Annotated in this window: 53 protein-coding genes (1 of these 53 running past the window's edge); 27 read left to right on the top strand and 26 right to left on the bottom strand. The window is 49.5% G+C overall.

Features of this window, described 5'->3' with window-relative positions; genetic code table 11:
* Positions 1-1,941 carry the 3' portion of an alpha-xylosidase gene (gene yicI, locus HEN21_RS11135; protein ID WP_176252182.1) on the top strand. Its footprint begins 378 nt before the window's first position, so the window shows 1,941 of its 2,319 coding nt (coding positions 379-2,319); the start codon falls outside the window, past its left edge; its stop codon occupies positions 1,939-1,941.
* A gap of 52 nt (positions 1,942-1,993) precedes the next feature.
* On the opposite strand, the gene HEN21_RS11130 is transcribed toward yicI, so the two are convergent.
* Both HEN21_RS11130 and xanP read right to left on the bottom strand, forming a co-directional pair.
* Positions 1,994-3,703, bottom strand: a complete 1,710-nt coding sequence (locus HEN21_RS11130; RefSeq protein WP_176252181.1) for an AsmA family protein — start codon at positions 3,701-3,703, stop codon at positions 1,994-1,996.
* A 120-nt stretch (positions 3,704-3,823) separates the two neighbouring features.
* The gene (xanP, locus tag HEN21_RS11125) at positions 3,824-5,215 is read right to left on the bottom strand and encodes a xanthine/proton symporter XanP (RefSeq protein WP_010352595.1); all 1,392 of its coding nucleotides are present in this window, start codon (positions 5,213-5,215) and stop codon (positions 3,824-3,826) included.
* A 279-nt stretch (positions 5,216-5,494) separates the two neighbouring features.
* On the opposite strand from xanP, the gene gltS reads away from it, so the two are divergent.
* Positions 5,495-6,700: a sodium/glutamate symporter gene (gene gltS, locus HEN21_RS11120; protein ID WP_000468835.1), complete on the top strand. Its 1,206-nt coding sequence runs from the start codon at positions 5,495-5,497 to the stop codon at positions 6,698-6,700.
* Between the two features lie 189 nt (positions 6,701-6,889).
* Here gltS and recG read toward each other — a convergent pair whose 3' ends face one another.
* Genes recG through gmk form a run of 5 tightly spaced genes read right to left on the bottom strand, consistent with a single transcriptional unit; the run spans position 6,890 to position 12,753 of the window.
* On the bottom strand, positions 6,890-8,971 hold the full coding sequence (gene recG, locus HEN21_RS11115; protein WP_000678473.1) for an ATP-dependent DNA helicase RecG: 2,082 nt from the start codon (positions 8,969-8,971) through the stop codon (positions 6,890-6,892).
* Between the two features lie 5 nt (positions 8,972-8,976).
* The gene (gene trmH, locus HEN21_RS11110; protein ID WP_001070180.1) at positions 8,977-9,666 is read right to left on the bottom strand and encodes a tRNA (guanosine(18)-2'-O)-methyltransferase TrmH; all 690 of its coding nucleotides are present in this window, start codon (positions 9,664-9,666) and stop codon (positions 8,977-8,979) included.
* 6 nt (positions 9,667-9,672) lie between these two features.
* On the bottom strand, positions 9,673-11,781 hold the full coding sequence (gene spoT / locus HEN21_RS11105) for a bifunctional GTP diphosphokinase/guanosine-3',5'-bis pyrophosphate 3'-pyrophosphohydrolase (RefSeq protein ID WP_000280472.1): 2,109 nt from the start codon (positions 11,779-11,781) through the stop codon (positions 9,673-9,675).
* A gap of 18 nt (positions 11,782-11,799) precedes the next feature.
* On the bottom strand, positions 11,800-12,075 hold the full coding sequence (rpoZ, locus tag HEN21_RS11100) for a DNA-directed RNA polymerase subunit omega (protein WP_000135057.1): 276 nt from the start codon (positions 12,073-12,075) through the stop codon (positions 11,800-11,802).
* Between the two features lie 54 nt (positions 12,076-12,129).
* A complete protein-coding gene (gene gmk / locus HEN21_RS11095) occupies positions 12,130-12,753 on the bottom strand; it encodes a guanylate kinase (protein ID WP_010344504.1) in 624 nt (207 codons plus the stop codon).
* A gap of 257 nt (positions 12,754-13,010) precedes the next feature.
* On the opposite strand from gmk, the gene ligB reads away from it, so the two are divergent.
* On the top strand, positions 13,011-14,696 hold the full coding sequence (ligB, locus tag HEN21_RS11090; protein WP_176252196.1) for an NAD-dependent DNA ligase LigB: 1,686 nt from the start codon (positions 13,011-13,013) through the stop codon (positions 14,694-14,696).
* Here the strand turns inward: ligB and HEN21_RS11085 are convergent.
* Together HEN21_RS11085 and HEN21_RS11080 are read right to left on the bottom strand one after the other, a co-directional pair.
* On the bottom strand, positions 14,693-15,310 hold the full coding sequence (locus tag HEN21_RS11085; RefSeq protein WP_000924289.1) for a trimeric intracellular cation channel family protein: 618 nt from the start codon (positions 15,308-15,310) through the stop codon (positions 14,693-14,695). The two genes, ligB and HEN21_RS11085, sit on opposite strands and share 4 nt — an antisense overlap.
* A 249-nt stretch (positions 15,311-15,559) precedes the next feature.
* Positions 15,560-16,423 carry a YicC/YloC family endoribonuclease gene (locus HEN21_RS11080; protein WP_000621334.1) on the bottom strand — a complete coding sequence of 288 codons (864 nt, stop codon included), beginning with the start codon at positions 16,421-16,423 and terminating at the stop codon, positions 15,560-15,562.
* Between the two features lie 126 nt (positions 16,424-16,549).
* Here HEN21_RS11080 and rph point away from each other — a divergent pair, with 126 nt between their 5' ends.
* Both rph and pyrE read left to right on the top strand, forming a co-directional pair.
* Positions 16,550-17,266, top strand: coding sequence for a ribonuclease PH (gene rph / locus HEN21_RS11075; protein WP_001247086.1), 717 nt, complete (start codon positions 16,550-16,552; stop codon positions 17,264-17,266).
* 65 nt (positions 17,267-17,331) lie between these two features.
* Positions 17,332-17,973 (top strand): orotate phosphoribosyltransferase, encoded by a 642-nt coding sequence (gene pyrE, locus HEN21_RS11070; RefSeq protein ID WP_000806178.1) that lies wholly within the window; start codon positions 17,332-17,334, stop codon positions 17,971-17,973.
* Between the two features lie 36 nt (positions 17,974-18,009).
* On the opposite strand, the gene slmA is transcribed toward pyrE, so the two are convergent.
* From slmA to coaBC, 3 genes are all read right to left on the bottom strand, one after another.
* On the bottom strand, positions 18,010-18,606 hold the full coding sequence (gene slmA / locus HEN21_RS11065; protein ID WP_000818603.1) for a nucleoid occlusion factor SlmA: 597 nt from the start codon (positions 18,604-18,606) through the stop codon (positions 18,010-18,012).
* A gap of 106 nt (positions 18,607-18,712) precedes the next feature.
* A complete protein-coding gene (dut, locus tag HEN21_RS11060) occupies positions 18,713-19,171 on the bottom strand; it encodes a dUTP diphosphatase (protein ID WP_000976068.1) in 459 nt (152 codons plus the stop codon).
* Positions 19,149-20,369 carry a bifunctional phosphopantothenoylcysteine decarboxylase/phosphopantothenate--cysteine ligase CoaBC gene (coaBC, locus tag HEN21_RS11055; protein ID WP_000050165.1) on the bottom strand — a complete coding sequence of 407 codons (1,221 nt, stop codon included), beginning with the start codon at positions 20,367-20,369 and terminating at the stop codon, positions 19,149-19,151. The genes dut and coaBC overlap by 23 nt, the downstream gene beginning before the upstream one ends.
* Before the next feature lie 171 nt (positions 20,370-20,540).
* Between coaBC and radC the strand changes: the two genes are divergently transcribed.
* The 4 genes from radC (at position 20,541) to mutM (ending at position 22,757) form a co-directional block, all read left to right on the top strand.
* A complete protein-coding gene (gene radC, locus HEN21_RS11050) occupies positions 20,541-21,209 on the top strand; it encodes a RadC family protein (RefSeq protein WP_010356042.1) in 669 nt (222 codons plus the stop codon).
* A 216-nt stretch (positions 21,210-21,425) separates the two neighbouring features.
* Positions 21,426-21,662, top strand: a complete 237-nt coding sequence (gene rpmB, locus HEN21_RS11045; protein ID WP_000091955.1) for a 50S ribosomal protein L28 — start codon at positions 21,426-21,428, stop codon at positions 21,660-21,662.
* Between the two features lie 20 nt (positions 21,663-21,682).
* Positions 21,683-21,850, top strand: coding sequence for a 50S ribosomal protein L33 (gene rpmG / locus HEN21_RS11040; protein WP_001051798.1), 168 nt, complete (start codon positions 21,683-21,685; stop codon positions 21,848-21,850).
* A 97-nt stretch (positions 21,851-21,947) separates the two neighbouring features.
* Complete coding sequence (gene mutM, locus HEN21_RS11035) at positions 21,948-22,757, top strand: bifunctional DNA-formamidopyrimidine glycosylase/DNA-(apurinic or apyrimidinic site) lyase (RefSeq protein ID WP_016159945.1); 810 nt, start codon at positions 21,948-21,950, stop codon at positions 22,755-22,757.
* Between the two features lie 38 nt (positions 22,758-22,795).
* On the opposite strand, the gene coaD is transcribed toward mutM, so the two are convergent.
* Positions 22,796-23,275 (bottom strand): pantetheine-phosphate adenylyltransferase, encoded by a 480-nt coding sequence (gene coaD, locus HEN21_RS11030; protein ID WP_001171866.1) that lies wholly within the window; start codon positions 23,273-23,275, stop codon positions 22,796-22,798.
* Between the two features lie 7 nt (positions 23,276-23,282).
* Positions 23,283-24,560, bottom strand: coding sequence for a lipid IV(A) 3-deoxy-D-manno-octulosonic acid transferase (waaA, locus tag HEN21_RS11025; RefSeq protein ID WP_000891556.1), 1,278 nt, complete (start codon positions 24,558-24,560; stop codon positions 23,283-23,285).
* 412 nt (positions 24,561-24,972) lie between these two features.
* Between waaA and rfaQ the strand changes: the two genes are divergently transcribed.
* The 10 genes from rfaQ to HEN21_RS10975 all read left to right on the top strand — a co-directional run bounded on the left by rfaQ (position 24,973) and on the right by HEN21_RS10975 (position 34,932).
* Positions 24,973-26,037 (top strand): lipopolysaccharide core heptosyltransferase RfaQ, encoded by a 1,065-nt coding sequence (rfaQ, locus tag HEN21_RS11020; RefSeq protein ID WP_010351059.1) that lies wholly within the window; start codon positions 24,973-24,975, stop codon positions 26,035-26,037.
* A gap of 2 nt (positions 26,038-26,039) precedes the next feature.
* The gene (gene rfaG, locus HEN21_RS11015) at positions 26,040-27,164 is read left to right on the top strand and encodes a lipopolysaccharide glucosyltransferase I (RefSeq protein WP_105287088.1); all 1,125 of its coding nucleotides are present in this window, start codon (positions 26,040-26,042) and stop codon (positions 27,162-27,164) included.
* Positions 27,157-27,954 carry a lipopolysaccharide core heptose(I) kinase RfaP gene (gene rfaP / locus HEN21_RS11010; protein ID WP_105287087.1) on the top strand — a complete coding sequence of 266 codons (798 nt, stop codon included), beginning with the start codon at positions 27,157-27,159 and terminating at the stop codon, positions 27,952-27,954. Before rfaG ends, rfaP begins: the two co-directional genes overlap by 8 nt.
* Positions 27,955-27,985: 31 nt before the next feature.
* Positions 27,986-28,966 carry a glycosyltransferase family 8 protein gene (locus HEN21_RS11005; RefSeq protein WP_021551653.1) on the top strand — a complete coding sequence of 327 codons (981 nt, stop codon included), beginning with the start codon at positions 27,986-27,988 and terminating at the stop codon, positions 28,964-28,966.
* A 19-nt stretch (positions 28,967-28,985) separates the two neighbouring features.
* Positions 28,986-30,065 (top strand): lipopolysaccharide 1,6-galactosyltransferase, encoded by a 1,080-nt coding sequence (gene waaB / locus HEN21_RS11000; RefSeq protein ID WP_105287086.1) that lies wholly within the window; start codon positions 28,986-28,988, stop codon positions 30,063-30,065.
* Positions 30,065-31,084, top strand: a complete 1,020-nt coding sequence (gene waaO / locus HEN21_RS10995) for a lipopolysaccharide 3-alpha-galactosyltransferase (RefSeq protein WP_105287085.1) — start codon at positions 30,065-30,067, stop codon at positions 31,082-31,084. Before waaB ends, waaO begins: the two co-directional genes overlap by 1 nt.
* A 38-nt stretch (positions 31,085-31,122) precedes the next feature.
* On the top strand, positions 31,123-32,139 hold the full coding sequence (gene rfaJ / locus HEN21_RS10990) for a lipopolysaccharide 1,2-glucosyltransferase RfaJ (RefSeq protein ID WP_016159952.1): 1,017 nt from the start codon (positions 31,123-31,125) through the stop codon (positions 32,137-32,139).
* A gap of 17 nt (positions 32,140-32,156) precedes the next feature.
* Positions 32,157-32,855 (top strand): lipopolysaccharide core heptose(II) kinase RfaY, encoded by a 699-nt coding sequence (gene rfaY, locus HEN21_RS10985; protein ID WP_000615157.1) that lies wholly within the window; start codon positions 32,157-32,159, stop codon positions 32,853-32,855.
* Between the two features lie 74 nt (positions 32,856-32,929).
* Positions 32,930-33,733: a 3-deoxy-D-manno-oct-2-ulosonate III transferase WaaZ gene (gene waaZ, locus HEN21_RS10980; RefSeq protein ID WP_176252180.1), complete on the top strand. Its 804-nt coding sequence runs from the start codon at positions 32,930-32,932 to the stop codon at positions 33,731-33,733.
* A 56-nt stretch (positions 33,734-33,789) separates the two neighbouring features.
* The gene (locus HEN21_RS10975; protein ID WP_176252179.1) at positions 33,790-34,932 is read left to right on the top strand and encodes a lipopolysaccharide N-acetylglucosaminyltransferase; all 1,143 of its coding nucleotides are present in this window, start codon (positions 33,790-33,792) and stop codon (positions 34,930-34,932) included.
* 56 nt (positions 34,933-34,988) lie between these two features.
* Here HEN21_RS10975 and rfaL read toward each other — a convergent pair whose 3' ends face one another.
* From rfaL to rfaD, 4 genes are read right to left on the bottom strand one after another with little or no spacing between them, the layout of a single operon-like run.
* A complete protein-coding gene (gene rfaL, locus HEN21_RS10970; RefSeq protein ID WP_176252178.1) occupies positions 34,989-36,206 on the bottom strand; it encodes an O-antigen ligase RfaL in 1,218 nt (405 codons plus the stop codon).
* 38 nt (positions 36,207-36,244) lie between these two features.
* A complete protein-coding gene (rfaC, locus tag HEN21_RS10965) occupies positions 36,245-37,201 on the bottom strand; it encodes a lipopolysaccharide heptosyltransferase RfaC (protein ID WP_176252177.1) in 957 nt (318 codons plus the stop codon).
* Positions 37,202-37,204: 3 nt separating this feature from the next.
* Positions 37,205-38,251, bottom strand: a complete 1,047-nt coding sequence (gene rfaF, locus HEN21_RS10960) for an ADP-heptose--LPS heptosyltransferase RfaF (protein ID WP_000699257.1) — start codon at positions 38,249-38,251, stop codon at positions 37,205-37,207.
* A 2-nt stretch (positions 38,252-38,253) separates the two neighbouring features.
* On the bottom strand, positions 38,254-39,186 hold the full coding sequence (rfaD, locus tag HEN21_RS10955) for an ADP-glyceromanno-heptose 6-epimerase (RefSeq protein ID WP_000587764.1): 933 nt from the start codon (positions 39,184-39,186) through the stop codon (positions 38,254-38,256).
* Positions 39,187-39,399: 213 nt separating this feature from the next.
* Here rfaD and kbl point away from each other — a divergent pair, with 213 nt between their 5' ends.
* The 3 genes from kbl (at position 39,400) to waaH (ending at position 42,908) form a co-directional block, all read left to right on the top strand.
* Positions 39,400-40,596, top strand: coding sequence for a glycine C-acetyltransferase (kbl, locus tag HEN21_RS10950; protein ID WP_001213853.1), 1,197 nt, complete (start codon positions 39,400-39,402; stop codon positions 40,594-40,596).
* 13 nt (positions 40,597-40,609) lie between these two features.
* Entirely contained in the window at positions 40,610-41,635 is a 1,026-nt protein-coding gene (tdh, locus tag HEN21_RS10945) for an L-threonine 3-dehydrogenase (protein ID WP_176252176.1), read from the top strand.
* Between the two features lie 238 nt (positions 41,636-41,873).
* Entirely contained in the window at positions 41,874-42,908 is a 1,035-nt protein-coding gene (waaH, locus tag HEN21_RS10940; RefSeq protein WP_176252175.1) for a UDP-glucuronate:LPS(HepIII) glycosyltransferase, read from the top strand.
* On the opposite strand, the gene HEN21_RS10935 is transcribed toward waaH, so the two are convergent.
* Genes HEN21_RS10935 through gpmM form a run of 3 tightly spaced genes read right to left on the bottom strand, consistent with a single transcriptional unit; the run spans position 42,895 to position 46,695 of the window.
* Positions 42,895-43,854 (bottom strand): divergent polysaccharide deacetylase family protein, encoded by a 960-nt coding sequence (locus HEN21_RS10935; protein ID WP_176252174.1) that lies wholly within the window; start codon positions 43,852-43,854, stop codon positions 42,895-42,897. The two genes, waaH and HEN21_RS10935, sit on opposite strands and share 14 nt — an antisense overlap.
* Before the next feature lie 3 nt (positions 43,855-43,857).
* Positions 43,858-45,117: a murein hydrolase activator EnvC gene (gene envC / locus HEN21_RS10930; RefSeq protein WP_016159958.1), complete on the bottom strand. Its 1,260-nt coding sequence runs from the start codon at positions 45,115-45,117 to the stop codon at positions 43,858-43,860.
* 33 nt (positions 45,118-45,150) lie between these two features.
* Complete coding sequence (gene gpmM / locus HEN21_RS10925) at positions 45,151-46,695, bottom strand: 2,3-bisphosphoglycerate-independent phosphoglycerate mutase (RefSeq protein WP_010349900.1); 1,545 nt, start codon at positions 46,693-46,695, stop codon at positions 45,151-45,153.
* A gap of 242 nt (positions 46,696-46,937) precedes the next feature.
* Here gpmM and HEN21_RS10920 point away from each other — a divergent pair, with 242 nt between their 5' ends.
* The 5 genes from HEN21_RS10920 to cysE all read left to right on the top strand — a co-directional run bounded on the left by HEN21_RS10920 (position 46,938) and on the right by cysE (position 50,211).
* Positions 46,938-47,369, top strand: coding sequence for a rhodanese-like domain-containing protein (locus HEN21_RS10920; RefSeq protein WP_001156181.1), 432 nt, complete (start codon positions 46,938-46,940; stop codon positions 47,367-47,369).
* Positions 47,370-47,509: 140 nt separating this feature from the next.
* Positions 47,510-47,761 carry a glutaredoxin 3 gene (gene grxC, locus HEN21_RS10915; protein WP_000024392.1) on the top strand — a complete coding sequence of 84 codons (252 nt, stop codon included), beginning with the start codon at positions 47,510-47,512 and terminating at the stop codon, positions 47,759-47,761.
* 62 nt (positions 47,762-47,823) lie between these two features.
* Positions 47,824-48,291 carry a protein-export chaperone SecB gene (secB, locus tag HEN21_RS10910; RefSeq protein ID WP_000003377.1) on the top strand — a complete coding sequence of 156 codons (468 nt, stop codon included), beginning with the start codon at positions 47,824-47,826 and terminating at the stop codon, positions 48,289-48,291.
* A complete protein-coding gene (gpsA, locus tag HEN21_RS10905; RefSeq protein ID WP_001076199.1) occupies positions 48,291-49,310 on the top strand; it encodes an NAD(P)H-dependent glycerol-3-phosphate dehydrogenase in 1,020 nt (339 codons plus the stop codon). Before secB ends, gpsA begins: the two co-directional genes overlap by 1 nt.
* Positions 49,311-49,389: 79 nt before the next feature.
* A complete protein-coding gene (gene cysE / locus HEN21_RS10900; RefSeq protein WP_001277564.1) occupies positions 49,390-50,211 on the top strand; it encodes a serine O-acetyltransferase in 822 nt (273 codons plus the stop codon).
* Between the two features lie 55 nt (positions 50,212-50,266).
* On the opposite strand, the gene trmL is transcribed toward cysE, so the two are convergent.
* From trmL to HEN21_RS10875, 5 genes are all read right to left on the bottom strand, one after another.
* The gene (gene trmL, locus HEN21_RS10895; RefSeq protein ID WP_000932359.1) at positions 50,267-50,740 is read right to left on the bottom strand and encodes a tRNA (uridine(34)/cytosine(34)/5-carboxymethylaminomethyluridine(34)-2'-O)-methyltransferase TrmL; all 474 of its coding nucleotides are present in this window, start codon (positions 50,738-50,740) and stop codon (positions 50,267-50,269) included.
* Between the two features lie 47 nt (positions 50,741-50,787).
* A complete protein-coding gene (lldD, locus tag HEN21_RS10890; protein WP_000586962.1) occupies positions 50,788-51,978 on the bottom strand; it encodes a quinone-dependent L-lactate dehydrogenase in 1,191 nt (396 codons plus the stop codon).
* Positions 51,975-52,751 carry a transcriptional regulator LldR gene (gene lldR / locus HEN21_RS10885; protein ID WP_010349909.1) on the bottom strand — a complete coding sequence of 259 codons (777 nt, stop codon included), beginning with the start codon at positions 52,749-52,751 and terminating at the stop codon, positions 51,975-51,977. The genes lldD and lldR overlap by 4 nt, the downstream gene beginning before the upstream one ends.
* The gene (gene lldP / locus HEN21_RS10880; RefSeq protein ID WP_001055314.1) at positions 52,751-54,406 is read right to left on the bottom strand and encodes an L-lactate permease; all 1,656 of its coding nucleotides are present in this window, start codon (positions 54,404-54,406) and stop codon (positions 52,751-52,753) included. Before lldP ends, lldR begins: the two co-directional genes overlap by 1 nt.
* Before the next feature lie 428 nt (positions 54,407-54,834).
* Positions 54,835-57,671 (bottom strand): YadA family autotransporter adhesin (locus HEN21_RS10875; RefSeq protein ID WP_183082913.1); only part of this gene is annotated, 2,837 nt, incomplete at its 5' end.

Raw genomic sequence — 57,671 nt, 5'->3', positions numbered from 1 at the left:
GTGCGTATTACCGGTAGCCAGTTGAAAAATAACGGCTATATACAGGACACCAACACCAACCGTAGCTACATGTTTGAGCGCCTGGATCTCGGTGTCGGTGAAACAGTATACGGTCTGGGGGAACGCTTCACCGCGCTGGTGCGTAACGGTCAGACGGTGGAAACCTGGAACCGTGACGGCGGAACCAGCACCGAACAGGCGTACAAAAACATCCCGTTCTATATCACCAACCGTGGCTACGGCGTGCTGGTTAATCATCCGCAGTGCGTCTCGTTTGAAGTGGGATCGGAGAAAGTCTCCAAAGTGCAGTTCAGCGTCGAGGGTGAATATCTCGAATACTTTGTTATCGATGGCCCGACGCCGAAAGCGGTGCTCGATCGTTATACCCGTTTTACCGGGCGTCCGGCACTGCCGCCAGCATGGTCCTTTGGTTTGTGGTTAACGACTTCATTTACCACTAATTATGACGAAGCTACGGTAAACAGCTTTATCGACTGCATGGCGGAACGTAATCTGCCGCTACATGTTTTCCACTTCGACTGTTTCTGGATGAAAGCCTTCCAGTGGTGCGATTTTGAGTGGGATCCGGTCACTTTCCCTGACCCGGAAGGGATGATTCGCCGCTTGAAAGCGAAAGGGCTGAAAATCTGCGTCTGGATTAACCCTTATATAGGGCAAAAATCGCCGGTATTTAAAGAGTTGCAAGAGAAAGGATATTTACTCAAACGCCCGGACGGCTCGTTATGGCAATGGGATAAATGGCAGCCAGGCCTGGCGATTTATGATTTTACCAACCCAGATGCCTGCAAATGGTACGCCGATAAACTGAAAGGCCTGGTAGCGATGGGCGTCGATTGCTTTAAGACCGACTTTGGCGAACGTATTCCAACAGACGTTCAGTGGTTTGACGGTTCCGATCCGCAGAAAATGCATAATCATTATGCGTACATCTACAACGAACTGGTATGGAACGTCCTGAAAGACACTGTCGGTGAGGAAGAGGCTGTCCTGTTTGCCCGTTCCGCTTCCGTGGGCGCACAGCAATTTCCCGTGCACTGGGGCGGAGACTGCTACGCCAATTACGAATCGATGGCGGAAAGCCTGCGCGGCGGGTTATCTATTGGCCTTTCCGGTTTTGGTTTCTGGAGCCACGATATCGGTGGCTTTGAGAATACCGCTCCGGCACACGTTTACAAACGCTGGTGCGCATTTGGTTTGCTCTCCAGCCATAGCCGTTTGCATGGCAGCAAATCTTATCGTGTGCCGTGGGCCTATGATGATGAATCCTGCGATGTCGTGCGCCATTTCACACAGCTTAAATGCCGCATGATGCCGTATCTGTACCGCGAAGCCGCTCGTGCTAACGCGCTGGGTACGCCGATGATGCGCGCAATGGTGATGGAGTTCCCGGACGATCCAGCCTGTGATTATCTTGACCGTCAATACATGTTGGGCGACAGCGTGATGGTTGCGCCAGTGTTCTCTGAAGCGGGCGATGTACAGTTTTACCTGCCAGAAGGTCGCTGGACGCATCTGTGGCGTAACGATGAAACAGAAGGCAGCCGTTGGCATAAACAGCAGCATGATTTTCTTAGTTTGCCGGTTTACGTGCGTGACAACACCTTACTGGCGCTGGGGAACAATGATCAACGCCCCGACTACGCGTGGCATGAAGGCACGGCTTTCCAGCTTTTTAATCTGCAAGACGGGCGTGAAGCTGTCTGTGAAGTGCCCGCCGCCGACGGTTCGGTGATCTTCACCCTGAAAGCGGCGCGTACTGAAAATACGATTATCGTGACAGGCGCGGGCGAGGCGAAGAACTGGACACTGTGCTTGCGTAATATTGCGAAAGTAAATGGTTTGCAAGGCGGTTCGCAGACCGAAACTGAGTTGGGTGTGGTGGTGTCGCCAGTGGGTAACTCACTGACAATTATGCTGTAATTTGTTGAAAAAATGCCGGGTACGGCTATGTCGTACCCAGCGAGATTGATTTTTACTGCACTGGCTCCGTTGACGTGACTTCGCCACTGGAAACTACGCCAGCATTCATGGTTTGGGTTACCTGCTGCTTTTCTGCGTTCACAGCATGGAGTTGTCCGTTAACCGTGGGTTTTAGCGGTACATCGGTCTGAATATCGCCGCTGGCGGTGAGCTGAATATTGCCATCGCCCGTAATCGGTAACTCTGGCCATCCCCACTGTTGCAAAATGTTCATCGGCACACCGCGTCCGTTCAGGCTGATATGGGTCTGGCGCTGCGGCGTTTGTGAGACGCTGGCAGTAGCTTCAAGAATGCCTTTCTCGGTAAACGCGCTAAGTTCGCTGATATTCACCGTGCTGCTATTGGCGGTTAGCGCCAGCGACGGGCGACGAACGTCGACACGATTGAACGTTGCGGCGGCGGCATTCAGGTTCGCCGTGCCACTCCAGACGCCCCACTTATGATCGGCAACCAGCGTCAGATTCGCGCCATAACCATCCAGCGCAGTGAGCTGCCACGGGAAGTTCGGATCGATATCAATGAGCAGGTTACGGCTGGCGCTAAATCTCTTCAGTTGCAGGCGGTTTAACCAGCTTGGGGCCGCTTCCATCCACAACTGTTGCCAGTTTTTCGGCAAGGTATATTCCAGCCCGACGATTGCTGCATCGTCGAGGATCAGCGTTTTCCCGTCGCGTTGCCAGTTCCCTGACGTTCGGACCATTCCGCCTTCCCAGCGGCTGGTGAACTGGCGAAGCGCCACGCCCTGTGGGGAAAACTCCGCGTTCATAATCGGGTCAAATAAATGCAGCGAACCATAAATAAACTCGCTGGCGTTCATTGACAGCTTGCCTTCCTGCGTCTGCCAGTCATCTTTAATGAAGGTCATGTTGCGCAAGCTGAGATCGAGGTCGGTCACCGCCCAGTCCGGACCTTGCAGGCGAGCGTCGATCACTTCAAGGCGACCAATCTGCAACGACGGGACAGAGCGCAAAGGTGCAAAGAAATCGGTCAGAGATTTTTCGCTTTGCAGACGGATATCAGCCAGGCGCAGATTTTCCACCTGCCAGCTACCATCGGCATTACGCTGCGCATTACCGGTTAATGAACCACGGGCGATATCGGCGCCCAGATTCGTAAGCGTGACGCGATCGTTATCAATAGTGCCTTCAATCAGTACATTGGTAGCAGCAACATCGTTGAGCGACAGAGAGCCGGCACTGAACTGAATTTGAGCCTTCGTGCCCAGAACTTTACCGGCTTCCGGCGACCACGGAACGACGCCGCCATTTACTCGCTGTGCGCTGAGATTCCACTCACTATTGGGGCTGTTAAACGCCATATCACGCAGTTGCAGACGATCCGCTTTGAACGGTAGCGGCGCGGTCTGGTCGGTGAGATTTAGCGTCCCGTTTTCCAGCAGGATAGTATCAACATGGCGTGGTTCGCTCAGTTGCCGACTACTTAGCGCAATATCGACACTTTTCGCCACCAGAGTGGCAGGTTGACCATCGCGACCGAATGTGACGTTCTCCAGCACGATATGAGATGGCGCGGAAAAGCGGTGATCCATCGCCCCGAAGGTCAAATGATAGTCGCTATTTCTGGAGATCCATGCGCTGATATGCTCTGCTCCCCAGCGGGTTTGCAGCAGGAAATAGAGGCCAGCGATCGCCACGAATAGCGCGATGAAAATGTAGAGAAGCAGCTTCCCAATAAATTTCATGGTCTTCCATCCCGTGAAATGCACATAAGGGAGTTATGCACGATTTACGCGCATTCCTCAAGGCGGGAATGGAGAAAGCGAGTGGCTACGGCGGTAAAGAATTTTACCGCCGCGAGTGGATTACTGTTTTTCTGGCGGGAAAATCAGATTCAGCACAATGGCAGTGATACCGCCAGCGGCGATCCCGGAGGAGAGCAGGTTTTTCAGCCAGTCAGGGGCAAACTGCAAAATCAGTGGTTGCTGAGACACGCCCAGACCGACCGCCAGTGACAGAGCAATAATCAGAATGGCTCGACGGTTCAGCGGCTCTCGAGAAACGATACGCACACCGGATGCGGCGATAGTACCAAACATCACCAGCGTAGCGCCGCCAAGTACCGGCTCAGGAATATGCTGCACAAAACCGCTCACAGCCGGGAACAGACCGAGCACAATCAGCATCAGCGCAACGACAAAACCGACATACCGGCTGGCAACACCGGTCAACTGGATCACCCCGTTGTTCTGCCCGAAGCAGGAGTTCGGGAAGGTGTTAAACACCGCCGACACAAACGAGTTCAGGCCATTCGCCAGCACGCCGCCTTTCAGACGTTTCATGTACAGCGGACCAGAAACCGGTTGTTCGGAAACGTCGGAGGTGGCGGTGATATCGCCAATAGTTTCCAGCGAGGTGATCATAAAGACCAGCATCAGCGGCAACAGCAGACTCCATTCAATACCAAGCCCGTAATAGAGCGGTGTTGGCACCATAATCAGTTCTTGCGTCATCGGCTCGTTGCTTTCTGGCAACATGCCCATAAACCACGCCAGCGCATATCCGGCTGCCATCGCAATCACCAGCGAGGCCACGCGTAAGTAAGGGTTACGTTGACGGTTAAGCAGAATGATTAAAGCTAAGACCACACCCGCCAGCAGCAGATTTTTCGGTGCGCCAAAGGTGTTATCGTTCATGGCCGCATAACCGCCGCCAATGGACGTTAACCCAACCTGTATTAGCGACAGGCCGATAATCATCACCACTACGCCAGAAACCAGCGGCGTAATAATGCGGCGCGCCAGGTGCAAAACGCGGGAGATTACCATTTCGGTGCAGCTTGCCAGCATCAGTGTGCCGAAGAGCGCCGCCATCATGGTTGGAACATCGGCGCCACCGGTCTTCAGTGCCGTTCCACCCATAATCAGCGGGGCAACGAAGTTAAAGCTGGTGCCCTGAATAGACAACAACCCGGAACCAACCGGCCCCCAGGCTTTAATCTGAATAATCGACGCCACACCGGAGGCAAACAGCGACATACTAATAATGTGTTGCGTGTCCTGTGCTGGTAAACCCAGCGCCTGGCAAATTAACAGTGCTGGCGTGATTACCGCGACAAACATCGCCAGCAGATGCTGACAGGCGGCAAACAGAGTTTGAGCAAGCGGCGGACGATCTTCAAGACGATAAATCAGTTCGCTGTTTTGAGTCTGCGCAACCGGTTGCGCATTTTCTGACTCTAGGGTGGAAACAGACATCGAAAACAATCCCGTGGTGGCAAAGCGGGCATTTTAGCTGACCGAAAGGTAAAAGCAAACGTTTGCCATGCATTCTTCTAAATATTTAAATGCGATAAATGCACTTTTTTATATAACTTTTGGTTGTTTTCTGCTTAAAATCCATGCCATTTTTTTATTTTCAGCTGAGAATTCGAACCGGGATAGCATGACTCGATACTCGTCATATTTCGCCCTAATGCACATGCGCGATGAAGTATGACGAGTGTGAAAGAGTGGTGCGGACACAAAGGAGTAACTATGTTTCATCTCGATACTTTAGCAACGCTTGTTGCTGCAACGCTGACGTTGCTGCTCGGGCGCAAGTTGGTCCATTCCGTCTCCTTTCTGAAGAAATACACCATACCTGAACCAGTTGCCGGAGGGTTGCTGGTGGCACTGGCGCTGCTGGTGCTGAAAAAAAGTATGGGCTGGGAAGTCAATTTTGATATGTCCCTGCGCGATCCGTTGATGCTGGCATTCTTCGCAACCATTGGTCTGAATGCCAATATTGCCAGCCTGCGTGCCGGTGGGCGTGTGGTGGGGATTTTCCTCATCGTGGTTGTTGGCCTGTTGGTGATGCAAAATGCTATCGGCATTGGGATGGCAAGCCTGTTAGGGCTTGATCCGCTGATGGGGCTGCTGGCCGGTTCTATTACGCTTTCTGGCGGACACGGTACGGGAGCTGCGTGGAGTAAATTGTTCATTGAACGTTATGGCTTCACCAACGCGACGGAAGTGGCGATGGCCTGTGCAACTTTTGGTCTGGTGCTGGGCGGCTTGATTGGGGGGCCGGTGGCGCGGTATCTGGTGAAGCACTCCACCACGCCGAACGGTATTCCGGATGACCAGGAAGTCCCCACCGCATTTGAAAAGCCGGACGTGGGGCGCATGATCACTTCGCTGGTACTAATTGAAACCATCGCGCTGATTGCTATCTGTCTGACGGTGGGGAAAATTGTTGCGCAACTTTTGGCTGGCACCGCTTTTGAATTGCCAACCTTCGTTTGCGTGCTTTTTGTGGGCGTGATTCTGAGCAACGGTTTGTCCATGATGGGCTTTTACCGTGTCTTTGAGCGTGCGGTATCGGTTCTGGGTAACGTAAGCCTGTCGTTGTTCCTGGCGATGGCGTTGATGGGGCTGAAGCTGTGGGAGCTGGCTTCGCTGGCGCTGCCGATGCTGGCGATTCTGGTCGCACAGACTATCTTCATGGCGTTGTACGCTATCTTCGTCACCTGGCGCATGATGGGCAAAAACTACGATGCGGCGGTGCTGGCTGCGGGTCACTGTGGTTTTGGCCTTGGTGCAACGCCAACGGCAATCGCCAACATGCAGGCGATTACCGAACGCTTTGGCCCGTCGCACATGGCCTTCCTGGTGGTGCCGATGGTCGGTGCGTTCTTTATCGATATCGTTAACGCCCTGGTGATTAAGCTGTATTTGATGTTGCCGATTTTTGCGGGGTAACCGATGAAGCGGCGGTATGTGTGCCGCCGCAACAAAGACAAATGCCAGATACGCTTCGCTTATCTGGCCTGCGTAATGATTATCAATTTATTGATTTTTTTTGGTTTTTTGTAGGTCGGATAAGGCGTTCACGCCGCATTCGGCAGGAAGGTAAATCAACCTGAAACGGCGGTCTTCTCTCCGCCGTCTTTATGCATTTGAGTAGCGTTCCGTCTCCGGCATCCAGCGTTCTATCAGGGCTTTTGCCTGTTGTGGGTAACGTTCGTGAATATGCCGTGCCAGGCGCTGAACTTCTGGGATCATGGCCTGATCGCGCAATAAATCTGCCACTTTAAATTCGGCATTACCCGTCTGACGCGTACCTAACAATTCACCAGGGCCGCGAATCTCCAAATCTTTTTGTGCAATCACAAACCCGTCGCTGCTGTCACGCAGCACTTGCAGGCGAATTTGCGCCGTTTTGGAGAGCGGCGTTTTGTAGAGCAGCACGCAGTGAGAAGCCACCGCGCCACGCCCCACGCGCCCGCGAAGCTGGTGTAACTGCGCCAGACCCAGGCGCTCCGGGTTTTCGATAATCATCAGGCTGGCGTTAGGCACATCAACGCCGACTTCAATGACGGTAGTGGCAACCAACAGGTGTAACTCGCCTTGTTTAAACGACGCCATCACCGCCTGTTTCTCGGCAGGTTTCATACGCCCATGTACCAGGCCAACGTTCAGTTCCGGCAACGCCAATTTCAACTCTTCCCAGGTAGCTTCCGCTGCCTGCGCTTCCAGTAACTCTGACTCTTCAATCAACGTACAAACCCAGTAAGCCTGACGTCCTTCAGTCATGCAGGCGTGACGCACGCGGTCAATGATGTCGTTACGACGCGTATCCGGGATTGCCACTGTCGTCACTGGTGTACGCCCTGGCGGCAGTTCATCAATGACCGAGGTATCGAGATCGGCATAGGCGGTCATTGCCAGCGTGCGGGGGATCGGCGTGGCGGTCATGATCAACTGATGAGGATGGAAGCCTTGCTGCTGGCCTTTTTCCCACAATGCCAGACGCTGATGCACACCGAAACGATGCTGTTCGTCGATGATCACCAGCGCCAGACCGTTAAACTGTACCTGTTCCTGGAAGATGGCGTGAGTGCCGACAATCATCTGCACCTGACCGTTGGCGATGGCTTCCTGCTGCGCCAGTCGCGCTTTACCTTTCTGCTTACCAGCCAGCCAACCCACTTCAATACCCAGCGGCTCAAACCAGTTGCGAAAGTTATTGGCGTGCTGTTCGGCGAGCAACTCGGTTGGTGCCATCAGCGCCACCTGTTTACCGTGAGCAATTGCACGCAGCGCGGCGAGGGCAGCAACCAGCGTTTTACCGGAACCTACATCGCCTTGTACCAGACGCATCATGGGAACATCCAGCGCCATATCGCGCTCGATCTCCGCCACCACACGTGCCTGAGCGCCCGTTGGTTTGAACGGTAAGGCGGCAAGGAGTTTATTTTTCAGCGCGTCATTGGCGCTAAGCGGTTGGGCATGAAAACGTTGTGCTCCAGCGCGTAACGCCAGCATACTGAGGTTGTGCGCCAGTAGTTCTTCCAGAATCAGACGACGTTGTGCCGGATGCTGCCCGCTTTCCAGATCGCTAAGTTGCAGCGTCGGCGGCGGGCGATGCAGCGTTCTCAAGGCTTCCGGCAGCGTCATCATCCCTTGTGACAGTTCCGGCGGCAACAGTTCTTCAATAGCGCAGGTGTCGAGCAGATCCAGCGCCTGGTCGGTTAATTTACGCAGCGTTGCCTGTTTAACGCCTTCAGTCGTTGGGTAAACCGGCGTAAGCGTTTCCTGTAGCTCCGGGGTACTGAGATCACCCTGTACGCGATATTCCGGATGGATCATCTCCGCGCCATATTTGCCGCGCTTTGCTTCGCCGTAGGCCAGCACGCGGCGGCCCGTCGCCAGGCTATTTTTCATCGCCGCGCTGAAATTGAAAAAGCGCATGGTGAGAATGCCGGAACCGTCGCTAATCTGGCAGGTCATCATCCGCCGACCGCCGAAGGAGATATTACAGTTCAGCACTTCGCCTTCCACCGTGGCATAAACGCCCGGCAGTAGCTCACCGATGGGGTAGAGATGGGTGCGATCTTCGTAGCGCAGAGGAAGGTGTAACAGTAAGTCCTGCACGGTATGCAGGTTGATTTTCGCCAGCTTGTTACTTTGCGCCGCGCCAACGCCCGTTAGGGAACTGAGCGGGACAGCATCTAACAGGCGACCTTTCATGGCGCTTACCCTGCAGCCTGCATGGTGGCCCACCAGTTAGCATCGGCTTCAATTTCACCTTGCTGATTGACGTGGGGATAGGGCAGACCTTTGCGTTTTGCGACTTTCGCCAGTACCGGATAGCCGCCTTCAAACAGCAGGCGTTGTTGTTCTGCTTCCGGTAACATGCTGTTTTCACGCAGATACATGCCAGCGTTTTGCCGCTGACGCTGGGCTTCGTAAAGAATGAGTGCTGATGCGACGGAGACGTTCAGCGACTGCACCATGCCGATCATCGGAATGATGATGTCCTGATCCGCCAGTGCTAACGCTTCCTGCGTGATGCCCGTTTTCTCCTGACCCATCAAAATACAGGTCGGGCGGGTGTAATCAATTTCGCGGAAATCGACGGCGTTATCAGAAAGATGTGTAGCCAGAATCTGCATTCCCTGGCCTTTCAGATGGGCGACAGCATCGCCAATGGTGCGGTGCGTTTTCACCTGTACCCAACTGTTGCTGCCAGCCGCAGCCGAGGCCATAGTGCGCATCCGGCTGCCAGGCCAGACGGCATGAACTTCATGTACGCCAACGGCATCTGCGGTACGAATGATCGCAGAAACGTTATGGGGTTTGTGAACCTGTTCCATGCAGACGGTCAGATCAGGCTGCCGCCTGGCGAGCATTTCACAGATGCGTGCATAACGTGTTGGGTTCATAAAACATTAATTTCTGTTTCGGGTGACTTTAATCACGTCTGGCATCACACGGATTTTGCGCATGATATTTGCCAGATGTACGCGATCCCGGGCGGTCAGGCGAATAAAGGCACTGTAGACGCGACCATCTTTCTCTTCCGTATTCAAACTTTGAATATTGGAATTGGTGGTGTTGATCGCCGCTGTCAGGTTTGCCAGCGCACCCTGATGGTTGAACATTTCTACCTTGATTTCAGTAATGAACTCCTGCGCCGTCTCTTTATCCCATTCCACAGCCATAAACTTCTCTGGCTCTTTCTGGTAGCCACGGATGTTACGGCAGGACTCATGGTGGATCACCAGACCTTTACCGGGGCTAACATGGGCGATGATCGGGTCGCCGGGAATAGGGCGGCAGCATTTAGCAAAAGTGATTAACACGCCATCAGCGCCTTTAATCGGCAGATGCCCGTGGCTTTGGGTTGCTGGTGGAATGGAACCGTCTCCCTGCTGGAGATTCTTCGCTACCACTACGCTCATTGCATTGCCAAGACCGATTTCTGCCAGCAAATCGTCAAGCGTCGCCAGTTTCATGCGATCCAGTTCGCGCTGAATATTTTCCTGCGGGATTTCATTCAGCTTACGGCTGCCACCCAACGCGTGGTTGAGCAGGCGACGACCCAGGCTGACGGAATCATCACGCTTGAGGTTTTTCAGCAACTGGCGAATTTTGGCGCGTGCTTTCGAGCTGACGACAAAGTTCAGCCAGGCGGCATTCGGGCGAGCGCCCGGTGCGGTAATGATTTCAACGGTTTGTCCGCTGGAGAGTGGCTGCGACAGCGGGTAAGGCTGACGATCAACTCGCGCACCCACGCAGGCATGACCGATATCGGTATGCACCGCGTACGCGAAGTCAACAGGCGTGGCACCGGCAGGCAGTTCGACAATGCGTCCTTCCGGTGTGAAAACGTAAATCTCATCCGGGAAGAGATCGGATTTAACGCTCTCGATAAATTCAAATGAGCTACCGGCGCTCTGCTGAAGCTCCAGCAGGCTCTGCATCCAACGCTGGGCGCGGATTTGCGCAGTGGTGCTGGTCTCGCCGTGCTCTTTATAAGCCCAGTGTGCGGCAACACCCATCTCCGCCATCTGATCCATATCTTCGGTACGGATCTGGACTTCAACCGGAACGCCGTGGGGGCCAATCATTGAGGTGTGCAAAGACTGATAACCGTTCGCTTTTGGAATGGCGATGTAGTCTTTCACGCGACCTGGACGCGGCTTATACAGGCTGTGCATCTGACCGAGCACGCGATAACAGGTGTCGGAATCATTGACGATCACGCGGAAGGCGTAGATATCCATGATTGAGTGAAAACGCTGCTCTTTGAGCACCATTTTGCAGTAAATCGAATAAAGATGTTTCTCGCGACCACTGACGCGGCACGGTATTCCCGCTTCCTGCAAACGTCCTTCGATTTCAGAGAGGATTTTTTGGATCATCTCTTTACGGTTGCCGCGCGCGGCTTTCACCACTTCTTTAATTACGCGGTAACGGTTGGGATACAGCGCCTCAAAACCCAACTCTTCGAGTTCGGTTTTAATATGGTGGATACCTAAACGGTGTGCCAGCGGGCTGTAGATTTCGAGAGTTTCGCGGGCGATGCGGCGACGTTTGTCTGGGCGAAGTGAGCCCAGCGTGCGCATGTTGTGGGTACGGTCTGCGAGTTTGATGAGGATGACGCGGATATCCTGCACCATCGCCATAATCATCTTGCGAAAGTTTTCGGCCTGCGCCTCTTTCTTATCGCGAAACTTGAGTTTATCAAGTTTCGACACCCCCTCTACCAGCTCGGCGACGCTTTTGCCAAAAAGCTGTTCCATGTCCTGGTAGGTGGCGGGAGTATCTTCAATCACGTCATGCAGCAGGGCAGCCATCAGCGTTTCATAGTCGAGTTTCATCTCGGCCAGAATGCAGGCAACCGCTACCGGGTGCGTGATATAGGGTTCACCGCTTGAACGTGTTTGCCCCTCGTGAGCATCACGTGCAACGAGATACGCCTGCCGCAGACGCTTAATTTGGTCTTCTGGCAGGTAGTTTTGAATCAGTTGATTCAGGCTTTCAAACAGATACAAGGGCGACCCGCTTTGTGATTAACGACGACCTTCAGCAATAGCGGTAACGGCTTGAATTTCAGCGGCTTCCTGCTCTTGCTGTTCCTGGCGTTCGCGAACATCAAGGATCTGGTTGTTGATCAGACCTTCTTCGATTTCGCGCAGCGCGATTACTGTGGTTTTATCGTTTTCTTCCGGTACTAGCGGATCCTTTCCGCCTACCTGCATCTGACGAGCGCGACGCGCGGCGACCAGTACCAGGTCAAAACGGTTACCAATTTTCTCTACAGCGTCCTGAACAGTTACGCGTGCCATACTTAAAAAGCTCCACAGGTGAAGAAATGACTGGGCATGATACTGAAAGAAGGTTCAGTCTGCCAACAATTTGCTGATTAAAGCGTCATGACGTTGCTTTTGGCGACTCATGCGCAAGCGTTCGGCGCGAATAATGGTCTTCAGATCACCCAGTGCGGTGTCAAAATCATCATTCACAATCAAATAATCATATTCGGCGTAATGGCTCATTTCTGCAACTGCTTGCGCCATACGCTTTGCAATGACCTCTTCGCTGTCCTGACCGCGACCGCGTAGACGGCGATCCAGCTCGATTTTGGACGGCGGTAAAATAAAGATACTACGCGCATGTGGCATCTTCTGGCGAATTTGTTGCGCACCCTGCCAGTCGATATCCAGAAAAACATCTACGCCACTTGCCAGTACTTGCTCAATGGCTTCGCGCGAAGTGCCATAGTAATTACCGAACACTTCCGCGTGCTCAAGGAATGCATCTCTGCTAATCATCTCTTTAAATTCATCATGATTAACAAAGAAGTAATGTTCACCGTGTACTTCACCTGGACGCGGTGCACGCGTGGTGTGTGAAACAGAAACCTGGGTGTCATACAACGGTTGGGTTTTTAATAAAGCCTGAATCAGGCTGGATTTACCCGCGCCACTGGGGGCAGAAACAATATAAAGCGTGCCTTGAGCCATGAGTATCTTTCGTATGTGATTAGCGAAATAAAGCCTACATACGAGCTTATTATACACGGCGCGGTCACGTGACGTAGCCCTTGCTCATACTTTTTGCGCAAAGTTGTTGCGTTTTGCGTAGCTGTTTCCGCAATTCCCTGTCATTTGCTGCAATCAGAACGATTCTCTGGAAGCGTCCTCGCACACTTCGTTTTTGCCACTCGGATTTACATTCACCACGTTGTATACCTGCCCGCCTGACTACAGCGGAGGTGATGATGAAAGTATGGATAGCGGTGTTAATGGGGATTTTGTGCTGGCAATCATCGGCGCAGGCCGTCTGCCCAGCCTGGTCGCCCGCCAGAGCGCATGAAGAAATTTCCCGCCTGCAACAACAAATAAAACAGTGGGACGATGATTACTGGAAATTAGGGAAAAGTGACGTGGAAGACAGTGTTTACGATCAGATAAGTGCCCGTCTTACGCAGTGGCAACGTTGTTTTGGTGAAGAGACGCATCGTGACGCCATGATGCCGCTTTTAAACGGCACGGTTATCCATCCGGTTGCACATACGGGCGTACGCAAAATGGCGGATAAAAATGCGTTAAGCCTGTGGATGCGTGAACGCAGCGATCTTTGGGTGCAACCAAAAGTTGATGGTGTTGCGGTAACTCTGGTCTACCGTGAGGGAAAACTGATTAAAGCGATCAGTCGTGGTAATGGTCTGAAAGGCGAAGACTGGACGCAGAAAGTACGTTCGATTCCTTCTGTACCACAATCCGTCAGCGGACCTTTAGCCAACAGTACGCTGCAGGGCGAAATATTTCTCCAGCGTGAGGGGCATATCCAACAACAAATGGGGGGAATGAATGCGCGCTCGAAAGTCGCGGGCATGATGATGCGGCAGAACAATACTGACGCGCTAAATTCACTTGGCGTGTTTATCTGGGCGTGGCCGGATGGACCGCAGTTAATGACCGAGCGATTGCAACAGCTTGCAACCGCAGGGTTTAGTCTGACGCAGATGTACACTCGCGCAGTCAAAAATGCTGATGAGGTTGAGCGGATACGTAATGAGTGGTGGAAAACAGCGTTACCCTTTGTTACCGATGGTGTCGTTGTGCGAGCGGCGAAAGAACCCGAATCCATCCATTGGCTACCGGGTCAGGCGAACTGGTTGGTGGCGTGGAAATATCAACCCGTGGCACAGGTTGCCGAAGTGAATGCGATTCAGTTTGCGGTGGGTAAGAGCGGCAAAATATCGGTGGTGGCGTCACTCGCGCCTGTCATGCTGGATGATAAAAAAGTTCAGCGGGTGAATATTGGTTCCGTCAGGCGCTGGCAGGAATGGGATATTGCGCCTGGCGATCAAATTCTCGTCAGTCTCGCCGGTCAGGGTATTCCACGCATTGATGATGTGGTCTGGCGCGGAACGGAACGTACTAAACCAATGCCGCCAGAAAACCGCTTTAATTCGTTGACCTGCTACTTTGCTTCTGATGTTTGTCAGGAGCAATTCGTTTCACGGCTAGTCTGGCTGGGGTCAAAACAGGTTTTGGGTCTGGACGGCATTGGTGAAGCTGGCTGGCGTGCGCTGCATCAGACTCATCGTTTTGAGCATATCTTTTCATGGCTTCAGTTAACGCCAGAGCAATTACAGAACACGCCGGGGATAGCGAAAAGCAAAAGCGAGCAGTTATGGCATCAGTTTAATCTGGCACGTAAGCAGCCTTTTACCCGTTGGGTGATGGCAATGGGAATACCCTTAACCCAGGCGGCGCTTAACGCCAGCGATTCCAGCACCTGGGAGCAAGTTTTGCAGAGAAGCGAACAGCATTGGCGGCAACTGCCAGAGACAGGCCCCCGTCGTGCCAGCCAACTTATTGAATGGAAAGATAATGGGCAAATCAAGATGCTGGGCAACTGGCTGGCTGCCCAGCAGATCACAGGTTTTGCACCTTAGTGACCTTCGTGGCTGTAGTAAAAGACGGGTAAACCCAGCTTAAGACGCAGCGCCAGCAAGCGAGCGAAAAAGCCAAACACCAGAGTGGAAATAATCACCACATCATGGTTAGAGACGTAGTGTTGCAACGCGATATAGAGTACGGCGGAGGCAAATGAAACCCCAGCATACAGCTCTTTCTGAAAGACCAGCGGGATGCGTTTACAGAACATATCGCGCAAAACGCCGCCAAACACACCGGTCGTCACCGCCGCGACAACGGCAATGATCGGACCGTGCCCCATATCCAGCGCGACTTGTGCACCAATAATAGAAAAAACTACCAGCCCGAGCGCATCAAGCACCAGAAAGACTTTGCGCAGATAAGGCATCACCGGGGCAACAATAGTGGTCAGTACGGCGGCTGTGGCGACAATAATCACATATTCCGGATGCTTGACCCAACCGAGCGGATAGTGGCCCAAAAGAATATCCCGCACTGAGCCACCACCGATTGCGGTGGCGGTCGCAATGATAATTACGCCAAATGTATCCATTCGGCGTCGCCCAGCCGCCAGCGCCCCCGTCATGGCTTCGGCGGTAATACCAACCAAATACAAAATGTGTAAAAGCATGGTTCTCTCCCTAAAAATCTGTCTGGCAGGGTAGCGATTTGTGCACATTGTCACGATTGAGATTTTTTAAGGTGAGTTTGGATTGATAATTTATAGTTATGTGAAATTTGTACTTTCTGCAAAGCTAATGCATTTTTCTGATGTTGTGTTAAGAAAAATGCATTAGAAAAAGTATGGGGTTTTTGACGTTTTTTGGGTAGATGTACGTAGAGCCGCTGAAATTAACAATGGCCTACAATGCGATGCCGCTTACTCGATATTCTGAATCTGTTCGCGCATCTGCTCAATCAACACTTTCAACTCAATCGCGGAGTTCGTCACTTCGGCATTGATAGACTTCGAAGCAAGAGTGTTCGATTCTCGGTTGAACTCTTGCATCATAAAGTCCAGACGACGACCAACGGCTTCTTTTTTCTTGAGAATGTTGTAGGTCTCTTTGACATGCGCTTCGAGGCGATCCAGCTCTTCAGCAACATCAATTCGTTGCGCCAGCAGCACCAGCTCTTGCTCCAGACGATTGTTCTCCAGCTGAACCTGAGCATCTTCCAGCTTCGCGACCAGACGTTCACGCTGCCATTGCAGGATTTCCGGCATATGGGCGCGCACTTTAGCCACTTCGGCGGTGACGCCTTCCAGACGCTGCTCGATCAACGCTTTCAGCGCCTGACCTTCGGTTTCGCGCGCGACGATAAAGTCGTCCAGCGTACCATCAAGAGCAGCAAGAATTTCAGCGGCAATAGCGTCGAGATCCTGTTCCTGGGCTGCCATTACGCCCGGCCAGCGCAGGATATCAACGGGGTTGATTTCCCCTTCGTCGCTCTGCATCTTTACCCAATTCGCAGCAGTTACCAGCTGTTTAGCCAGTTTTTCGTTGAGGATCAGCTCACCTTGCGCGCTGACATCTGGCTCATAGCGCAGGGTACATTCCACTTTACCGCGCGTCAGGCGAGAACGAATACGCTCGCGAACGACAGGTTCCAGGCTACGGAACTGCTCCGGCAGACGAAAGTAAGTTTCCAGATAACGCTGGTTTACCGAGCGCATTTCCCAGGTTGCGCTCCCCCATTCACCCTTGATTTCACGCCGGGCGTAGGCGGTCATGCTGCGGATCATAGACGTTCCTGTTTATAAAAGGAGAGGTGGAAGGATTATAGCCATCGATGCCTTGTCAGGATAGGAATAACCGCCGGAAGTCCGTATAATGCGCAGCCACATTTGTTTCAAGCCGGAGATTTCAATATGCGTCCAGCAGGCCGTAGCAATAATCAGGTGCGTCCCGTTACCCTGACTCGTAACTATACAAAACATGCAGAAGGCTCGGTGCTGGTCGAATTTGGCGATACCAAAGTGTTGTGTACCGCCTCTATTGAAGAAGGTGTGCCGCGCTTCCTGAAAGGACAGGGGCAAGGTTGGATCACCGCAGAATACGGTATGCTGCCGCGCTCTACCCACACTCGTAACGCCCGTGAAGCGGCGAAAGGTAAGCAGGGCGGACGCACGATGGAAATCCAGCGTCTGATTGCCCGTGCATTGCGTGCGGCGGTTGATTTGAAAGCGTTGGGTGAGTTCACCATTACGCTGGATTGCGACGTACTTCAGGCCGATGGCGGCACGCGCACTGCTTCAATCACTGGTGCCTGCGTGGCGCTGGCAGATGCACTGAATAAGCTGGTTGAGAATGGCAAACTGAAAACCAACCCGATGAAAGGCATGGTGGCAGCGGTTTCGGTGGGTATCGTTAACGGCGAAGCGATTTGCGATCTGGAATACGTCGAAGACTCTGCCGCAGAAACGGATATGAACGTGGTGATGACCGAAGATGGGCGCATCATTGAAGTTCAGGGAACGGCGGAAGGCGAGCCGTTCACTCACGAAGAACTCCTCACCTTGTTGGCGCTGGCCCGAGGGGGAATCGAATCCATTGTAGCGACGCAGAAGGCGGCGCTGGCAAACTGATTTTTAAGGCGACTGATGAGTCGCCTTTTTTTTGTCTGTAGAAAAGTAAGATGAGGAGCGAAGGCATGAAACCATATCAGCGCCAGTTTATTGAATTTGCGCTTAGCAAGCAGGTATTAAAGTTTGGCGAGTTTACGCTGAAATCCGGGCGCAAAAGCCCCTATTTCTTCAACGCCGGGCTGTTTAATACCGGGCGCGACCTGGCACTGTTAGGCCGTTTTTACGCTGAAGCGTTGGTGGATTCTGGCATTGAGTTTGATCTGCTGTTTGGCCCTGCTTACAAAGGGATTCCGATTGCCACCACTACCGCTGTGGCGCTGGCGGAGCATCATGACCTTGACCTGCCATACTGCTTTAACCGCAAAGAAGCAAAAGACCACGGCGAGGGCGGCAATCTGGTCGGTAGCGCGTTACAAGGACGCGTAATGCTGGTAGATGATGTGATCACCGCCGGGACGGCGATTCGTGAGTCGATGGAAATTATTCAGGCCAATGGCGCGACGCTTGCTGGCGTGTTGATTTCACTCGATCGTCAGGAACGTGGTCGCGGTGAGATTTCCGCGATTCAGGAAGTTGAGCGTGATTACAACTGCAAAGTGATTTCTATCATCACTCTGAAAGATCTTATTGCTTACCTCGAAGAGAAGCCGGAAATGGCGGAACATCTGGCGGCGGTTAAGGCTTATCGCGAAGAGTACGGGGTTTGATAAGAAACGCCGGATGGTAAGTCATCCGGCGTCATATTACTGCAACTGCGCGGCAATCAGCGGCCAGCGGGCGTCAAAGTCATCCGTCGGGCGGTATTTAAACTCGCTGCGGACAAAACGAGACAGCATACCTTCGCAGAACGCCAGAAGTTGGCTTGCCAGCAACGTTTCATCGGTGGTGTAACCTTCACCCTCACGCATTCTCTTTTCACGCAATACCTGACGCAGCTGTGCTTCAATACGCTCGAACAGTTGGTTGATGCGTCCTTGCAGACGATCCTGTTCGAACATTAGCGCATGACCAGTGAGGATGCGGGTCAGGCCTGGATTACGTTCGCCGAAACCGAGAAGCAGCAACACAATCAGGCGCAGGCGCGCGGTAGTGTCCTTTTCATCTTTGAGAATCAGGTTAATACGAGTAATCAGGCTATCTTCGATAAACTCAATCAGGCTATCGAACATGCGGGTTTTACTGGGGAAGTGGCGATACAGAGCCGCTTCGGAAACGCCGACAGAGGCGGCCAGTTTCGCCGTCGTGATACGCTGGCTTCCATCGCTGGATTCTAACATCAACGCCAGAGACTGAAGTATTTCTTCGCGACGGTTCCTTTTCGCAGTTTGTTTTTCTGCCATGTTACAAAATACCCCTGAAAATAAGCACTTGCCAGGCGGCACCCACGCTATGACCGCAAACGAAATGTTTGCGGCGATGTTATGACGTTATTTGGATGCGTATGCGTTACTGACGACCAGAGTGACCAAAACCGCCTTCACCCCGGTCGGTGGCGTCAAAATCTTCCACCAGATTAAAATCGGCCTGTACCACCGGAACAAAAATCATCTGCGCGATACGTTCGCCAGGTTGAATGGTGAAACTGTCCTGACCACGGTTCCACACGGAGATCATCAGCTGACCCTGATAGTCGGAATCGATCAATCCCACCAGGTTACCGAGCACGATACCGTGCTTATGGCCCAGCCCGGAGCGCGGCAGCATCATCGCCGCCAGTGAAGGGTCGGCAATATGAATCGCCAGTCCGGTCGGCACTAGTGTAGTGTCGCCCGGTGCCAGTTCTACGGCGTCGTCGAGACAGGCGCGCAGGTCAAGTCCGGCTGAACCAGAAGTGGCATAAGTCGGGAGTGGAAATTCCTTCCCAACGCGCGGGTCCAGAATCTTAACGTCGATTTTCTTCATCATAACGGGTCACAATCTCGTCGAGTAATAATTGGCCAAGGAGCTCTTTTCGCTCAAGCGGTAAGATTTTATCGCCATCCTGCCAGAAAAGGTGTAATGCGTTTTTGTCGCTATTAAATCCCTGATTTTTTCTGGAAACATCGTTAGCGCAGATCAGATCAAGGTTTTTGCGGATACGTTTTTGCCGGGCGTATTCTTCCACATTATTTGTTTCGGCGGCAAATCCAACAACATAAGGCCTATGGTCTTTTAATGCGGCAACACCGGCGACAATATCGGGGTTTTTAACCATTTTTATTGTTAATTCATCACCCGGCGTAGCCTGCTTTTTGATTTTTTCGCTGGCAACGGTGGCTGCGCGGTAATCCGCGACGGCAGCACAACCGATAAATATATTTTGCTGTTGCACGGATGCCTTTACTGCGGCTTCCATCTCCAGTGCGGTTACCACATCAACACGTTTAACAAACGGTGGAGTCGGTAGCGAAACTGGGCCAGAAATCAGCGTGACGTTTGCTCCACGACGTGCAGCGGCTGCGGCAATGGCGAACCCCATCTTGCCGGAGCTGTGATTGGAGATGTAACGCACCGGATCGAGTGGTTCACGCGTCGGGCCTGCGGTAATCATAATGTTCAGATGTTTCAGGTCGTTGACGGGCGAAAAATGGGCGACCGCCATATCAACAATGGTTAACGGATCGAGCATTCGCCCTGGGCCGACATCACCACAGGCCTGGCTGCCGCTATCTGGCCCCCAGATCAGCAAACCGCGCGAGGCAAGCACCTCTAAATTATGCTGGGTGGCAGCAGCACGATACATCTGCTGGTTCATCGCTGGCAGCACGGCAACAGGTGCAGGAGTCGCAAGGCAAATCGTCGATACCAAATCATTCGCCATACCGGCAGCAACACGGGCAATCAAATCTGCCGTGGCAGGGGCGAGAATCACTAAATCAGCCCATTTCCCCAACTCAATGTGGCCCATTGCCGCTTCGGCTGCCGGATCCAACAGACTGTCGGAAACGGGATACCCAGAAACCGCCTGCAAACTAAGTGGAGTGATAAAGGCTTTTGCCGCTTCGGTCATTACCACACGGACGTCGGCCCCGCGATCGCGCAAACGACGCACCAGTTCAGGGGTTTTATAGGCAGCAATACCGCCGCTGACGCCGAGAACGATTTTTTTACCGGCCAGACTCATGATGATTTTTCCTGTTGGGTGACACCAGAAGTTGGCGATTTTATCACAATACTTTTGTTGTCGTGCTTTCACCTGAGAATCACTTTGCGAGGCGCTTTCCAGTACTGAAAACTGACCGTCGATTTAATCGGTCGACCATGACAGGATGCGCTCTCCACAAAGGAGGTGAAGGTGAAAAGCAATGCAGAATTGTTGATGCCACGCGAAAAAATGCTGAAGTTGGGCATTAGCTCGTTAACGGATGTTGAACTGCTGGCGCTATTTCTGCGTACAGGAACGCGCGGTAAAGATGTGTTAACCCTGGCGAAAGAGATGCTGGAGAATTTCGGTTCTCTTTACGGATTGTTATCCTCCGAATACGAACAATTTAGTGGCGTTCATGGAATTGGTGTGGCGAAATTCGCCCAGTTAAAGGGAATTGCCGAACTGGCGCGACGTTACTACAACGTGAGGATGCGCGAAGAAAGCCCGTTACTCAGCCCAGAGATGACGAGGGAATTTTTACAAAGCCAGCTTACGGGCGAGGAGCGTGAGATCTTTATGGTGATCTTTCTCGACTCACAACACAGGGTACTTACCCACAGCAGATTGTTCTCCGGCACACTAAACCATGTAGAAGTCCATCCGCGTGAGATTGTTCGCGAAGCGATAAAAATAAACGCGTCGGCACTGATCCTTGCCCATAATCACCCTTCGGGTTGTGCTGAACCCAGTAAAGCGGATAAACTCATCACCGAACGGATAATAAAAAGTTGTCAGTTCATGGAATTACGCGTGCTCGACCATATCGTGATTGGGCGTGGAGAATATGTTTCTTTTGCCGAACGCGGCTGGATTTAACCCGCTATGCGCGATCCTTCGGGATCTTTGTCTGTTCGGGACTTGAGCACATCGCCGAGTCAGCGTATACTACGCCACCTTTGAGAATCTCGGGTTTGGCATTTGGGCCTGGCAATCGAGAGTTCACATAGAACTGCGATGACCGGGCTGTAAAGCCTGACGAGGCGCCAATACCCCATACGAAGCTCGAGCTAATTTGATTTTTGGAGAATAGACATGTCCCGAGTCTGCCAAGTTACTGGCAAGCGTCCGGTGACCGGTAACAACCGTTCCCACGCACTGAACGCGACTAAACGCCGTTTCCTGCCGAACCTGCACTCTCACCGTTTCTGGGTTGAGAGCGAAAAGCGTTTTGTCACCCTGCGCGTATCTGCTAAAGGTATGCGTGTAATCGATAAAAAAGGCATCGATACAGTTCTGGCTGAACTGCGTGCCCGTGGCGAAAAGTACTAAGTACTTAGAGGAAATAAATCATGGCTAAAGGTATTCGTGAGAAAATCAAGCTGGTTTCTTCTGCTGGTACTGGTCACTTCTATACCACTACGAAGAACAAACGTACTAAGCCGGAAAAACTGGAACTGAAGAAATTCGATCCAGTTGTTCGCCAGCACGTGATCTACAAAGAAGCGAAAATTAAATAATTCTCGCTTTAATGTAACGAAAAACCTCGCTCCGGCGGGGTTTTTTGTTATCTGTTTGCCCCCATATTGACTGCATCTGTTCATTCCCGGAGATGCTATGCCTGAATTACCAGAAGTTGAAACCAGCCGTCGCGGAATAGAACCGCATCTCGTTGGTGCGACTATTCTTCATGCGGTGGTGCGCAACGGACGCTTGCGCTGGCCGGTTTCGGAAGAAATCTACCGTTTAAGCGACCAACCAGTGCTTAGCGTGCAGCGCCGGGCTAAATATCTGCTGCTGGAGCTGCCAGAGGGCTGGATTATCATTCATCTGGGTATGTCTGGCAGCCTGCGTATCCTTCCAGAAGAACTTCCCCCTGAAAAGCATGACCATGTTGATTTGGTGATGAGCAACGGCAAAGTGCTGCGCTATACCGATCCGCGCCGCTTTGGTGCCTGGCTGTGGACCAAAGAGCTGGAGGGGCACAATGTGCTGGCTCATCTTGGGCCTGAGCCGCTTAGCGACGATTTCAACGGTGAGTACCTGCATCAGAAGTGCGCGAAGAAAAAAACGGCGATTAAGCCCTGGCTGATGGATAACAAGCTGGTGGTGGGCGTGGGGAATATCTATGCCAGCGAATCACTGTTTGCGGCGGGGATCCATCCGGATCGGTTGGCGTCATCACTGTCGTTGGCGGAGTGCGAATTGTTAGCTCGGGTGATTAAAGCGGTGTTGCTGCGTTCGATTGAGCAGGGCGGTACAACTCTGAAAGATTTTCTACAAAGTGACGGTAAACCGGGTTATTTCGCTCAGGAATTGCAGGTTTACGGGCGTAAAGGCGAGGCGTGTCGGGTGTGTGGTACGCCGATTGTGGCGACTAAACATGCGCAGCGGGCGACGTTTTATTGCCGGCAGTGCCAGAAGTAATTCATGCGAGCCGGATGGTATACCATCCGGCATAAAAGTTACGCTAATTTTGCCATCAATGCCTGATGGACATTTTCCGGCAGGAAATGGGTGACATCGCCCTGATGGCGCGCCACCTCTTTAACCAGCGATGAAGAGATAAACGACCACTCTTTTGAAGGCATCAAAAAGACACTTTCTAGTTCTGGCATTAAGTGGCGATTCATATGCGCCAGCTGCATTTCATATTCAAAATCTGCAACTGCGCGCAGGCCACGAATTAGCACCGTAGCGTGTTGATTACGCGCGAAGTTGGCCATCAAATCACTAAACCCGACCACTTCAACGTTTCCCAAATGCGCGGTTGCCTGCTGTGCCAGCGCCACGCGCTCTTCCAGGGTAAACATCGGTTTTTTACTGGGGCTGGCGGCAATCGCCAGAATAACGTGATCGAACATCTGCGTGGCGCGCGTCACGATATCGATATGACCATTAGTAATGGGATCGAAAGTACCCGGATAAATCGCCCGTTTTTGCATAACAACCTCAATGCGTTTTCGGTGGCAGGTAAGGTTCCAGCAGTTGAAGCAGACGCTGCAGCGCGCCCTGGTTTTGATACAGCACTTCAACGGCATGACGGCCATAAAAACTACGGTAATCGGCGTCGGTGAGTAAAGAGGAAATCTCTTTTGCAAGCGTAGCGGCATCAGTGACGGTAATCAGCCCGCTTGCCTGCTCCAGCCGTGCGCAAATGTCTTTAAAGTTAAAGGTATGCGGCCCCATCAGTACCGGAATGGCGTGTGCAGCGGCTTCCAGCGGATTATGCCCACCGCGTTCGACCAATGAACCGCCAACAAAAGCGAGATCGGCAATGCCATACAGCAACATCAACTCGCCCATCGTATCGCCAACTACCACTTGTGTACTGGCGGAAGGGATTTCTCCGGAAGAGCGTGTGATATAGCTTAGTCCAGCCTGGCGGACCAGGTTAATCGCATCCGGGAAGCGTTCCGGATGGCGTGGAACAAGAATGAGCAATAAATTCGGGAACTGCTTTAACAGCGCCTGATGCGCGGCAATCACCACGCTCTCTTCACCATCATGAGTACTGGTGGCAATCCATACCGGGCGATGCGGTGCCCACTGGCGGCGCAGCGTTACTGCTTTAGCAGCCAGTTGTGGCGTTACAGAGATATCGAATTTCAGGCTACCGGTAACGGTAACCTGATTGTTTTTTGCGCCCAGCGCCACAAAACGCGCGCCATCTTCTTCATTTTGGGCGGCAATCAGCGTAATACGACGCAGTAAGCGACGAACGAATTTGCCCAGTTTTGCATAACCTGCCGCAGAGCGAGCAGAAAGTCGCGCGTTGGCGATAACCAGCGGAATTTTACGTTTATGTAGCGCCGCAATCAGGTTAGGCCATAGCTCGGTTTCCATAATCAACACCAGTTTAGGGTCGACTTTATTAAGGAAACGGTTAAGCGCATCGGGCAGATCGTAAGGCAGATAAACGTGCTGAACATCTTTCCCAAACGCCGATTGTACGCGCTCCGAACCGGTTGGCGTCATGGTCGTAACAGTAATCGGCAAATCAGGGTAGCGATGACGCAGCGCGCGCACCAACGGGATCGCCGCCAGGGTTTCACCGACGGAGACGGAGTGCAGCATAATGCCGCCTGGTTTCAGCGGATGGCGGTAAAAACCGTAACGTTCACCCCAGCGTTTTCGATAGGCCGGAGCCTTACGTCCGCGCACCCAGAGCCGTATCCAGATCAACGGCTGAATAAGGTAGAGAAGGGCGGTGTAAAGCAATTCGAGCATAATAAATAGCTGACTTATGGATGTGCTGGGGATTCTATGTATTTAGCTGGGGCTTTACCATTACTTTTCCCGTTTTTGACTTAAATAGCTTCTGTTTGGTCTGATCTGCCGCGACATCTTCAGTTTTTTTGTATTTTTATGCGATTCATTGAAACTCAACCCAATTTGCAACTCTATATAGGCATCGTTCGTACCAGAATTATCTGTATATTCTTTTTTATCTGTATGATTTTTATGATTAAAAACTATTTTGTGTATAAAAAACATTCGGGTCGGATTGCTGCGAAAGAAATGATACACTAGCACGCCAAAGTAAGTGCGTTATCAGTATTCAGGTAGCTGTTGAGCCTGGGGCGGTAGCGTGCTTTTTTTCTGCTTAACTTAACCAGACAATCATACAAAAGAGTCGCTAGTGGAAAAGCCATTTCGAAATATCCTGGTCATAAAGATGCGATATCACGGAGATATGTTATTAACTACTCCTGTAATCAGTACACTCAAGCAGAATTATCCCGCTGCAAAAATCGATATGCTGCTTTACCAGGATACAATTCCGATTTTATCTGAAAACCCAGAAATTAATGCACTCTACGGTATAAGCAATAAAGGTGCGGGAACATTCGATAAAATTAAAAATGTGCTTTCGTTGATAAAAACTCTGCGTGCGAATAATTATGACCTGGTCATTAATCTTACGGATCAATGGATGGTAGCACTGCTGGTACGTTGTTTACCTGCACGTATGAAAATATCGCAACTTTATGGTCATCGGCAGCATAGTATTTGGAAAAAAAGCTTTACACACTTAGCGCCAATACACGGTACACATATTGTTGAGCGTAATTTATCGGTCCTTGAGCCATTAGGTATTACCGATTTCTACACCGACACAACAATGAGTTACGCCGAGGATTGCTGGAAGAAAATGCGGCAGGAATTAGATGCTCTGGGCGTGAAAGATCATTATGTCGTCATCCAACCGACAGCTCGTCAGATATTTAAGTGCTGGGATAACGATAAGTTTTCTATGGTTATCGATGCTTTGCAACGGCGCGGTTATCAGGTTGTGCTGACCTGTGGGCCTTCGGCAGATGATCTCGCCTGTGTAGATGAAATAGCGCAAGGCTGCCAAACAAAACCTATCACTGGCCTTGCAGGTAAAACACGGTTTCCTGAACTGGGTGCGTTAATTGATCATGCCGTACTCTTTATTGGTGTGGATTCTGCGCCAGGGCATATTGCGGCGGCGGTGAAGACGCCAGTTATTAGCCTATTTGGGGCCACTGATCATGTATTCTGGCGTCCATGGACCGATAATATTATTCAGTTCTGGGCGGGTAATTATCAACAAATGCCTACCCGGCACGAACTTGACCGCAACAAAAAATATCTTTCTGTTATTCCAGCGGAAGATGTCATTGCCGCTACGGAAAAGCTGTTGCCAGAAGATGCTCCTTCAGCTAACAGGAATGCATAATTATGATCGTGGCGTTTTGTTTATATAAATATTTTCCATTTGGTGGTCTACAGCGGGACTTTATGCGTATTGCGTCAACAGTTGCCGCACGGGGCCACCATGTTCGTGTATATACACAGTCGTGGGAAGGCGATTGTCCGGAATCATTTGAGCTTATTCGCGTACCGGTTAAATCCCATACTAACCATGGACGTAATGCAGAATATTATGCCTGGGTTCAAAACCATCTGAAGGTACATCCTGCTGATCGTGTCGTTGGGTTTAATAAGATGCCTGGGCTGGATGTCTATTTTGCCGCCGATGTCTGTTATGCCGAGAAAGTGGCGCAAGAAAAGGGATTTTTCTATCGTTTAACATCACGCTATCGCCATTATGCTGCATTTGAGCGAGCGACTTTCGAACATGGTAAATCGACGAAACTCATGATGCTGACCGATAAGCAAATCGCCGATTTCCAGAAGCATTACCAGACTGAACCAGAACGTTTTCAAATTCTTCCCCCCGGCATCTATCCGGACAGGAAATACAGCGAGCAAATCCCAAACAGTCGTGAAATATATCGTCAGAAAAATGGCATAACCGAACAACAAAATTTATTGCTACAGGTTGGGTCAGATTTCGGTCGTAAAGGTGTGGATCGCTCAATTAAGGCTTTGGCATCGTTACCGGAATCATTACGCCACAATACGCTTTTGTTTGTCGTTGGTCAGGATAAACCACGCAAATTTGAAGTGCTGGCAGAAAAACTTGGGGTACGTAGCAACGTGCATTTCTTTTCCGGGAGGAATGACGTGTCTGAATTAATGGCTGCGGCAGATCTCTTACTGCATCCCGCTTACCAGGAAGCTGCAGGTATTGTTCTCCTTGAGGCGATTACCGCTGGATTACCTGTTTTGACCACCGCAGTATGTGGATACGCGCATTATATTGCAGATGCTAATTGTGGAGCAGTTATCGCGGAACCATTCCGTCAGGAAGAATTAAATGCGATCTTACGCAAAGCGTTAACACAGCATTCGTTACGAATGGCCTGGGCGGAGAATGCTCGCCATTATGCCGATACTCAGGATTTGTACAGCCTGCCAGAGAAAGCCGCAGATATCATTACAGGTGGTTTAGATGGTTGAATTAAAAGAGCCGCTTGCCACACTTTGGCGTGGTAAAGATGCTTTTACAGAAGTTAAAAAACTGAATGGCGAAGTCTTTCGCGAACTCGAGACACGTCGAACATTACGTTTTGAACTGGCTGGGAAAAGCTATTTCCTTAAATGGCACAAAGGTACGACCTTAAAAGAAATTATAAAAAACCTGCTCTCATTGCGTATGCCAGTTTTAGGCGCAGACAGAGAGTGGCACGCTATTCATCGACTGCATGATGTCGGTGTTGATACGATGCACGGCATAGGGTTTGGTGAAAAAGGGTTAAATCCATTAACCCGCACATCATTTATTATTACCGAAGATCTCACTCCTACGATTAGCCTTGAAGATTATTGTGCAGATTGGGCAATTAATCCTCCTGATATACGTGTTAAGCGTATGCTGATTACACGAGTGGCAACCATGGTGCGTAAAATGCACGCAGCAGGAATAAATCACCGTGATTGTTATATCTGCCACTTTTTGCTTCATTTACCGTTCACTGGCCGGGAAGATGAATTAAAAATTTCGGTAATAGACCTGCATCGTGCGCAGATACGGGAAAAAGTACCACGTCGTTGGCGGGATAAAGATTTGATTGGTCTATATTTTTCATCGATGAATATTGGCCTGACGCAAAGAGATATATGGCGATTTATGAAGGTTTATTTTGGGATGCCTTTACGCGAAGTTTTATTACAGGAAGTTAACTTGATTAAAAAAGCAGAAGTTAAGGCGCAAAAAATAAAAGAAAGAACATTAAGGAAAAAGCTTTAAATATTCATTGCTTATAATAAGGGTTTAAAAATTGTTAAATCTTAGAAGCTTCGTTGCTAAGAAACAAGATTTATTTCGACACGAAATATCGAATGTTAAACATTTGCATATCGCATTATGCTTTGACCGTGGTTTCATAATGCCGGCGGGCGTTGCATTATATTCAATTATTTCAAATAATAGTAATATTAATCTGCATTTTCACCTTCTTGTTTCAGGAATAAGCGAAAGCGAATGCTCAATATTTTTAGAGCTAGAGGGACCAAATACGGCAATATCAATATATCATGTGACAGATAAATTTGACATTAATCCGGACACTCTGGTTCTGGGAATTCCTTTATCAACATGTTTGCGTTTTTTAATTCCAGAAGTTGTCGATGATAAAATAACAAATATACTTTATCTTGATTGTGATATTATATGTAATGGTTCTTTATATGAACTCGTTGATTACGATTTAAAAGATTATATAGCATGTGTCATCTCTGACTCACCAGATATGCAAGATCGTGTGAAAAAATTAGACTATGGTATTGATTTTATAAATTATTTTAATGCTGGAGTTATGCTTATTAATATCAGCGCGTGGAAAAAAGAAAATATAACACAAAAGGCGCTGGAGATGATCAACAATGGGAAGGTATATAGGTACGCAGACCAGGATGTGTTAAATATTTTGCTCAATGGACGCTTATATTACATCGATAAAAAATATAATAATAAAACAACATTATCAGTAATATGTGATCAAGAACAAAAAAACTTATCCAACACAATCATAATGCATTATGTCACTCAAAATAAACCATGGTATAAAATATTTAGAGCCAAAAACTTTGAACATTATTTTTATAATTCACCGTGGAAATATCATAAAAGGATGTTAGCACCATCATCAAGTGATATTAGGTTAAAAGCTAAAGTATATTGGGCCGAAGGGAAATATAGCAAAGCCATTTCTTACTATTACCATTATCTTCGCGCTAAATTATTCGGTGTGAAAATTTAGATGGAAAATTAATATAATTATGAAAATAGCGTTTATCGGCGAAGCTGTTTCAGGATTTGGTGGTATGGAAACAGTCATTCGAGATGTTATTACCACCTTCAGACAACAAAATATCCAAAGTGAAATGTTTTTCTTTTGCCGTAACGACAAAATGGATAAGGGATGGCTGGAAGGTATTAAGTACTCGTGTTCATTTTCCAACATTCGCTTAGGTTTTTTACGTCGGGCGAAGCATATTCATGCTTTAAGCAAATGGCTTCAGGATTATCAGCCAGATGTTGTTATTTGTATTGATGTGATCTCATGTTTGTATGCGGCAAAAGCGCGTAAAAAATCTGGAGTTGATGTACCTGTATTTTCATGGCCGCATTTTTCTTTAGATCATAAAAAACATGCTGAATATATCACCTGTGCCGACTATCATTTAGCAATCAGCTCCGGTATTAAACAACAAATGATTAACCGGGGTGTACCAGAATCGACGATAAACGTTATTTTTAACCCTGTCGAAGCGAAAGATTCCGTCATTCCCGCACCCGAGGAAGGTGAAACGGCAACCTTCATTTATGTCGGGCGCATGAAATTCGAAGGTCAAAAGCGCGTAAAAGATCTGCTTGATGGCTTATCACAAGTGCAAGGTGACTGGAAACTTCATGTATTGGGAGATGGTTCCGATTTCGAAAAATGCCAAGCTTATGGTAGAGAGTTAAATATTGATGATCGAATTGTCTGGTATGGTTGGCAACAACATCCCTGGGAATTAGTTCAGCAAGATATTAAAAAAGTGAGTGCGTTATTACTCACGTCATCTTTTGAAGGTTTCCCTATGACTCTACTTGAAGCCTTATCGTGGGGGATTCCTTGTATCAGTGCAGATTGTATCTCCGGGCCTGCTGACATCATCCAGCCTGATGTTAATGGTCATTTATATCAACCGGGTGATATGACCGGTTTTGTCGCTCTTCTCAATAAATACGTAGCCGGTGAAATTCACATCGAACATGAAAAAATTCCGGCATCGATTGATAAGTTTTACCAGCAGAAATATTACGACAGATTACAAAACATAATTATTTCTGTTATTTCCCGGAGGGAATGATGCAGCAGGTTTTTTTCCAGGAGACTGAGTTTCTCAATTCAGTTATTGATTACAATTATAAAGTGGAAACAGAAAATCTTTGTCTGGATATTGCTTATGGAACTGACAAAAATTTTCTTTTTGGTTGCGGAATTTCGATTGCTTCAATATTAAAATATAATGAAGGAAATCGCTTATGTTTCCATATTTTCACTGATTATTTTTGTGAAGATGAACAGAAATATTTTGATGCTCTGGCTCAGCAATATAAAACCAGGATTAAGGTATATTTAATTAATGGCGATCGGCTCCGTTCATTGCCAAGTACCAAGAACTGGACTCATGCAATTTATTTTCGTTTTGTTATTGCAGATTACTTTATCAATAAAACACCTAAAGTTCTATATCTGGATGCAGATATCATTTGTCAGGGAACTATAGAACCACTTATTAATTTCACGTTTCCTGATCATACAGTCGCAATGGTTGTTACCGAAGGACAAAATGACTGGTGGGAAAAACGTGCACACTCGTTAGGTGTTGTGGGGATTGCTAAAGGTTATTTTAACTCCGGTTTTTTATTGATCAATACTAACCAATGGGCAGTTGAGCAGGTTTCTGCACGAGCCATTACAATGTTAAATGATCCGGAAATAGTAAAAAAAATAACACATCCTGATCAGGATGTATTAAATATGCTACTGGCAAATAAACTTATTTTTGCTGATATAAAATACAATACCCAGTTTAGTTTAAATTATCAGCTCAAAGAAAGTTTTAAAAATCCAGTAACCAGCGATACTATTTTTATCCATTATATTGGTCCGACCAAGCCCTGGCATGATTGGGCCTGGGATTATCCTGTATCACAAGCCTTTATGGAGGCAAAAAATGCTTCGCCATGGAAGAATACGGCGTTGCTGAAACCAAACAATAGCAATCAATTAAGGTATAGCGCAAAACATATGCTGAAAAAGCATAGATATCTAAAAGGATTTAGCAATTATCTTTTGTATTTTATTAAAAAGATAAAGCATTAAACTGGGAATCTATAAAGTAATGATATAAGGGTAGCCTTGTGGACTCATTTCCTGCCATAGAGATAGATAAAGTTAAAGCCTGGGATTTTAGGCTAACTAATAAAAATACTTCTGAATGTTTAAATGTTGCCTATGGTGTCGATGCTAATTATCTTGATGGTGTAGGTGTTTCTATCACATCAATTGTCCTAAATAATCGACATATTAATCTTGATTTTTATATTATTGCTGATGTTTATAATGATGATTTTTTTCAAAAGGTCGAAAAACTTGCAAGGCAGTACCAATTAAGAATCACGCTTTATAGAATTAATACTGATAAGCTTCAGTGCTTGCCTTGTACACAGGTCTGGTCAAGAGCAATGTACTTTCGTTTGTTTGCGTTTCAATTATTGGGCCTGACGCTTGATCGTTTACTTTATCTTGATGCGGATGTTGTTTGTAAGGGTGATATTAGCCAACTACTGCATCTGGATTTAAACGGAGCGGTGGCTGCTGTTGTTAAAGATGTTGAGCCAATGCAGGAAAAAGCGGTATCCAGGTTGTCTGATCCTGAACTACGGGGACACTACTTTAATTCAGGAGTAGTTTATTTAGACTTAAAGAAATGGGCTAATGCAAAACTAACAGAGAAAGCATTATCTATTCTTATGAGTAAAGATAATGTTTATAAATATCCTGATCAAGATGTTATGAATGTTTTATTGAAAGGGATGACAATATTTTTGCCTCGTGAATTCAATACTATTTATACCATTAAAAGCGAATTAAAAGATAAAACACATCAAAACTATAAAAAGTTGATTACAGAAAACACGCTTCTCATCCATTATACAGGAGCAACTAAACCGTGGCATAAATGGGCAATTTATCCATCGGTAAAATATTTTAAAATAGCGTTAGATAATTCGCCATGGAAAAATGATTCTCCCAGAGATGCAAAATCAGTTATCGAATTTAAGAAAAGATATAAGCATTTGTTAGTCCAGCATCATTACGTAACCGGTGTTATAGCAGGGGTCCGTTATCTTTACCGAAAATATTACAGTAAATAACCTTTAATTGGCTTATCATGATTCAGAAAAATAAGATTAAAGATTTTGTTGTTTTTACTGATGACAACAATTCAAAGTACCTCAATGTATTAAATGACTTTTTATCTTATAATATTAAGATCATCAAAGTGTTTCGTTCTATTGATGATACAAAAGTCATGCTTATTGACACCGATTACGGTAAGTTGGTGCTTAAGGTATTTTCTCCAAAAATTAAACGCAACGAGCGGTTTTTTAAATCTCTATTAAAAGGTGATTATTACGAACGCCTTTTTGAACAAACCCAAAAAGTGCGAAATGAAGGTTTACATACTCTCAACGATTTTTATTTATTAGCAGAGAGAAAAACCTTACGATTTGTCCATACATATATCATGCTTATCGAGTATATTGATGGCATAGAGTTGTGTGATATGCCCGATATTGATGATGTGCTAAAAAATAAAATTCAGCAATCAATTAATGCCTTGCATCAACATGGCATGGTTTCTGGTGATCCTCATCGTGGTAATTTCATTATAAAAAATGGTGAAGTTCGAATTATTGATCTCTCCGGGAAACGTGCTTCAGCGCAGCGGAAAGCGAAAGACCGTCTTGATTTAGAGCGTCATTACGGTATTAAAAATGAGATTAAGGATCTTGGTTATTATCTTTTAGTTTATCGTAAAAAAATGCGCAATATTATGCGGCGTTTGAAAGGAAAACCAGCACGCTAAAAGCAGAAATATCCCACAATTACGCGTCTTCGCTAGGCATTTTTATACGGAGTTATTTATTTCACAGGTTTATCATGAAGAATATTCGATACATTGACAAAACGGATGTTGAAAACCTGATTGAAAATAAAACATCTGATGATGTTATTATTTTTCTATCTGGTCCCACATCGCAAAAGACGCCTTTGTCGATATTACGGGCAAAGGATATTATTGCTGTCAATGGTTCTGCGCAATATCTGTTAAGTCATAATATTGTTCCCTTTATTTATGTACTTACAGATGTTCGTTTTTTACATCAGCGTCGTGATGATTTTTATAATTTTAGCCAGAGAAGTCGTTATACCATCGTAAACGTTGACGTTTATGAACACGCCTCCGAAGAAGATAAACTTTATATCCTCCAGAATTGTCTCGTACTACGGTCATTTTACCGTAGAGAAAAAGGTGGATTTATAAAGAAGATTAAATTCAACATATTAAGTCAGATTCATAAAGAGCTGCTGATCTCTGTACCGTTATCTAAAAAAGGCCGGCTGGTCGGATTTTGCAAGGACATTAGTCTTGGTTATTGCTCATGCCATACTATTGCTTTTGCTGCAATCCAAATCGCATATTCACTGAAGTATGCGCGGGTCATTTGTTCCGGCCTGGATTTAACGGGTAGTTGTTCGCGTTTCTATGACGAAGATAAGAATCCTATGCCTTCGGAGTTGAGTAGAGATTTATTCAAAATCTTACCGTTTTTCCGCTTTATGCGTGACAATGTAGAAGATATTAACATTTATAATTTGTCTGATGATACAGCGATTCAATATGATATTATTCCATTTATGAAAGCGTCAGAAATTGAAGAGTCTTGTAGTTTGATAAAATAAGCTAATATCTTTTTTTCGTTTACGTTATTTTATAAAAATATTGGGGTTATTTAATAATGATTAAAAAAATAATATTTACCGTCACGCCAATATTTTCTATACCGCCAAAAGGAGCAGCAGCGGTAGAAACGTGGATTTATCAGGTAGCAAAAAGGCTTTCGATTCCAGCAACTATCGCCTGTATTCGAAATGATGGTTACCCGACCTATACAAAAGTAAATGATAATTGTGATATTCATTACATTAGTTTTAGTCGAGTCTATAAACGACTTTTTCAAAAGTGGACTCGACTTGATCCTGTGCCGTATTCTCAGCGTATTTTAAATACTCAACCTAAAAATGCTGATCTGAAAGAATCTGTTATTGTTATTCACAATAGCATGAAGCTGTATAAACAGATTCGTGACAGAAGTCCTCAAGCGCAGCTAGTTATGCATCTTCATAATGCTTTCGAGCCTGGTCAGTTAGACAAAAATGCAAAGATAATTGTTCCTAGCCAGTTTCTGTTCGATTTTTATTCGGAAAAAATGCCTGATGCAACTATTGCTATTGTGCCTAATGGTTTTTGTTCTGAATCGTATAGACAAAATAATACTGAACATTTGAGGCAGAAGCTGAACATTGATGCGAATGATACTGTGCTATTATTTGCAGGAAGGATATCGCCAGATAAAGGTTGCCTGATGCTTATGGAGGCTTTTAATCAGCTGAATAAGACACAAGATAACCTCAAACTGGTGATCGTCGGTGATCCTTTTGCCAGTAAAAAAGGTGAAAAAGCTGAATATCAGAAAAAAGTTCTGGATGCAGCGAAAGCTATTGGTGCGCAATGCATTATGGCGGGTGGACAGTCACCAGAGCAGATGCATAATTATTACCGTTTAGCTGATTTAGTTATTGTGCCTTCTCAGGTAGAAGAGGCTTTTTGTATGGTAGCTGTTGAAGCGATGGCGGCAGGTAAACCTGTACTTGCCAGTCAAAAAGGTGGAATCAGTGAGTTTGTTCTGGAAGGAATTACAGGCTATCACCTTGCAGAGCCTATGACATCTGAAAGTATTTTCGCGGATATTAAGCGAGTTTTAGCTGATGCTAACAGAGAGCAACTTGCTGAAAATGCCCGGAATTTTGTTTTCTCAAAATATAGCTGGGAACATGTAACTCAGTGCTTTGAAGCACAAATGCAAGACTGGTTTGGTTAAACAATTATTTGATTTTAAGAGCCTGCCTGAACTTAATGTCAGGCAGGCTTTTTTTTTTATTTATTCCGCATTGCTAACAGTAAACCAACAATTAAGCCAATTGGTTTAAGATCAACTTCCTCGAAGTTGCCTCGAATAATATAAAAACCTACAAGAGTTAAAAATAGTAGTAATTGACCATTATAAGGAGTGACCACAACTTTTTTAAAGGTTGCATTAGCTGTTTCTTTAATAATAGAGCCATACAGATAAAGCAAAGCGAGTAGTCCAGCTAAACCTGCTGCAAACCAAATTGATAAAACAACGTTGTGTGGTCCAATGGATTGCCTGAACGTCCATGACGGAAAATCTACGACACGCTGATTATATATTGCATGGTAAATATCATCGCCGTAGCCATATCCCTTAAGCGGATTTTCCATAATTAATGTCCACGCCGTACCCTGTGTACCATTGGTATAGCGATAAGAACTGTCAGTCTGTTGAAGTTTATAAATAAGTCTATCTTTATCAGCATCATCAGCTTTATAAACAAATACACACGCCGCTGCAACAGAAATGACGATGGATGTCATCATCAGTAATTTCCACTGGCGATTTAAGATTAACCATAGCAGGGTAACAATGAATACAGCCAGCCACGCACCACGGGAGAGCGTTCCTAAAAGCAGAAATAAGAAGACTGCACTAAAAATTATAAAACCTATTTTATAAGATGTTTTCTTGATAAACCAAAGGTTTAATAATGCAGGAAACAAAAATACCATTGAGTCGGAAATACTACGGTGCTCATAGGTCGTAAATGGCATTATCCCTTTATTATAATCTTGAATATAGAGAATAATTTCAACAAGGCAGCGCAACCCAAGTCCGGTAACTAATGAGTATAGTACAATTTTACCAATGCTTTCATTATCTTCATCTTTTAATAATGCGGGTATAAGTAAACTATATGCCAAAAATCCTTTAAGTACCGTGTTACTGAATTCTTTAAAACTTATTTTCAGGTCAGGTGATATGAATGTGGCATATAAAAGAATGAGCGACAGTGCTATGACACTATAAAAAAGATTATTTTTATAGAGTGCTTTAAATGTTCCTGGAGCACGAGAAACTTGATAGATTACCGTGATGATCATTAATACTGATATAATATGCTTATAACGGGTAATGCCATCAAGGAAAAAGGTTGCAATAAAGAGGAATACCAACGCTTTATTCCAGTATGGTTTCCAGTTCTCTTTATTACGCAGCGCCAGCGAGGCTGTTAACATTGCTTATCCACCATCTTAAATAATATATAATGTGTTAATCAGGACTTGGTTTTTTTTAATACTGTTTCTGCAGTCAGATGAGCGAGATCTTTATCCGGCGCCCTACAAACCACCTGATTCTTTCCATATCCGCCAATTAATCCCGGATCGGTCGGTCCATATACAGTAATATTGGGTTTATCCAGAGCCGCAGTTAAATGGCTTAATCCCGTATCCACCGAGACCACGAATTTCGCCCCGGCCAGCACGCTGGCAACACCTTCCAGACTCATCTTCGGCAATACGTCGACATAATCAAATCCTTCTGCCAGCCTTTTCGCCCGCGCTTCTTCATGTGGCGCGCCCCAGGGAAGTTTAATGCGAATCCCTGAACCTGCCAGTAAACCAATTAATTCTCGCCAGTGTTCTTCCGGCCAGTGTTTATCATCACGGGTCGTCGCATGAAGAAATACGGCATATTCGCCAGCATCCGTCGGCAGGTTAGCCAGGAAATGCTGCGCAATGGCATAGTCGCCCTGAGTCTGTGGTTTGCTGTAACCCAGGCTTTTGGCGAACAGCTCACGGGTGCGCTCTACGGCGTGCTGCTGTTTTGCAATATGATGCTTGCGATTGTAAAACAGGCTTGCCAGTGGTTCGCGAGCGGTTTGCCAGTCCATTCCATGCTTAATGCCATGCGCCAGACGTGTCACCAGCGCGGCACTTTTTACCAGCCCTTGCGCATCAATAATCGCGTCATAGTTTTCTGCCTGTAGCGTTTCACGAAACGCTTTCCGCTCCGCTTTAATAGGGGCGGAAAACCACGCTTTACGCCAGCGACGTATCGCTACCGGAATAACCCGTTCAACGGCGGCGTGCCAGGAAGGGATCTGTGCAAAGCCTTCTTCCACCACCCAATCAAACTTTATTCCAGGGATTGCCTGCTGTGCATCGGTTAGCGCGGGCAGCGTATGGAGGACATCGCCCATCGACGATGTTTTGACGATAAGAACCCGCATCCGTCAGGCTTCCTCTTGTAACAACAGTGCGTTGAGTTCTTCCAGCACGCGCTGTGGCGTAATGTCGATCAGACTCTGGTGATACCCTTCTGCGGCATCGCCTTTACGCACTTTGTGGTAGCCAGTAATCAGACGAATTACTCGCGCTTTATGAGAAAGCGGCGGCGTAAAGTCCGGGCTGCTTGGCCCATACAGTGCGACCAGCGGACGATTCAGTGCTGCTGCGACGTGCATCAGGCCGGAATCGTTGGTGACAATGGCTTTACAGGCCGCAATCAGAATAACGGCTTGATCAAGCTGTGTTTCTCCCGCCAGATTACGACACCATGCCTGCTGCTCGGTATTCAGTGCAGCGAGTATCTCATTGCCCGCCTCATGATCTTTCGCCGAACCAAACAGAACCACCTGATAACCTTCATCAATTAGCTGTTTTGCCAGTTCTGCGTAATGGTAGTGCGGCCAGCGTTTTGCCGGGCCAAACTCCGCGCCCGGGCAAAAGCCAATCATCGGACGTTCTGATGAGAGGGAAAATTGGTTACAGGTATACGATTTTTCACCTTCGCTCACCTGCAATTGCGGCCATAACAACGGTTTTGGTAGATCTTGTGCGGTACGCATTACGCCTTTGTCATAGGCCAGCGCGACATAGCGTTCCACCATTAGCGGCCAGTCTTCTTTATCAAGCACGCGCACGTCGTTGAGTAAACCGTAGCGCATTTCACCGCGCCAGCCGGTGCGATGTGGAATCCCTGCGAAGAAAGGCACTAATGCGGATTTAAAGGAGTTGGGTAAAACGTAGGCGCGGTCGTAACGTTTTTCGCGCAGGCTATGTCCCAGCTTACGGCGTTCGCTGATCTCCAGCGCCCCGTGACCGAGGGGCATAGGGATAGCTTCGTTAACTTCCGGCATCCGCGACAATAACGGACGGCACCACGCCGGTGCCATCACGTCGATTATTGCCTGGGGATAGCGCGCCTGGAGCGTGCGATAGAGACTTTGCGACATCATCATGTCGCCAACCCAAGACGGGCCTATCACCAAAATCTTCATAGTTACGCGTCGCGATTCAGCCAGGCCATATATTCCGTTACACCTTCAGCAACGGTTTTGAACGGTTTGTCGTAACCCGCCGCGCGCAGATTAGTCAGATCCGCCTGAGTAAACGCCTGATAGCGGCCTTTCAGTTTATCCGGGAACGGAATGTATTCGATCTGACCTTTCTTGTGATAAGCAAGCGTAGCATCTGCTACGGCCTGGAAGGATTCTGCACGACCAGTACCGAGGTTGAAGATGCCGGAAACGCCATTTTCCAGGAACCACAGATTCACATCTGCCACGTCGCCCACGTAGACGAAGTCGCGTTTAAAGTTCTCGCTACCTTCGAACAGTTTCGGTGATTCACCGTTGTTAAGCTGGGTGTTGAGATGGAAAGCGACGCTCGCCATGCTGCCTTTATGACCTTCACGCGGCCCATAAACGTTGAAATAACGGAAGCCAACAATCTGCGAGTTCGCTTCTGGCAGAATTTGACGAACATATTCATCAAACAGGAATTTTGAGTAACCGTAGACGTTCAGTGGTTTTTCGTATTCGCGGGATTCAATAAAGTCGGAGGTGCGTCCGCCATAGGTTGCTGCGGAAGATGCATACAGGAACGGAATTTCGCGCTCCAGACAGTAGTGCAGCAGCTCTTTGGAGTATTGATAGTTGTTATCCATCATATACTTGCCATCCCACTCGGTGGTGGATGAGCACGCGCCTTCGTGGAAAATCGCTTCGACATCGCCGAACTCTTCGCCAGCCATAATCTGGATCAGGAAGTCTTCCTTATCCATATAGTCCGCGATATTCAGATCCACCAGGTTCACAAACTTGGTGCCGTCTTTCAGGTTGTCCACCACCAGAATATCGGTGATGCCTTTATCATTCAGGGCCTTAACGATGTTGCTGCCGATAAAGCCCGCGCCGCCGGTAACGATGATCATAACTGTAACCTTCGAATTATGGAGTCAGAGACAATCTCAGACACGAATACTTCTATCATATCACTACACGACGTTGGCTTCAGCCATTCGCCGAAAGTGAGAGTGATGGGCGTTATTTATTCTAAATTTTACAGAAGTGTTAACGCGTCATCTCGTCGCGACCTATAAGTTTGGGTAATATGTGCTGGAATTTGCCCTGTCTGGAGAATCGCAATGCGTGGAGAATTTTATCAGCAGTTAACCAACGACCTGGAAACCGCACGGGCGGAAGGGTTGTTTAAAGAAGAGCGCATTATCACGTCTGCGCAGCAAGCAGACATCACTGTGGCTGATGGAAGCCACGTCATCAACTTTTGTGCCAATAACTATCTTGGGTTGGCGAACCACCCAGAGCTGATTGCGGCGGCAAAAGCGGGAATGGATTCTCATGGTTTCGGCATGGCTTCAGTACGTTTTATCTGCGGCACTCAGGATAGCCATAAAGAGCTTGAGCAGAAACTGGCGGCATTCCTGGGTATGGAAGATGCGATTCTCTACTCTTCCTGTTTTGATGCCAACGGCGGCCTGTTTGAAACGCTGCTGGGCGCGGAAGACGCCATTATCTCCGACGCACTGAACCACGCGTCTATTATTGATGGTGTGCGTCTGTGCAAAGCCAAACGTTATCGCTATGCCAACAACAATATGCAGGAGCTGGAAGCGCGTTTAAAAGAAGCGCGTGAAGCCGGGGCGCGTCATGTGCTGATCGCCACCGACGGCGTGTTCTCGATGGACGGCGTGATTGCCAACCTGAAAGGCGTTTGCGATTTGGCAGATATTTACGATGCGCTGGTGATGGTGGATGACTCCCACGCGGTTGGTTTTGTCGGTGAAAACGGTCGTGGTTCCCATGAATACTGCGATGTGATGGGTCGTGTCGATATTATCACCGGCACGCTGGGTAAAGCCTTAGGTGGTGCTTCCGGCGGTTACACTGCGGCGCGCAAAGAAGTGGTTGAGTGGCTGCGCCAGCGTTCTCGTCCGTACCTGTTCTCCAACTCACTGGCACCAGCCATTGTCGCCGCTTCCATTAAAGTGCTGGAGATGGTCGAAGCGGGCAGCGAACTGCGTGACCGCCTGTGGGCTAACGCGCGTCAGTTCCGTGAGCAAATGTCGGCGGCGGGCTTTACCCTGGCGGGAGCCGATCACGCCATTATTCCGGTCATGCTTGGCGATGCGGTAGTGGCGCAAAAATTTGCCCGCGAGCTGCAAAAAGAGGGCATTTACGTCACCGGTTTCTTCTATCCGGTCGTACCGAAAGGTCAGGCGCGTATTCGAACCCAGATGTCTGCGGCGCATACCCCTGAGCAAATTACGCGTGCGGTAGAAGCGTTCACGCGTATTGGTAAACAACTGGGCGTAATCGCCTGAGTGAGGATGTGAGATGAAAGCGTTATCCAAACTGAAAGCGGAAGAGGGCATCTGGATGACCGACGTTCCTGAACCGGAACTCGGGCATAACGATCTGCTGATTAAAATCCGTAAAACAGCCATCTGCGGGACTGACGTTCACATCTATAACTGGGATGAGTGGTCGCAAAAAACCATCCCGGTGCCGATGGTCGTAGGCCATGAATATGTCGGTGAAGTGGTAGGTATTGGTCAGGAAGTGAAAGGCTTCCAGATTGGCGATCGCGTGTCTGGCGAAGGTCATATCACTTGTGGTCACTGTCGAAACTGCCGTGGCGGTCGTACCCATCTGTGCCGCAACACGATCGGAGTCGGCGTTAACCGTCCGGGCTGCTTCGCCGAATATCTGGTGATTCCGGCGTTTAACGCCTTCAAAATCCCCGACAATATCTCCGACGACTTAGCCGCAATTTTCGATCCATTCGGAAATGCTGTACACACGGCACTGTCGTTTGATTTAGTGGGCGAAGATGTTCTGGTTTCTGGTGCAGGCCCGATTGGTATTATGGCGGCGGCGGTGGCGAAACATGTTGGCGCGCGTAATGTGGTTATCACCGACGTTAATGAATATCGCCTCGAACTGGCGCGCAAAATGGGTATCACGCGCGCGGTTAACGTCGCGAAAGAAAATCTCAATGACGTGATGGCGGAGCTAGGCATGACCGAAGGCTTTGATGTCGGTCTGGAAATGTCCGGTGCGCCGCCAGCGTTTCGTACCATGCTCGACACCATGAACCACGGTGGCCGTATTGCGATGCTGGGTATTCCACCTTCTGACATGTCGATAGACTGGACAAAAGTGATCTTTAAAGGCTTGTTCATTAAAGGCATTTACGGTCGTGAGATGTTCGAAACCTGGTACAAGATGGCGGCGCTGATTCAGTCTGGCCTCGATCTCTCGCCGATCATTACCCATCGTTTCTCTATCGATGATTTCCAGAAGGGCTTTGACGCCATGCGTTCGGGCCAGTCCGGGAAAGTTATTCTGAGCTGGGATTAACACGAACAAGGGCTGGTATTCCAGCCCTTTTCCCTGAGGATAATCTGTTAAATATGTAAAATCCTGTCAGTGTAATAAAGATATCGTAATTGCGCTGTTATCTTATATTGCTGCTCTCATCAACTCTCTAGCCTGAAATGACTCTCTCACCTGTAAAAATAATATCTCACAGGCTTAATAGTTTCTTAATACAAAGCCTGTAAAACGTCAGGATAACTTCAGAGGTCGTCGGTAATTTATGATGAACAGCACCAATAAACTTAGTGTTATTATTCCGTTATATAATGCGGGCGGTGATTTCCGCACTTGTATGGAATCTTTAATCGCGCAAACCTGGACTGCTCTGGAAATCATTATTATTAACGATGGTTCAACGGATAATTCTGTTGAAATAGCAAAGTATTACGCAGAAAACTATCCGCACGTTCGTTTGTTGCATCAGGCGAATGCTGGCGCATCGGTGGCGCGTAATCGCGGGATCGAGGCAGCGACGGGCAAATATGTTGCTTTTGTCGATGCTGATGATGAAGTCTATCCCACCATGTACGAAACGCTGATGACAATGGCGTTAGAGGACGATCTCGATGTGGCGCAGTGCAATGCTGACTGGTGTTTTCGTGAAACGGGAGAAACCTGGCAATCTATCCCCATCGATCGCCTTCGCTCAACCGGCGTATTAACCGGCCCGGACTGGCTGCGGATGGGACTTTCTTCTCGCCGCTGGACTCACGTTGTCTGGATGGGTATTTATCGCCGCGACGTCATTGTAAAAAATAACATTAAATTTATTGTTGGATTACATCATCAGGATATTGTATGGACAACAGAATTTATGTTTAACGCGCTGCGTGTGCGATATACCGAACAATCGTTATATAAATATTATCTGCATAATACGTCAGTGAGTCGGTTGAATCGACAAGGGAATAAAAATCTTAATTATCAACGGCACTATATTAAAATTACCCGCCTGCTGGAGAAATTAAATAGAAATTATGCCGACAGAATTACGATTTATCCGGAATTTCATCAACAAATAACTTACGAAGCATTACGCGTTTGCCATGCGGTGCGCAAAGAACCGGATATTATTACCCGCCAGCGGATGATTGCCGAGATATTTACTTCCGGCATGTATAAGCGTCTGATTACTAATGTCCGCAGCGTAAAGGTGGGTTATCAGGCATTACTGTGGTCTTTCCGTTTATGGCAATGGCGCGACAAAACACGGTCGCACCATCGCATTACGCGCAGCGCCTTTAATTTACGCTAGCGTTAAACTTCGCCGCTTCGGGCTGTTTGCCCCAGCCCTGCCACTGATGCTGGAAGTAAACGATCAGCGTGCTCTGGCTGATGCTTTCGCTTAATACTTCAAAGAAGCGATTAGCATAAACCGGTTCCAGCGGTTTCTTCGGTTTGCACAGCTTCACTCCACGGAACGGATTACGCGGTGCGTCGGGCACAGTGTTCTTCGGCGGTGTAGAAGTATCGACCTGCGGTTCATTCAGCAAGCTGCTGGCTTTCACCAGCGTAATGTCTGGCGGCAGGTTATAAACCATCTGTTGCAATACGCGAACTGTTGAAGGGTGAGGATGACCAATGGCGATGGTTGAACCGTTGCGACGCGCCAGGTCAATTGCGCGATTGAACTGCATACGGATGTCCGCTTCGTTCTGGGAATCATCGAGAAACACTTTCCGTTTGATGACTTTTACGCCAGTACCTTGTGCGGCGCGCATCGCCTGGGTATTACCGATAGTCACACTGTCGAGGAAGTAAAGATTGTAACGCTCCAGCGCCTGCATCACTTTCTGCATACCAAAAAGGTTAGAGGTCATCTTGCTGCCCATGTGGTTGTTGATCCCCACGGCATAGGGCACGTTATTGACCGCGCTGCGAATAATGCGCTCAATCTCGTCGCTGCTCATCTCCGGGCGCAGCGTATTTTTCTCCAGCGGCTGCTTACTCAGCGGTGCCATCGGTAGATGAATCAATACTTCGTGACCGCTGTTATGCGCTTTAGTCGCCATCTCTCTGGCGTGTGGCGAGTCGGGTAACACGGCGACAGAGATAGCAGAGGGCATCGCCAGCACCTGGTTTTCGTTGTGCGGGCGATAACCAAAATCATCAATGACGATGGCAAGTTTGCCAGCAAATACAGGGGAGGAGAGAGCCAACAGAGCGGCAAATGCAAGAACGTTACGACGAAATGGAAACAAAACTTATCTTCCCAACCACGGCTGTGGATTGACCGCCTGACCCTGGCGGCGAATTTCGAAATAGAGTGAAGGCCGACCCTGACCGCCACTGCTGCCCACCAGTGCAATTGGCTGACCCGCGCGAACCTGCGAACCAACGCTCACCAGTGCGCTCTGATTATAGCCATAAAGGCTCATATCGCCTTTACCGTGCTCAACTACCACCACCAGGCCGTAGCCTTGCAGCCAGTCAGCCAGAATCACCCGACCGTCGGCAATCGCTTTAACTTCAGTACCTTCAGAGGCACCAATCACCATCCCTTTCCAGCGCAGCTCACCCTGTAGCTGTTCGCCATAGCGGTGCAGCGTCGGCCCGCGAACAGGCCAGAATGCCTGACCACGCGGCGCACCCAGACCACCGGTTCGGGACATCAGTGATTTTTCGCTTTCAGTCGGTTTGTAGGTGGTGCCTTTGCGCGTCGCTTCTTTTTGCCTGTCGCGAACAGCCTGAGCCTCACGCGCTTCTCGTTCAGCACGCGCTTTCGCTGCCGCTTCTGCACGAGCAATGCTATTGCGCAGACGAGATTCGTTGGCGCGCAGTTCACTTAGCTGCTGCTGACCTTGTTGAATGGAAGACTCCAGCCCTGCCAGCGTCTTCTTACGCTCGTTCAGCGCCTGGGTCAGCTTCGCCTGCTGAGCGCGTTGTTCGTATAACAGCGTTTGTTGCTCGCTCTGTTTCTCTTCCAGCTCGGCGCGCTGCATGGCGACTTCTGCGCGTGTTTGCTTCAGTTCGGCGATGGTTTCTTGTCGCGCCTGGTTGAGATAGCCGAAATAAGCCTGTAAACGCTGACCGCGCTGGCTTTCTTCACCGCTGAGAATGAGCTGTATACCCGTATGCTCACCCTGGCGAAATGCGGCGTCCAGTTGCGCAGCGAGACTGCGTTCCTGAGCCGCTTTTTGCTGTTCCAGTTTGGCAATCGAGGCGTTCATCTCATCAATCTGTTTATTCAGTTGATTGAGCGTATTTTGCGTTTCGCGCAGCTTACGAGTGGCTTCGGAGATCGCCTCTTCCTGCTTTTTCAATTGTGCCAGCAGGCTTGAGCGTTGTTGCTGTTGTTGGCGTACCGCACGCTCTTTGGCAGCGATATCAGCCTGAATAGACTTGAGTTGGTCACGGTCATCCGCGTGGGCAGAAAAAGTGCACAACAATACGCCAGCGCAAAGAACGCTGGCGTAAATGATGGGCCTGACTGCAAACCTGCGCGGTTTCGTGGCCCGTGTCATGGTATTAATCGCCTTTCCCCTCATGGGGAGGGATTATTCCACGATGAACAGCGGCTTACCAGTCATCTCTTGCGGGATTTCCATACCCATTAAAGAGAGCATGGTCGGCGCGATGTCAGAAAGTTTGCCACCTTCAACTGCTTTCACGTTCTTATCGCCAACGTAAATCAGCGGAACAGGCAGGTTGGTATGCGCCGTGTGAGCCTGACCAGTAGCCGGATCGCGCATCTGTTCAGCGTTACCGTGGTCAGCGGTGATCAGCAGTTGTCCACCCACGGACTCAACAGCTTTGGTCACTTCTTCCACGCAGTGATCCAGTGCTTCAACCGCTTTAACCGCAGCTTCCATCACCCCGGTGTGACCTACCATGTCGCCGTTCGGATAGTTACAGATGATGGTGTCGTATTTGCCGCTCTTAATTGCCGCAACCAGTTTTTCGGTCAGCTCTGCGGAGCTCATTTCCGGCTGCAAATCGTAAGTAGCCACTTTCGGTGAGTTGATCAGAATGCGATCTTCGCCTTTGAACGACTCTTCTACGCCACCGTTGAAGAAGAAAGTGACGTGGGCATATTTTTCGGTTTCGGAAATACGCAGCTGAGTTTTGTCGTTTTTCGCCATCCACTCGCCGAAGGTGTTAACCAGAGAGGCTGGTGGGTAAGCAACGGCGGTTTTGATGTCGGCGGCGTATTCGGTCAGCATCACGAAATCGATGTTAACCACTTTCTTACGCGCGAAGCCGTCGAAATCAGCGTTTACAAATGCACGAGTGATTTCACGCGCGCGGTCAGCACGGAAGTTCATGAAAATCAGCGCATCGCCGTCTTCCATCGCTGCATCTGGCTGGCCTTCAGCACGAATAACGGTCGCTTTCACGAACTCGTCGTTTTCGTCGCGAGCATAAGCGGCCTGCAAACCAGCAACGGCGGTATCAGCCTGGAACTCACCCTGCGCCAGAGTCAGCAGGTCATAAGCTTTTTCAACGCGATCCCAACGGTTATCGCGATCCATCGCGTAGTAACGACCAATGATGGACGCTACACGGCCTTTACCCAGCGCGGCAAATTTCTCTTCGAATTTTTTCAGCGAGGATTCAGCACTGCGCGGTGGGGTGTCACGACCGTCAAGGAATGCGTGCAGGTAGATTTTCTCTGCGCCACGTTCAGCTGCCAGCTCTACCATTGCCATGATGTGATCTTCGTGGCTGTGTACACCGCCTGCGGAGAGCAGACCCATGATGTGTACCGCTTTGCCCGCGTTCTTCGCTTTATCTACCGCGCCAGTCAGCGTCGGGTTGGCGAAGAAAGCGCGATCTTTGATTTCAACGTCCAGACGAGTCAGGTCCTGATACACGATGCGGCCGGCACCCAGGTTAACGTGACCGACTTCGGAGTTACCCATCTGACGGTCAGGCAGACCGACTTCCAGACCGGAAGCGTCGATCAGGGTATGCGGACGATTGGCCCACAGTGCATCCATTACCGGGGTTTTAGCACTAAAAATGGCGTTATCCTGCTGTTCTTCGCGATAGCCATAGCCATCCAGAATCACCAGTACCATAGGTTTTTTAGAAACCGACATTGCGACAACCTCATACTCAAGAGTCAAAATTTGCGTAATTTTACTACAGCTGAATCGATAAAATAGCCTCTGAAGATCAAAATATACGACCGCTCGCGGCAAGCTGATGCCAGATTTGCGATTTTTTTTCGTAGCGTGCCGCAAAATTGCATTCCAGTGCACGCGCTGGCTGTATTTGCCGCAACGCGCAGGTATACTCCTTCCCTGGTTTTTAATCACTACGTCGGGAGTTATTACCCCCCATGCAAGAAATTATGCAATTTGTTGGCCGTCATCCCATACTGAGTATCGCCTGGATCGCGTTACTGGTGGCGGTTCTTGTTACTACGTTTAAGAGCCTGACCTCGAAAGTGAAGGTAATTACTCGTGGTGAAGCTACGCGTCTGATCAACAAAGAAGACGCAGTGGTTGTGGATTTACGTCAGCGTGATGACTTCCGTAAAGGCCATATCGCAGGTTCTATCAATCTGTTGCCGAGCGAAATCAAAGCCAACAATGTTGGTGAACTTGAGAAGCACAAAGACAAACCGGTTATCGTGGTAGACGGTTCTGGTATGCAGTGCCAGGAGCCTGCAAACGCGCTGACGAAAGCAGGGTTTGCGCAAGTATTCGTGCTGAAAGAGGGCGTCGCTGGTTGGGCTGGTGAAAACTTGCCTCTGGTGCGCGGCAAATAATTTACCTGTCATCTTTCATGTCGCAGGCAGTTAGCTGTAATTAGACCCCCAGCGACTTATTGATATAAGCTTCTGGGGACACTCTATTTTGTCGCTACCCTGCAACATAAAACTACAGGTAAAAAAACAGGAGCTAAGTTATGGCCAATGTTGAAATCTATACCAAAGAAACCTGCCCGTATTGCCATCGTGCGAAAGCACTGCTGAGCAGCAAGGGCGTGAGTTTTCAGGAGCTACCGATTGATGGCAACGCCGCTAAGCGTGAAGAGATGATCAAACGCAGTGGTCGCACCACGGTTCCGCAGATTTTTATTGACGCACAGCACATTGGCGGCTGTGACGACTTGTATGCATTGGATGCACGTGGTGGACTGGATCCCCTGCTGAAATAACGTATTAACGTTGGCATTACACTGCGCAGTATTTAAGGACAACACTTAAGGGTTTTCTACACATGTCAGAACAAAACAACACCGAAATGACCTTCCAGATCCAGCGTATTTATACCAAGGATATTTCTTTCGAAGCGCCGAACGCGCCGCACGTTTTCCAGAAAGATTGGCAGCCAGAAGTTAAACTTGATCTGGATACGGCATCTTCTCAACTGGCAGATGACGTTTACGAAGTGGTACTGCGTGTTACCGTAACGGCATCCCTGGGTGAAGAAACCGCGTTCCTGTGCGAAGTTCAGCAGGGCGGTATTTTCTCCATCGCGGGTATCGAAGGCACCCAGATGGCACATTGCCTGGGCGCATACTGCCCGAACATTCTGTTCCCGTATGCTCGTGAGTGCATCACCAGCATGGTATCTCGCGGTACGTTCCCGCAACTGAACCTTGCGCCGGTTAACTTCGATGCGCTGTTCATGAACTATTTACAGCAGCAGGCTGGCGAAGGTACTGAAGAACATCAGGATGCCTGATGAACCAACGTAATGCTTCAATGACTGTGATCGGTGCCGGCTCGTACGGCACCGCTCTTGCCATTACCCTGGCAAGAAATGGCCACGAGGTTGTCCTCTGGGGCCATGACCCTGAACATATCGCAACGCTTGAACGCGACCGCTGTAACGCCGCGTTTCTCCCCGATGTGCCTTTTCCCGATACGCTCCATCTTGAAAGCGATCTCGCCACCGCACTGGCAGCCAGCCGTAATATTCTCGTCGTCGTACCCAGCCATGTCTTTGGTGAAGTGCTGCGCCAGATTAAACCGCTGATGCGTCCTGATGCGCGCCTGGTGTGGGCGACAAAAGGACTGGAAGCGGAAACCGGACGTCTGTTACAGGACGTAGCGCGCGAGGCGTTAGGCGATCAAATTCCACTGGCGGTTATCTCTGGCCCAACTTTTGCGAAAGAACTGGCGGCAGGTTTACCGACGGCCATTTCGCTGGCTTCTACCGATCAAACCTTTGCTGATGACCTCCAGCAACTGTTGCACTGTGGCAAAAGTTTCCGTGTTTACAGCAACCCGGATTTCATTGGTGTCCAGCTTGGCGGCGCGGTGAAAAACGTCATTGCGATTGGTGCCGGCATGTCCGACGGTATCGGCTTCGGGGCGAATGCGCGAACGGCGCTGATCACCCGTGGTCTGGCTGAAATGTCGCGTCTGGGCACGGCGCTGGGCGCCGATCCTGCCACCTTTATGGGCATGGCAGGTCTGGGCGATCTGGTGCTTACCTGTACCGACAACCAGTCGCGTAACCGCCGTTTTGGCATGATGCTTGGTCAGGGCATGGATGTACAAAGCGCGCAGGAGAAGATTGGTCAGGTGGTTGAAGGCTACCGCAATACGAAAGAAGTCCGCGAGTTGGCACATCGCTTCGGCGTTGAAATGCCAATAACCGAGGAAATTTATCAAGTATTATATTGCGGAAAAAACGCGCGCGAGGCAGCATTGACTTTATTAGGTCGTGCACGCAAGGACGAGCGCAGTAGCCACTAAACCCAGGGAACCTTTGTTACCGCTATGACCCGGCTCGCGCAGAACGAGCCGGTCATTATCTCATCGTGTGGAGTAAGCAATGTCGTGTGAAGAACTGGAAATTGTCTGGAACAATATTAAAGCGGAAGCCAGAACGCTGGCGGACTGTGAGCCAATGCTGGCCAGTTTTTACCACGCAACGCTACTCAAGCATGAAAACCTTGGCAGTGCATTGAGCTACATGCTGGCGAACAAGCTGTCATCGCCGATTATGCCTGCTATTGCTATCCGTGAAGTGGTGGAAGAAGCCTACGCCGCCGACCCTGAAATGATCGCTTCTGCGGCCTGCGATATTCAGGCGGTGCGCACCCGCGACCCGGCAGTCGATAAATACTCAACCCCCTTGTTATACCTGAAAGGTTTTCATGCCTTGCAGGCGTATCGCATCGGTCACTGGTTGTGGAATCAGGGGCGCCGCGCACTGGCAATCTTTCTGCAAAACCAGGTGTCTGTGACTTTTCAGGTCGATATTCACCCAGCGGCAAAAATTGGTCGCGGTATCATGCTCGACCACGCGACAGGCATCGTCGTTGGTGAAACAGCGGTGATTGAAAACGACGTGTCGATTCTGCAATCCGTCACTCTTGGCGGTACGGGCAAAACCAGCGGCGACCGTCACCCAAAAATTCGTGAAGGCGTGATGATTGGCGCGGGCGCGAAAATCCTTGGCAATATTGAAGTCGGGCGCGGTGCGAAGATTGGCGCGGGTTCTGTAGTGCTGCAACCAGTGCCTCCGCATACCACCGCTGCTGGCGTTCCGGCGCGTATCGTCGGTAAACCAGACAGCGATAAACCGTCAATGGATATGGATCAGCATTTTAACGGCATTCACCATACGTTTGAGTATGGTGATGGGATCTGACGTCCTGTGCTCGTGCCGGATGCGATGCTAACGCATCTTATCCGGCCTGGCGAAACTAATCTCTTAATACAGCTCCCGGATACCCCAACTGCCGCCAGGCTTCATACACCACGACCGACACTGCATTGGACAGGTTCATGCTGCGGCTGTCCGGCACCATTGGAATACGAATTTTTTGTTCAGCGGGCAGAGCATCAAGAATGCTCGCTGGCAGGCCGCGTGTTTCCGGGCCGAACATCAGATAGTCGCCATCCTGATAGCTTACGGCGCTATGGGCGGGTGTGCCTTTAGTGGTGAGGGCAAACAGACGCTGGGGATTTTCTGCTCTAAGGAACGCGCTATAGTCATGATGACGCGTAACGGCAGTAAACTCGTGATAGTCCAGCCCCGCGCGGCGCAGGCGCTTATCGTCCCAGGCAAATCCCATCGGTTCAATGATATGCAGACGAAAGCCGGTGTTGGCGCAAAGACGGATGATGTTGCCAGTGTTTGGCGGAATTTCTGGTTCGTAAAGTACGATGTTTAGCATACTGCCCCCTTAGTGCGGGGGCAGGATAGCAGATATTCATCTAACCCTTAAGCTGCATTCCCTTTCGCCATCGGAGCCAGCGCCGCCGGCAACTCTTTGCCCAACCCCTGCACCAGCGAATCTTGCGTAATTTCACTGATCGATTTCGCGCCAGTCAGTGTCATTGCCACTTTCATCTCTTTCTCGATCAGGTTCAGCAAGTTCGCCACGCCCGCCTGGCCCGCTGTTGCCAGCGCATACAGGAAAGCACGACCCAGCAGTACGGTATCGGCACCGAGCGCGATCATACGCACAACATCAAGCCCGTTACGAATGCCGCTATCTGCCAGAATGGCGATATCGCCTTTCACCGCATCCGCAATAGCAGGCAGCGCACGGGCAGAAGAGAGTACGCCATCTAACTGGCGGCCACCGTGGTTAGAAACCACAATCCCGTCAGCGCCAAAACGTACTGCATCACGCGCATCTTCCGGGTCGAGAATCCCTTTGATCACCATCGGGCCATCCCAGAAATCGCGGATCCACTCAAGGTCTTTCCATGAGATGGACGGATCGAAGTTATTCCCCAGCCAGCCGATGTAATCTTCCAGTCCGGTCGGTTTGCCGAGGTAAGCCGAAATATTACCTAAATCATGTGGACGACCGTTCAGGCCGACATCCCACGCCCATTGCGGATGCGTCACCGCCTGCAAGTAGCGGCGCATTGCGGCATTCGGGCCGCTCATACCAGAGTGTGCGTCACGATAACGTGCGCCCGGCGTCGGCATATCCACGGTGAAAACCAGTGTCGAGCAACCCGCCGCTTTTGCCCGTTCCAGCGCGTTACGCATAAAGCCGCGATCGCGCAGCACATAAAGCTGGAACCACATCGGACGTTTGATAGCTGGAGCGACTTCTTCAATCGGGCAAACTGAAACCGTTGAGAGAGTAAACGGAATGCCGTGAGCATCAGCCGCTTTGGCAGCCTGAACTTCACCGCGACGCGCATACATGCCGCACAAACCCACCGGAGCCAGCGCCACCGGCATCGACAGCTTTTCATTAAACAGCGTCGTTTCCAGGCTTAAGTCGGACATGTTTTTCAGAATGCGTTGGCGCAGCGCCACTTCTGACAAATCCTCCACGTTGCGGCGCAGCGTGTATTCAGAATATGCACCACCATCCATATAGTGGAACAGGAACGGCGGCAGAATGCGTTGCGCTGCGGCGCGATAATCGCTGGCTGCGGAAATAATCATGCGTTTTTCTCCCTCGAATGCTCATTATGCTCACCGGGCAGGCGGGTAATGCGTGCACGGCGAGCCTGATCTTCATCGAATCGTTTCATGGTGGTGTGGACAAAGCTGAGGTGCGCCATCATTGCTTTACGCGCACCGTCGGCATCACCGGCAAAAATGGCGTTAATGACTGCCTGATGCTGTTCAGTCAGTTGCGAAAAAACGGGCGGCACCAGATACATCCGCTGACGACTTTGCATCACTGAAGATTGCAGGACATCAAAGAATCCGCGCATGGTTTGCAGCAGCACGATGTTATGTGAGGCTTCGGCAATTGCCAGATGAAAACGAACGTCCGCTTGCGAGGCGAGATCCGGGTCTTCACTCAGCGTCGCTTCAAAGCATAGCTGTATCTTTTCTTTATCGGCTTGTGTGGCGCGCATTGCTGCGTGCCAGGCGGTGCTGGCCTCAATGGCGTAGCGGGCTTCCAGAATATCGAAGCTGTAATCCGGATCATCAGCCATCAGCGTTTTCAGCGGCTGGACGATGTTTTGCTCCGACCACGCGTCATGACGCCAGCGAATAAACGTCCCGCCACCGCGACGACTAAGAAGCACACCTTCACTGACCAGTTTCGCCAGCGCCTCGCGCAGCGAATTACGCGACACGCCGAGCTGCATCGCCAGTTGGCGTTCAGCGGGCAACTTCATGCCCGGTTCCAGATTTTGTTCATCAATCAGCGCCCGCACACGGGAAGCAACCTCGTCTGACAGGCGTCTGGGTATAACCATCATTACGGAATCATCCACGTTAAGACGTAGGCCTGAAGCGTGGTCATCACGCCCACCATACAGGTGAATATCAGGCTGTGTTTGACGGTAAAGCGGAACAGATCTGACTCTTTACCCACCAGGCCTACCGCCGCACAGGCAATGGCGATGGACTGCGGAGAGATCATCTTGCCGGTGACGCCGCCGGTGGTGTTGGCAGCAACCAGCAACAGATCAGAGACGCCAATTTGTTGTGCTGCGGTGGCTTGCAGCGCGGCAAACAGGGCGTTAGATGACGTATCCGATCCGGTCAGGAATACCCCCAGCCAGCCGAGGAACGGCGAGAAGAAGGTGAATGCATGACCGGTATGCGCCAGTGCCAGCGCCAGCGTTGACGACAGCCCGGAATAGTTTGAGATAAAGGCGAACGCCAGCACCATGCCGATGGAGTAGATGGGGAGCGCCAGTTCTTTCAGTGTGCTGCCGAAGGTGCTGATGGCGTCAGAGGGTTTCATCTTCAGCCAGACGATAGAGAGCAGCGCAGCAAACAGAATGGCAGTACCGGTGGCAGAGAACCAGTCAAACTTAAATACGGCGGCGTAGGCAGTGGCTTCGCTGACCACCGGCGGCATACGGGCAACCAGTTTGTCGAGATACGGCACCGGAATGTTGATGACCCACTCATACAGCGCGCCACCCGAAGCGAACAGGGCTTTAAACGGCGGAATACTCCACAGCGTTACGGTGGCGGTCAGGAACAGGAACGGTGTCCAGGCACGCAACACCTGACCCGCCGTATAACCGGTATGAGCCAGCGTCATATCAACTTGCGATGCACCCAGATCGCCGAAGCGGAAAACGCGCACCGGCTGCCAACGTTTCAGGAACAGTGTCAGGCAGAGCAGCGATACCAGCGAAGAGATAATGTCCGGCAGTTCTGGCCCAATAAAGTTAGAGCTAAGGTACTGTGCGATGGCAAACGAGCCACCCGCAACCACGACCGCAGGCCACGTCTCTTTGATACCGCGCCAGCCATCCATAATCGCCATGATCCAGAACAGGACGATAATGGTCATAAACGGTAGCTGACGACCCACCATCTGGCCAATCTCAAAGCTGTCGATGCCTGTCACCTGTCCGGCAACCAGAATCGGAATGCCCATCGCGCCAAATGCCACCGGCGCGGTGTTAACAATCAGGCACAGCCCGGCGGCGTACAGCGGTTTAAAGCCCAGCCCGACCAGCAATGCGGCGGTAATTGCTACCGGTGCGCCAAAGCCTGCGGCACCTTCGAGAAATGCGCCGAAACAGAAACCGACGATCAGCATTTGCAGGCGCTGGTCAGGGGTTATTGAAAGAATAGACGAGCGGATGATGTCAAACTGTCCGGTTTTCACCGAGATCTTATAGACGAACACCGCTGCAATAATGATCCACGCGATGGGCCACAAACCGTAGAAGAAGCCATAAACCACTGAGGCCAGCGCATTGGCGACCGGCATTTTGTAGAACAATAGCGCGACGGTCAGAGCGATAACGACTGTCCATGTGGCGGCGACATAGCCTTTTAGTTTGAGCTTAATAAGCGCAAAGAAAAAAAACAGGATGGGAAGCGATGCTATCAGGCTGGAAAGCCAGATATTCCCGGCGGGATCGTAGTTTTGTTGCCAGAGATTCATTGCAGGTCTCCTGGAGGCCACGCACATCGTGTGATGAGTCTGTTGCTCATCTGCTTGTCACACGTTGTGTAAAAGTGGCACTGCCAATTTTGTTGTGTAGGGATAATGACAATGAATGGTTAACTAAATGTTATGCATTGGCAACATTAATGTGAGTTTTAATTGGGGAACTGTGAACCAGAGGTCAGATAAGCGAAGAATTGGTAGGGCCAATTCCTGGTGGAGGGAGATGTCTGGTAAAGAAAAGGGCAATCTCTCATCAGAGAATTGCCCTTAGATTGTTGACCCGGAGCGCCTTATCTTGCCGGATGCGGCGTGAACACCTTACTCGGCCTATAGGAATGTGCAGAATCACCCTGTAGGCCTGATAAGCGTAGCGCATCAGGCAATTTGGCGTTTGCCCTTCGTCACACTAACTTAATGAGTCATTACCACTGAATACCGGCACCGAGTGCGGCGGAGTATTCACCCTGGCTATTGGTACTACCTTGTAATTTGTAGACCCAACGACCGTTGGCGCTCACCATCGACACACCTAAAGCAACTGCCGATTCACCGTTGTAAGTACCGCCACCAATGGAGGCCATGCTGGCACCCGGCGTGTAAGCCTGCGGCAGACCGGTCATCGCCATTGCAGAAGCGATACCACCGCTCAACTTGCTTTCGGTTTTGGACAGTTTGTTATCCATCTCAACCATGCGCTGATCGGTGTATTGCTTCGTTTCCTGCACGCTTTGCTTCAACTGCGCGTAGTTCACCGCGTCGTTGTTGTTAACGCCAGCGGAAACGTTGCTGATGCGAGTTGTACCGCCCTTGCCACCACCGAGAGTGATGTTGCTGTAGTCTACAGAGCCGTCAGCGTTGGTGTTATAGCGCACCCCGCCTGCTTCAGAAGACTTCAACTGCGCAACGTTAACCGCGTCGGTAGCATTTTTACCAGCGGCAACGTTGGTGATACGGCGTTGGTTAGTGGAAGAACCTACGGAGATCGTATTTTCTTCGTTTGCCACAGAGCCAGTGCCCAGCGCGACGCTGTTATCAGCAGCAGCAATAGAGCCAGAGCCAATCGCGACACTATCTTTACCCTGCGCGTTAGCATCTACGCCATCGGTGTTGGTCTTGAAGTACTTGGTGCTACCGGTAGTTACGATATCGGCAACGCCATTTTCAAGGGTAGTCACACGCGAATCGAGATTAGTTACCTGATTGTTCAGGTTAGTAATGCTCTGGGTGTTCTGGGAAACCTGCGCGTCTGTCACTTTCAACTGACCCACGTTAACCGCATCGGTATCCGCTGAACCCGCTGCGACGTTGGTGATCTGACGTTGACCATCGTCACTGCCGACAGAGAACTCACCCACAGAGTTCTGCGGTGCGTCCATGTTGTAGGCGGTGTAGCCAGTCTGAGCGCCGCGAGTGGTCTGAGAACCATTACCCATTGCAATACTGTTTGCATGGTTGGCGCGTGCGTTAGAACCGATAGCAATACCGTTGATGGCATCTGGCAGAACCAGAGTGTTCAGGCCGATACCAATACCCGCGTCAGCATTAACAATAGTTTTCGCGCCCATCGCCAGCGAGTCAGTACCTACCGCCAGTGAATCTTCTTCCGTTGAGTTGGCATGGTAGTACTTGGTCGGCGTAGTGGCGACCGCACCAATGGCGTTTTGCAACTGGCGTACAGTCACGGCGTCATGGGATTCAGTACCATCAGCAACGTTGATGATTTGACGATATTTACCATCATCGCCAATCGACAATGCGCCAAGCAGTTCGCCGTCAGTGGTGTCGTAGCCAATCACAACGCCTTCTTCGGTTACGCTGGTATTAAGAGAACCTTGGGCAATGCCACGACTGGAGACGGAGTTGCTACCCAGTGCGATACCAGTATCAACGCTGCTGCTGCTATTCTGACCAATTGCGACACTGCTTTCGCCGGAAGCGACAGCGTTATAGCCCACCGCTGTAGCGCCAGTACCTGATGCGCTCGCATCAATAAAGGTTAAGCCGGTGTCATTAGTACGCGCATAGTTCAGACCCGCACCGTTCTCTTCGATGTAGTCTATGCTGGTATTACCGGCAATCTGGTTGATGATCTCATTTTGCTGATTGATCAACGTGTTGGTGGCGAACAACTGTGAACCATTAATTGCATCAGTACTGGTTTCAGAAATATCACCATTAGCAACATTAGTGATTACGCTGGCTTTGCCGTCGCGGCTGGCGCTGAACGCACCATCTTCACCGGCGGTTGCGTCCCAGAGCAGTGCATCATCCAGGGTTGAGTCGATCGCGTCCAGAGCATCACCGACGTTATTGTAATCGGTGTTGGCAATGGAATACGTCGGCGCACTGATGCTACCGTCAGCATTTACTGCGGCACCACCGCCCAGGGCATCAACAACAGAGTTGCTCACACCGTAGAGTTGTCCACCATTGATGGCATCGGTGCTGGTTTCAGAAACGGCACCGTTTGCGACATTGGTAATTTTGCTGGCATTGCCACCGTGACCGGCGCTGAATGCACTTGCAGTTTCATCCCACAGCAGAGCGTCGCCCAGTGAAGTGCTAAATGAGGTGTTAATCGCCGCCAGCGCATCACCTACGTTATCGTAGCTGTTACTACCGATAGTGTACGACGGACCAGTAAATACACCGTTTTCATCAACCGAGGCGTTACCGCCAAAATAGTCTGCCAGTGAATCACTTAGGCTAAACAGTTGCCCACCGTTAACGGCGTCAGTACTGGTAGACGATATTGTTCCAGCGGTGACATTAGTGATTTTGCTGGTGGCTTCGGTGCCGTGTGCGGCAGTAAATGCGCCTGTGGTGTCATCCCATTTCAGCGCATCTTCACCGAGGTTGTTCACCGTATCAGTCAGGTTGTTGATGTTGGTGGTGTTAGTAGCGATGTTAGTGGTGTTGGTTGCCACGTTGTCGTTAGTGGTTTTCAACTGAGAGCCGTTAACGGCATCTTTACTGTCAACAGTCAAATCACCGTCTTTAACGTTGGTAATTTTGTTGGTGTCATCGGTGCCGTGTTTGGCGGTGAATGCACCTGAGGCGTCATCCCATGCCAGCGCATCCGCGCCAAGGTTAGTTACCGTATCCGCCAGGTTAGTGATACTGGTGGTATTGGCGGCAACATCATTCGTCAGATTAGTGATGTTAGTGGTGTTGTTAGCAACATCGCCGGTCAGGTTGCTGATATTAGTGGTGTTGGTTGCCACGTTGTCGTTAGTGGTTTTCAACTGAGAGCCGTTAA

Origin of the sequence: Escherichia sp. 93.1518, assembly GCF_013368915.2 — a bacterium.
Taxonomy (GTDB): Bacteria; Pseudomonadota; Gammaproteobacteria; order Enterobacterales; family Enterobacteriaceae; genus Escherichia; species Escherichia ruysiae.
The sequence above is the reverse complement of the archived record's forward strand: the minus strand, read 5'-3'. Positions and strand labels throughout refer to the sequence as shown.

What these genes read in the sequence shown, in the direction of transcription:
- kbl (WP_001213853.1), top strand. Translation starts at nt 39,400, where the DNA reads ATGCGTGGAGAATTTTATCAGCAGTTAACCAACGACCTGGAAACCGCA.
- rfaL (WP_176252178.1), bottom strand. Translation starts at nt 36,206, where the DNA reads ATGTTAACAGCCTCGCTGGCGCTGCGTAATAAAGAGAACTGGAAACCA.
- rfaG (WP_105287088.1), top strand. Translation starts at nt 26,040, where the DNA reads ATGATCGTGGCGTTTTGTTTATATAAATATTTTCCATTTGGTGGTCTA.
- waaZ (WP_176252180.1), top strand. Translation starts at nt 32,930, where the DNA reads ATGAAGAATATTCGATACATTGACAAAACGGATGTTGAAAACCTGATT.
- envC (WP_016159958.1), bottom strand. Translation starts at nt 45,117, where the DNA reads ATGACACGGGCCACGAAACCGCGCAGGTTTGCAGTCAGGCCCATCATT.
- lldP (WP_001055314.1), bottom strand. Translation starts at nt 54,406, where the DNA reads ATGAATCTCTGGCAACAAAACTACGATCCCGCCGGGAATATCTGGCTT.
- gpmM (WP_010349900.1), bottom strand. Translation starts at nt 46,695, where the DNA reads ATGTCGGTTTCTAAAAAACCTATGGTACTGGTGATTCTGGATGGCTAT.
- rfaF (WP_000699257.1), bottom strand. Translation starts at nt 38,251, where the DNA reads ATGAAGATTTTGGTGATAGGCCCGTCTTGGGTTGGCGACATGATGATG.
- trmL (WP_000932359.1), bottom strand. Translation starts at nt 50,740, where the DNA reads ATGCTAAACATCGTACTTTACGAACCAGAAATTCCGCCAAACACTGGC.
- xanP (WP_010352595.1), bottom strand. Translation starts at nt 5,215, where the DNA reads ATGTCTGTTTCCACCCTAGAGTCAGAAAATGCGCAACCGGTTGCGCAG.
- HEN21_RS11085 (WP_000924289.1), bottom strand. Translation starts at nt 15,310, where the DNA reads ATGCTTTTACACATTTTGTATTTGGTTGGTATTACCGCCGAAGCCATG.
- lldD (WP_000586962.1), bottom strand. Translation starts at nt 51,978, where the DNA reads ATGATTATTTCCGCAGCCAGCGATTATCGCGCCGCAGCGCAACGCATT.
- rfaD (WP_000587764.1), bottom strand. Translation starts at nt 39,186, where the DNA reads ATGATCATCGTTACCGGCGGCGCGGGCTTTATCGGCAGCAACATCGTT.
- rpoZ (WP_000135057.1), bottom strand. Translation starts at nt 12,075, where the DNA reads ATGGCACGCGTAACTGTTCAGGACGCTGTAGAGAAAATTGGTAACCGT.
- gmk (WP_010344504.1), bottom strand. Translation starts at nt 12,753, where the DNA reads ATGGCTCAAGGCACGCTTTATATTGTTTCTGCCCCCAGTGGCGCGGGT.
- HEN21_RS11080 (WP_000621334.1), bottom strand. Translation starts at nt 16,423, where the DNA reads ATGATCCGCAGCATGACCGCCTACGCCCGGCGTGAAATCAAGGGTGAA.
- rpmB (WP_000091955.1), top strand. Translation starts at nt 21,426, where the DNA reads ATGTCCCGAGTCTGCCAAGTTACTGGCAAGCGTCCGGTGACCGGTAAC.
- waaH (WP_176252175.1), top strand. Translation starts at nt 41,874, where the DNA reads ATGATGAACAGCACCAATAAACTTAGTGTTATTATTCCGTTATATAAT.
- dut (WP_000976068.1), bottom strand. Translation starts at nt 19,171, where the DNA reads ATGATGAAGAAAATCGACGTTAAGATTCTGGACCCGCGCGTTGGGAAG.
- rfaY (WP_000615157.1), top strand. Translation starts at nt 32,157, where the DNA reads ATGATTCAGAAAAATAAGATTAAAGATTTTGTTGTTTTTACTGATGAC.
- waaA (WP_000891556.1), bottom strand. Translation starts at nt 24,560, where the DNA reads ATGCTCGAATTGCTTTACACCGCCCTTCTCTACCTTATTCAGCCGTTG.
- coaD (WP_001171866.1), bottom strand. Translation starts at nt 23,275, where the DNA reads ATGCAAAAACGGGCGATTTATCCGGGTACTTTCGATCCCATTACTAAT.
- mutM (WP_016159945.1), top strand. Translation starts at nt 21,948, where the DNA reads ATGCCTGAATTACCAGAAGTTGAAACCAGCCGTCGCGGAATAGAACCG.
- grxC (WP_000024392.1), top strand. Translation starts at nt 47,510, where the DNA reads ATGGCCAATGTTGAAATCTATACCAAAGAAACCTGCCCGTATTGCCAT.
- tdh (WP_176252176.1), top strand. Translation starts at nt 40,610, where the DNA reads ATGAAAGCGTTATCCAAACTGAAAGCGGAAGAGGGCATCTGGATGACC.
- waaO (WP_105287085.1), top strand. Translation starts at nt 30,065, where the DNA reads ATGCAGCAGGTTTTTTTCCAGGAGACTGAGTTTCTCAATTCAGTTATT.
- HEN21_RS10920 (WP_001156181.1), top strand. Translation starts at nt 46,938, where the DNA reads ATGCAAGAAATTATGCAATTTGTTGGCCGTCATCCCATACTGAGTATC.
- slmA (WP_000818603.1), bottom strand. Translation starts at nt 18,606, where the DNA reads ATGGCAGAAAAACAAACTGCGAAAAGGAACCGTCGCGAAGAAATACTT.
- lldR (WP_010349909.1), bottom strand. Translation starts at nt 52,751, where the DNA reads ATGATGGTTATACCCAGACGCCTGTCAGACGAGGTTGCTTCCCGTGTG.
- waaB (WP_105287086.1), top strand. Translation starts at nt 28,986, where the DNA reads ATGAAAATAGCGTTTATCGGCGAAGCTGTTTCAGGATTTGGTGGTATG.
- gpsA (WP_001076199.1), top strand. Translation starts at nt 48,291, where the DNA reads ATGAACCAACGTAATGCTTCAATGACTGTGATCGGTGCCGGCTCGTAC.
- rpmG (WP_001051798.1), top strand. Translation starts at nt 21,683, where the DNA reads ATGGCTAAAGGTATTCGTGAGAAAATCAAGCTGGTTTCTTCTGCTGGT.
- rfaC (WP_176252177.1), bottom strand. Translation starts at nt 37,201, where the DNA reads ATGCGGGTTCTTATCGTCAAAACATCGTCGATGGGCGATGTCCTCCAT.
- coaBC (WP_000050165.1), bottom strand. Translation starts at nt 20,369, where the DNA reads ATGAGTCTGGCCGGTAAAAAAATCGTTCTCGGCGTCAGCGGCGGTATT.
- ligB (WP_176252196.1), top strand. Translation starts at nt 13,011, where the DNA reads ATGAAAGTATGGATAGCGGTGTTAATGGGGATTTTGTGCTGGCAATCA.
- HEN21_RS10975 (WP_176252179.1), top strand. Translation starts at nt 33,790, where the DNA reads ATGATTAAAAAAATAATATTTACCGTCACGCCAATATTTTCTATACCG.
- gltS (WP_000468835.1), top strand. Translation starts at nt 5,495, where the DNA reads ATGTTTCATCTCGATACTTTAGCAACGCTTGTTGCTGCAACGCTGACG.
- cysE (WP_001277564.1), top strand. Translation starts at nt 49,390, where the DNA reads ATGTCGTGTGAAGAACTGGAAATTGTCTGGAACAATATTAAAGCGGAA.
- rfaP (WP_105287087.1), top strand. Translation starts at nt 27,157, where the DNA reads ATGGTTGAATTAAAAGAGCCGCTTGCCACACTTTGGCGTGGTAAAGAT.
- trmH (WP_001070180.1), bottom strand. Translation starts at nt 9,666, where the DNA reads ATGAACCCAACACGTTATGCACGCATCTGTGAAATGCTCGCCAGGCGG.
- secB (WP_000003377.1), top strand. Translation starts at nt 47,824, where the DNA reads ATGTCAGAACAAAACAACACCGAAATGACCTTCCAGATCCAGCGTATT.
- pyrE (WP_000806178.1), top strand. Translation starts at nt 17,332, where the DNA reads ATGAAACCATATCAGCGCCAGTTTATTGAATTTGCGCTTAGCAAGCAG.
- HEN21_RS11130 (WP_176252181.1), bottom strand. Translation starts at nt 3,703, where the DNA reads ATGAAATTTATTGGGAAGCTGCTTCTCTACATTTTCATCGCGCTATTC.
- rph (WP_001247086.1), top strand. Translation starts at nt 16,550, where the DNA reads ATGCGTCCAGCAGGCCGTAGCAATAATCAGGTGCGTCCCGTTACCCTG.
- recG (WP_000678473.1), bottom strand. Translation starts at nt 8,971, where the DNA reads ATGAAAGGTCGCCTGTTAGATGCTGTCCCGCTCAGTTCCCTAACGGGC.